The sequence below is a fragment of the Cupriavidus sp. 05L310 genome (assembly GCF_056398185.1).
Genome location: NZ_JBFTOX010000063.1, coordinates 1 through 57,671 on the forward strand (window position 1 = coordinate 1; position 57,671 = coordinate 57,671).

Sequence of the window (57,671 nt, forward strand, 5' to 3'; positions counted from 1 at the left end):
ACTGGCTACATCCGTGATTTGCACCCCGGACATAACCAACATGTTTTACTGTGCGAGCACTTTATAACTTGTAAGCTAAAAGACCGAAGTCTTCCGCATCCGCTATCAAGCGCCCACACTTATCGGTTGTTTGTTTGTTAAAGAACTAGCCGCGGYTCGCTTTGCTTACCGCGTCGCTGCGTTTGCTGCAGCAGAGAAACGAGATTATGAAGAACCTTCTACGTTTCGTCAAACACTTTTAATCTTTTCTTGCTTCGGCAAGCCTCGCTTTTTTGCGCCGCCCACCTTTCCAGCAAACCCTGCAACCCTTGCCCCGCCTGCCTTGCAGCGCGGCGTTTGTGTTGCGAGGGGGCGAATACTAAAGCGTCGGCGCCCGCCTGACAAGCCCTTTCTGGAAAAAATTGCAGGAGCCGTTTCGATCACCCATCGCAAAGCACTTCAGTGCTCCATCTGGTGACGCCTGCGCACATCGCATAGTGCGCATCAGTATCTGGCAAAGGCGTTGCCCCCGCACTCAACACCCTGCCCCTCAAAGAGGCGCCCTGCCCTGCAGCCAGCTGCATGCGGGAAGTCCCTGCCCCCTGGATGTAAGCCGGGCGAAAGCTTCGCTGGAATAGCATGCCCCGGCGATCGTAGTTAATAGACGGAGGAGACAACATGCAAATCACCGGCATGCTTCACGGCGCGCGCTTGCTGCAACTCGTGGGCTTCCCCACGGCTGAGGTACTCGGGCCCGACGCCAACGACGACCAGATCAAAGCGCTGATCGAACGCCACAAACAAGTCTTCATCAAGCCGGTATTCCGCGGCGGTGTCGGCAAGAAGGGCAAGGCCGGCCTGCTGGGCCGGGTGGGTGACCTGGCATCGGCACTCAAGGAAAAAGAGCGGCTCTACTTTGCCGAGCACCACCACGGCAACCAGCACGCCAAGGCCAATGGCGTGACCTTCGAAGGCGGCGTGCCTTCCGACCACGAGATCTACTTTTCGCTGACCGATTCCACCGAGTTCCGCGCCCCGACCATGACCTTGACCCACCACGGCGGCATGGACATCGAGGAACTGGACGACAGCCAGGTCGCCCGCGTGCCTTTCAACCCGTTGACCGGCCTCAAGGCCTTTGTCGTGGCGAACGCGTTGAGCGGCCTGAACGCGCCAAAGGAGATCATCTCGCCGCTGGTGCAGCATTTGCCAAACCTGTGGGACCTGTTCCACGACTACGGCATGACCACGCTGGAGCTCAACCCGATCCGGATGCGCGCGGACAAGCGCGGGCGGCTCACGCCTGTCGCCTGCGACTTCAAGTGCGGCTTCGACCGCGACGATCCGCGCTGGCAGCGCCTGGACCTGCCGCCTCATCTGTTTGCTGTCGACACGTCGCCCTTCGAGCAAGAGATCAACCAGCTCCGTACCTATCAGGGGCAAAGTGACGTGTACATCATCAACGACAAGGGAACCATCCTGGCGCCGACCTTCGGAGGCGGCGCGAATTCCCTGGTGACGCAAATGCTGGGAGACGACGCCATCATCTCTTCCGACTTCGGCGGGAACCCGCCGTACGAGAAGATGAAGGCTGTCGCCGGCATCTGCTTCAAGCATTGGCTCAAGCAGAGCAACGTGCTGTTCATCATCGGGGGCAAGTCCAACAACACCGATATCTTCGAGACCTTCCGCGCCATGGCCGACGCGCTGCGGGAGCATTTCGGCAAGTACGGCGCCACGCCGCTCTACGTGGTGGTCGGACGCGGGGGACCGAACCTGGTCCGCGGCATGGCCGTGCTGCGCGACACGTGCGAGTCGCTCGGCCTGCCCTACGTGAGCTTTGGATTCGACTCGGCGATGAGCGAGGTGGTGGACTATGCTCGTAAGGTAGACGCCTGGATGAAAGCCGGTGGCCGCGCACAAGTCGCGGCCAGTTTGAATGTGACCGCCTGAAGTCACTGTACAGGAGACAACCATGCGCGCCAAAGGTGTTGGTGATTTCAAGTATTTCGTCGGTATTCAATCCTTGTCGGAAGTGGCCACGCGCGAGGACCGCGTGTGCGTGCTCAACATTATGGGAGGCGAGTCCAGCGACGTGACGCCGGTAGGCCATGCCTACTCTGGCGGCAACGTGGTGTTCGGCACCTCGCCAGGCCGCAAGGGGCAGGTGCTGGACACGCCGGCGGGGCCGATCCCGGTCTACAACAATGTACGTGAAGGCCTGGAGGCCGGCCACCGCTTCAATTGCGGCGTGGTCTATCTGCCGCCCTCTGCGGCCGACGACGGCGTAGTCGAGCTGATACGGGTCAACCCTGACCTCAAGAAGATCTTCATTCCAACCGAGAAGATGTCGGTACACGACGCCCGCGAAATCCGCGCGCTGGCCCAGCTCAACGGCGTCGATATCTTCGGAGGCAACAGCCTCGGCGTGGCCGACGCCTGGAATCAGGTTCGCATCGGTGGCGCGCTGGGCGGGGACGCGCCGGCCGACACCTTGCGCAAAGGCTCGATCGCGATCCTGTCGAACTCGGGCGGCTTCACCACCACCATTGCGCAGTACCTGCGCATGGCTGGCTGGGGCACGACCACGTTGATCTCTAGCGGCAAGGATGTCTACATTCACTACGCCGCCCCCGAATTCGCCTTCGCGCTGGCCCACGACGACCGTAGCAAGGCCGCGGTGCTGTATTGCGAGCCAGGCGGCTACTACGAACGCGATGCCAGCTTTACCAAACCGGTGGTGGCCTGCGTGGTCGGCCGCTGGAAGAGCAAGCTCACACGCGCCGTCGGCCATGCCGGGGCCATGGCCGGTGGCGCCGACGACGCCGAATCCAAAGAGCGCTGGTTCATGGAAAAATTCGGCGTCGATGCGCTATTCACGCCACAGAACCCGGTGGTCTCGGCCAAGGGCGCGGTGGTGGTCAATATCGCCGATATCCCGGCCGCGCTGACGGCTGTGATGCGTGCCAACGGCGTGCAGCCCGATTTCGCGCCGGAAGGCACGATGGAGCTCAAGCCCTGGTTCAGTGCCAGCCGGGGCCTGAAGCTGCCACCTGAACTCGATCTCGCCGTGGTGGAGGCGCCCGCGCCGTACGGCCAGCAGATTGCCGCCCTCAGGCAACAGATCGGTGCCATGCTACCCCGGCAGTCCATGAAAGACACGTCGGGCGCTTCGCAGATGGATGCCAGGACGCAGTTGACCAGCCTGCACGGCGTATCGATGCTCGACGCGGCGCAGCATCCGCTGGAGACCAACGTGAACCTGGCGCTGCTGCACGAGCCCGGTGGCGTCAACGACCAGCGATTGATCAACGTGGCCATCGGGGCCGGGCTGAACTTGCACGGCCACCCCGCGCTGGCGGCCGCCCAGGCCTCGCGCGATGCCGGCAACGCGCCCAACAGCGTACTGGCCACGGCGGCCAGCATCCTCGGGCCGCGCACGCAAGAGCGCGCGCGGGCACTGTCGCAAATGCTGATCGACGCGTTCGCGGCAGCCGGCCTCGACGATGCGATGAACGAAAGCTTCGACATCAGCGGGATCCAACTCGAAGACCCGGCCTTGTTCGTCGCGGACCAGGCCGACGGCCGCGCCGGCGCCATGCTCAATGGGCTAAAGGCCCGAGGCGCCAGGTCGGTGTTCATCAGCTACCTCCGCACCCTGCCGGGCCACCCGACGGAAGACGCTGTACTGGCCGCCATTACCACCACGCTGGCCTGGGGGCCGCTGATGCGCAAGCGCGTGTCGCGGATCACCGCGGAGAGCTTGCCTTGGTGGATGCGCTTGTTCGGCGCGCTGATCGGCGCCTCGGTGCCGGCGAATCAGCACGCGGCCGACAGTTTCTGCGGCATGGCGATCAGCGACATTCTGGAGCGACGGCCAATCAGCGAAGTCGCATTTGTCGCCCTCCTGGGCCTGACACCCAATCCTGCCGATCTGTATGCGTTCCAGGTGCTGGTCGGGCTGCTGCTAAGCAACGGACCGGGCACGATCTCCGCGCAGGGCGCCAAGGGCGCGGTGTCGGCGGACGGGCCCGAAGACCCGGGCCGCGTGCAGCTCAACAAAGCGCTGGCCGGCTTTCTCACGCACTCCGGCTATGCGCATGGCGGCAACGGCTACGAAGGCATCGCCTTCCTGATCGAGCAGTTCAAGGACACCGGCCTCAAGGACCCAGGCGACCCCAATCACGGTATCGACCTCAAGGCCCTGGCGCAGCGATATGTCAAACGCTATGCCGATTACAAGGCGAACAAGAAGAATACCGGCAGCCTGGACATCCAGAAGATCCCCGGCGTCAACCACCCGGTGTTCAAGGACAAGCCTGTCAACCACGACCCCCGGGAGGTGTTCATTGCCGGGCTGCTCGCCGGCCGCGGCGAGTACAACGTGTTCCACACCTTCTACCGTGAGCTGGTGCAAACCTTGTTCGATGAGGGCGTGTCGCGCACCGTCTACTGCGTGAATATCGACGCGGTGATCGCCGCGCTACTGCTCAAGATGCTCTGGCAGCCCTACCAGGGCGGACAGTACGCGGAAAGCGCGCTGGAGACGGCCGCCTTCACGATCTTCCTCTACCCGCGCATGCTTGGCTGCGCCGCCGAAATCGACGACCACCTGAACCGGGGCCGCAATATGGACACGCGCACGCCGGCTTCCCAGTGCCAGTTCGTAGCCTGAGAGAGCGGAGATACACGACATGCTGACCCTCCTCGCCTATTCGATGGTGATCGTTTTCATGGCGCTGATCATGACCAAGCGCCTTTCGGCCATGGTCGCGCTGATCCTGGTGCCGATCACGTTCGGGCTGATCGGTGGCTTTGGGATGGAGCTGGGGGCGATGATGCTGGATGGCATCAAGAAGCTCGCGCCGACGGGCGTGATGCTGATGTTTGCCATCCTGTATTTCGGCGTGATGATCGACGCCGGCTTGTTCGACCCGGCGGTGCGCGTGATCCTGAGAATGGTGGGCGGGGATCCGATGAAGATCGTCGTCGGCACCTTCGTGCTGGCAGTGTGCGTCTCGCTCGACGGCGACGGCTCCACCACCTACATGATCACCTGCGCCGCCATGCTCCCGCTCTACAAGCGGCTCGGCATCAGCCGCCTTGTGCTGGCGTGCGTAATCATGATGGCTGGCGGGCTGATGAACATCCTGCCCTGGGGCGGCCCCACCGCGCGCGCGGCGAGCGCGCTTGGCGTGGACGTGGGCCTGATCTTCGTACCGATGATCCTGCCGATGATCGTCACCGGGTGCTGGGGCTTGTTCGTCGCCTTCCTGCTGGGGCGCCGCGAGCGCACGCGGCTCGGCGCCATTGCGGCAGGCTCGGCGGATCCCGCTTCCGCCGCACAGCCGCAGGTGACAGCGGGCGACCCCGACATCGCCAGGCCCAGGCTCCTTTGGGTCAATTTCCTGCTGACCCTGGGACTCATGGTGCTGCTGATTCTCGGCACCATGCCGTTGCAGGTACTGTTCATGGTGGCCTCCGCGCTGGCGCTGATGATCAACTACCCCAGCCTCAAGGACCAGAAGGAGAGGCTCAGCTCGCATGCCGCCAATATTGTTCCCGTGGTGTCGCTGATCTTCGCTGCCGGTATCTTCGTGGGCATCCTGTCGGGCACCAAGATGGTCGACGCGATCGCGGCCAGCGTGATCAGCGCCGTGCCGGACTGGATGGGCCCTTACATGGCCATCGTCACCGGCGTGCTGAGCGTCCCGTTTACTTTTTTCATCTCGAACGACGCGTTCTACTTCGGCATCCTGCCTATCCTTGCCAAAGCGGCCGCCGTCTATGGCATTGGCGCCGCTGAAATCGGGCGCGCATCGCTGATCGGCCAGCAGGTGCACCTGCTCAGTCCACTGGTCGCATCGACCTATTTGCTGGTCGGCCTGGCCGAGGTCGAATTCGGCGACCACCAGCGCTACACGCTGCTCTGGGCCTTGTCGGCGGCGCTGGTCATGCTGGTGGCCACCGTTGTCTTCGGGGTCATCCCCATCGTTGGCCATGCCCATTGACGGTAGCCCACCATGCACAACGAAATCCGATCCATTCTCTATGCCGCGGACCTGAGCGAAGGCTGCGAAGACGCGCTGGCCTACGCCATCGGCCTGGCCAACCGGTTGGGCGCAAGACTGCAGGTGCTCACCGTTATCCCGGACCAGCGCGAGAAGTCGCTGATCGAGATCGATTCCCACGTGCCCCAGGACGCGCTCGACAGGTATCACCATGATCGCGCGCAACGGGTGAAGCTGCACATTGAAGCGCAGATCGCGGCCTTCTATGCCGTGCGCACGGACAAGAACCCGCCGCGGCCGATCACCGAGATCATCGTGTGCGAGGGGGACGACGTGGCCCAGCTTATCCTCGACGAAGCCCGTCTTGGGCCCGCTGACCTGATCCTGATGGGTTCGCATGGCGATGGTGTCCTGGCCGGCCTGCTGTTCGGCTCGGTAGCCCATGAAGTCATGCGCAAGACTCGCACCCCCCTGCTGCTGGTGCCGGTCAGCGGACGAGACGAAGCGGAAGGCAAAGCATGAAATTCCTCATCGGGCTGGGGTTCGGGCTGATCTGCACGCTCGGCATGGCGCAGGAGCCTGGGGAGCTCATGGGCTATGCGTCCAAGGGCAGTGTTCCGCCTGGCTATGCACCGGCGTACGCGGAGACGGTCAAGGCCGCCGAAGACGAAGGCCGGCTGGTGATTTACTCGACCACGGACGCGGGCATCGCCAAATTCCTGATTGCGGATTTCCGGGCCATGTATCCGCGTATCGACATCACCTATGAAGACCTGAACAGCACCGTGCTGTACCACCGCTTTGTCGCCGAGACACAGCTGGGCGGCGAATCCGCTGACGTGCTGTGGAGTTCAGCCATGGATCAGCAAGCCGCGCTGGTCGACAGTGGCTACACCATGACTTACGACTCTCCGGAAAAGGCGAACTTCCCGGAGTGGGCCAGTTGGAAGAACCAGGCCTTCGCCACCACCTACGAGCCGATCGTCGTCGCCTACAACAAGAAGCTGCTGCGGGCCGGCGAAGTGCCGCAGACACATGCCGACCTGGCCCGGCTTCTGAACAGCGACCCAACGCGCTTCAAGGGAAAGGTGGTCAGCTACGATATTGAAAAGTCCGGACTCGGCTTCTTTCTTGCCACGCAGGATGTCGCTGTATCGCCCGCATTCTGGGATGTCGCCCGCGCCCTGGGCAAGGCCGCGGCCCGCCTCGACCTGACGACCGACGCCATGGCCAGGCGCGTGGCCTCGGGCCAGGTGCTGGTTGGCTACAACCTGCTGGGCGCCTACACGGTGGCGCAGGCGCAGAAGAATCCATCGCTGGGCTATGTGTTCCCGAAGGACTACACGCTCGTCATGTCACGCATCATCGTGATCAACAAGAAGGCGGCACATCCCAACGCCGCAAAGCTCTGGGTGGACTACACGCTGTCCAAGCGCGGCCAGGCCGTGATTGCGAACAGCGCACACCTCTACGCGCTGCGCGACGACGTCGAAGGCGAATTCACCGCCGCCCGCCTCAGGCAAAGGCTTGGCGGCAGCCTGAGGCCGATCGCGGTCGGGCCGGGCCTGATTGGCTATCTCAACAACCAGAACTACCGGGATTTCATCCTGCAGTGGCGGCAAGCCGTAGTGCAGCCCTAGGCTTAGCGCGGCTGTGCCAGCGCGTCTTTCCAGCGCTTGAGGAATTCCTGCCGTTTGTTGCGGTCGAGATAGACCATCAGCCCGGCGCCGATCGCGATCGGCCGGATGTTGCTGCCCGCATCGAGCCGGAGCACTGCCGCATTGCCGCCGCCATGCGCATCGCTACGCAACGCAAACAAACCCAGCTGGTTTGCCAGCACGGTCTGGCCGCGCTTCGACAGCATGTAGTCGAGCCACAGCCTGGCTGCATTGGGATGCGCCGCGCGCCGCTGGATAAACGCAATGCGCGAGCCGACCAGCACGTAGTCCTGCGGATAGACAAAGCCGATCGCCGGATCGGTGCGCACCTTGTTGTACGCATAGGAACCCAACAGGTTGTAGGCCAGCAGGCTTTCGCCGGAGGCCACGCTCTCCAGCATGGCAGCGGTACTCGGGACTTGCCGGACCTGATTGGCACCGAGCGCCCGGGCCACGTCCCACCACATGCCGGATGCCTTCGCGTCCTGCGTGGCGAACAGGAAGCCCAGGCTCGAGTTCTCCAGGTCGTAGGTGATCACGCGGCCTTTGAAGCGTCCGGGAGCGGCCGTGAGCAGACGAATGAAATCGGCGTGCGTGCGTGGCACTTCGGCGGCGGCCAGCTGGCGCTTGTTGTAGGCAAAGCCGACTGGCTCAAGCGTCGTGCCCCAGGCCTCGTTCCTCCAGACCGCCCAGTCAGGCAGGCCGGCACGCTCCGGCGACGCGTACTGCAGGGCATAGCCATCGTTGACCAGCTTGACCTGCAGGTCCATGGCCGAACTCCACAGCACGTCGGCCGTGGCGCTGCCACCCTGAACCTCTTTCAGGAAGCGGTTGTAGACCTCGGTGCTATTGAGATCGTGGTACTCGACATCGACACCGGGGTACAAGGATTTGAAATCCGCAATCAGGTACCGGGCCTCTGCCATGTCGGTGGGCGAGTAAACAACCACCCTGCCCTCACGCTTCGCCGCCGCGATGGTCGCCGCGTAATCCGCGGGATAACCCTCGGGGACTTGGGCCCTCGCCATGGGTAGCATCAGCAGTAACAGGAGCCCGATCAACCATGCCCTCGATATCATGTTTCCTCCAGCCGGCGCGCCATTATAGCGACGCCAATGCCCTTTGCACCCATACCGGCAGTGCCGGCGAGGGTTGACCCCATGCGCACGCTGCTGGTCGAAGACAACCCGAAACTGGCGCGCTCGCTGACGGAGGCCCTGGGTGCCGCCGGCATGGTGCTCGATGTCGTGTCCGATGGCCTGCACGCGGACCAGTTGCTCCAGGCGGAACGCTACGACGTGGTCGTGCTCGACCTGGCGCTGCCGGGAATCAGCGGCATCGAAGTGCTGCGCCGTGCACGCGCCCGTGGCGACGATGTGCCGGTGCTGATCCTCACTGCGTCGGGTGAAACACCCGACCGGGTGCGCGGGCTGAACGCGGGCGCCGACGACTACCTGCCAAAGCCATTTGACCTGGCCGAACTGGTGGCCAGGTTGCGCGCCATCGCGCGGCGCCGGCAGGGCAGCACGCATGCTCTGTTCGAGATGGGCCGCCTGTGCTTCGACAGCGTGGCCATGGAGTTCAGCGTGGCCGGCCAGCCGCTGGTTTTGCCGCGGCGCGAGCATGGCGTGCTGGAGACCCTGATCACACGCGCCGGCCGGCCGGTCAGCAAGCAGGAGATGTGCGCGCAGTTATGCTCGCTCGACGACGCGGTCAGCGCGGAGGCCGTCGAACTTTACGTGCATCGGCTGCGCAAGCGCCTCGAGGGCAGCGGTACCCACATCCGGACCCTGCGCGGACTCGGCTACCGCCTGGAAGCGGTCGATGATTCGACTGCGTAACCACCTCCTCCGGTGGCTGCTAATTCCGCTGTCCGCCGTCTGGATAGTCGGATTCCGCATCAACTACGTGCGCACGCTGGAGCAGGCCAACCAGGCCTATGACCGTACCCTGCTCGGTTCAGCGCTTGCCATGGCGGAGCGGGTTTCGGTCCAGAGCGGCGAGCTGACCGTCGACGTGCCGTACGCCGCGCTGGAGATGCTGGAAACCCGCTCGCAGGACCGGATCTTCTACAAGGTGAGTTGCCTTGATCCGCCATCGCTCGTCACGGGCCAGGAGGACCTGCCCGCTCCGCCCACCGTGCCTGCGGGCGACCAGCCGTTGTTCCACAACGCCATGTACAACGGCGAGCCGGTACGGCTGGTGGCGCTGCGGCGACCGGTATACGAGGCCGTGCCTTGCGGCCCCTTGCTGGTCCAGGTCGGTGAAACCACGGGGGCGCGCGAAGCCTTGTCCAGGCGCATGCTGTTCGACACCAGCGCGATGCAGCTGACCCTGATCGCAGTGGCCGCGCTGCTGATCGCGCTCGGCGTCCGGCGCGGCCTGCTGCCGTTACGGCGTATCCGCGACGAAATCAAAGGCCGCGACCAGACCGACCTCACACCGATTGCCACGCAAACGGTGCCGCGCGAAGTGATTCCTCTGATCGAGGCGATCAATCTCCACACCGGCCGGCAGCGCCAGCTCAACGAGGCGCACCGGCAGTTCATCGCCGATGCGTCGCACCAGTTGAAGACGCCGCTTACGGTGCTCAAGGCGCAGGCGGCGCTGGCGCTGGCGCAGCACGACGCCCGCCGCGTGCGCGAAATCGTGAAGGAGATCCATGACAGCACCGATGCCACTTCACGCATGATCCAGCAACTGCTGGCGCTCGCGCGCAGCGAGTCAGGCCACGTCGTGGATGACGTGGGGCTCGACCTGACCGAGCTTGTGCGCCAGACGAGCTTCGACCTGTTGCCGCAAGCGCTCGAAAAGCGCATTGACCTCGGCTTCGACGGCAGCGGGCCGGTATGGATGACGGGACAACCGCTGCTGCTGCGCGAGCTTGCAGCCAATCTGGTCGACAACGCGATCCGCTACACGCCGGAAGGCGGACAAATCGACGTGTCGGTGGCGTGCGACGCAACGGGCAACGCCGTGCTGAATGTCAACGACAGCGGCCCTGGCATTCCGCCCGACGAGCGGGCCAAGGTATTCGGCCGCTTCTATCGCCTGCGCGGCTCGCGCGCCGACGGCTGTGGACTCGGGCTGTCGATCGTCAGGCAGATCGCCGACCGGCATGGCGCCCGCGTCGAACTCGGCCAGGCTCCCGGCAGCGGCGGCCTGCGCGTGAGCGTGGTGTTTCCACCCCGGCGTCTCCCGCCAGCCTGACGCGGAAAGCGCCCCGCGCACGTCAACGCAAAAGCATGAACATATCGACATGCATGCAGTCCGAACCGGAAAGCACCATGAGATTTACTTGAGCGAGGTACTGCGGGCGGATCCCAAAAAATGGAAAACCATACTTCGTCATCCCATGAAATGCTGGCGCCAGCATTTGGACGGGCGAAAGGCGGCATTGCGCCCGGTCATCCGACGACCCGGAAATGCTCCTGGCTCTGGCCCGCGCTGACCGCCCGCAGCAACCAGGAAGGCATCTCGCCCTGCCCGTCCCAGCTTCGCCCCTCCGCGTCGCGATAGCGTGCCACTGGCTTCTGTTCCGGTTCCGGCAACGGGAAACAGCCAGCATCCTCCAGGTCTGCCAAGGAGAGTCCGTGCTTCGCCATCTGGATCTTGACCCAGACAATGGCCGCAGCTTTTTCAATTTCGGAGGACATGGATGGAGGAGGAGACGGTATGGAGTTGGCTTGTTGACGGGTTCGGCGCGGCTAGTGCAGCCGCTGACAATCGCACGAAACTGCAACAAGAGTAAGGAAGGCGTCTTCAACTCGCCCGCGCTAGTCAGGCCAAGGAATCGAAAACACAAACAATCGACCTGCCCGCCCTCACCCCGGCACAAGACAGCCCATTCTTCGGTGTACCCCTGGGTGTATCCCGGCGCCCGAGAAAGACAAAAGGGTCAGCACGCGAAACGTGCTGACCCTTGTCATTGGTGGTGCGGCTGGCAGGATTCGAACCCACGACCCCTTGGTTCGTAGCCAAGTACTCTATCCAACTGAGCTACAGCCGCACGCGAAGACGGCATTCTAGCGCAACGGCGCAGAAATGCAAGCCCTCTTCTTTGATTGGGTGGGAAGGCCCCTTCATGCGGCGGTGAACCGGCTGAATCCGGCGCAGCGCAAGCGCGCGACTCGCCCCTACCAGCGGTAGCGCGCCCCCAGAGTGCCGCCAGGATTGCGGCCGGCTTTGAGCTTGACCCAGAGCTTGACGCCGCCGTTGGTGCTGCCGTGCGCTCCGAGATTGACAGAGAGAAGTCCGCGCAGCATGTCGGGATCGATGCGTGTGCCGTTGATATTGATCACCTGCTTGCGGTCCTGCCACAGGTCGGCCTCGACAAACGGATACACACCGTTGACTCCGGTAAGCCGACTCGGCTGTGTGCGATAGACCCGCAGGACGACTTCCGCGGCGCTTGCGTCTGCCTGCTGCCCGGCCAGGAAGCCGGATGCACTTCTGTCGGGAGCAGGCTGATAGGCGAGCTGCAAGCGCGGTTGTATCGTCAGGCCGCCACTGCGCGGGAGTACGGTATCCAGCGCGACAGCCATGCTTTGCATCCGGTTGCCGACGAAGCCGGTGGCAGATGTGACATCGTCCAGGTGCAGGGAAAGTTTGGCTGGCCGCGGCCCGTTGGCCGGTCCGGCATATATCGGATCGAGCACGGCCGCCGAGGGACCGGGGGCGTCATTGTCCGCACCGGGAGGAGGCGACCCGCCGGTCCAGGCCCATTTGCCGATCGACGCCACCAGAGGTGGCTGCGTATCCTCCACGGCGAGCCGCGCTGCCGGCGCAGGCGGATCCGGGAGGTCGCTGCCGACAATCTGCGGAGGCAGCGCCAAGGCGTTGCCGGCAGCCTGCTCAGACGACGGCGGAGCATTGCTGGCAACCTGCGCGTACGGATCAGATTCAGGCTGGTTCCAGCCGAGGCCGGCGTTGCCGGGCGTGGGGCGCTCCTCGGCCTGCACCAGGGCTGCCAGCAGCATCGCAAGAATCGAGCAACAGCACTGGCGGCACGGATGGGAGTGGACAGCGTGCGCGCAATGACCAGTACCAGCGGTGCTGGCACCGCCTCCTGTTGCGCTAGCAGATGACACGCGCCTGGCCATGACTGCAACCCCTGGCTGAAATGAACCATGTCGGCTTTGCTAGAGCATAGGTCAAACACTGGCCAAACGTTAGGGCGCTGGCACGCCTTGCGTGGGGCGCCGCACAGGACCGTTCGCCTGCCGGCCGGAACGTGTCGGACGGCGCCACATTGCTATGCAAATCGAAAGCGCTCCGCTAGGATCGCGGCTGGCAGCCAGGCCCGGCAGCGATGCCCGGCGCGCCAGCCGTAGCAGAACAAGAAGAAGCAAAACAACGGAATAGCGGAAGATGCGGATAAATAGCGATTCGACCGACAGGCCTGAAAATCCTGGCGGGTCCGATGATTCAAAAATGAAACAGAACGGCGCAGCCGGGAAACTGCCAATCGCCCCGGTGCACAACGTGTTGCGCGATACGCGCGACCTGCTGGGCAGCAGCGGCGAGCTTGCGGCCGGACGCGGCCTGATCACGGCCATCCTTGCGCTGGCCCTGGGCGGACTCAGCCTGCTGGGCGTGATCGCTTTCCATTTCCCGCAATACCTGACCACGCCCGAACTGCGCCACAAGTATTCGGTCGACGTATTGCGCCACGTCCTGTTTGCCGCGCTGCTGGTGTCAGGCGGCCTGTCGCTGAGCAACCTGGTGCTGGGGCGCCGCCGCAGTCTGAATGCCGCTGCCTTCGCGCTCGTGGCGCTGGCCGTGGCGCTCGGTGGCTCGCGAGTACCGGTGGGGGACTTCCCGGACCACACGCCATATATCGGCCTGGACTGGTTCATCCTCGACCTGCTGGGCTCGACACTGATTTTCGTGGTCATCGAAAAGATGTTCCCGCTCTATCGCGGGCAAGCCGTATTTCGCCGCGAATGGCAGACCGACCTCGTGCATTTCGCGGTCAATCACTTCATCGTTGGCCTGATCCTGCTGACGGTCAACTTCCTGATCTTCCGCTTGTTCGGCTGGCTGGTACGCGACAGCGTGCATGCTTTCGTGGGAGGTATCCCCTTCCTGCTGCAACTGCTGCTGTGCATACTGGCAGCCGACCTGGCGCAGTACTGGACCCATCGGGCCTATCACGAGGTGCCCTTCCTGTGGAAATTCCATTCCGTGCACCACAGCACCAAGACCATGGACTGGCTCGCCGGTTCGCGCCAGCACATCCTCGAACTGGTATTCACGCGGGTGCTGGTGCTGGCGCCGTTGTATGTGCTCGGGTTCAACAAGGCTGTCATCGACGCGTACATCATCATCGTGGGCTTCCAGGCGGTATTCAACCACGCCAATGTCCACCTGCCGTGGGGCCCGCTGCGCTACCTGGTGGTGACGCCGGATTTCCATCACTGGCACCACGCCTCGGATGACGAGGCGATCGACAAGAATTACTCGGCGCACTACGCCTTCCTCGATTACCTGTTCGGCACCGCGGTGAAGTCCGGCAGGCGCTTCCCCGAAAAATACGGCGTGGTCGGCGACTACATGCCCGATGGCTTCATACGGCAGCAACTCTTCCCCTTTCGGCGCATGCCTCCGGCGCGCAAGGACGACGAGGCATGAGCCGGCTCCTGATGATTGCCGGTGCGGCGCTGGCGGGCCTCGCACTGGGCGGCTGCGCGACGCAATGGGGCAGCCACGCGGACGATCTCAATGTCGCTGCGGCACAGGGCTCCGGGCTGCCGCTACGCTTCCAGCAGATGAGCCTGGAGGTGTCCGGGGTCGAAGTGCGCCCACTCGATATCGACGCCTTGCAGGTCGGCGATATCCTGCTCTCGGCAGCCACCTCATTCAACTCTTCGGCGATCCGGCTGGCGACGATATCGCAGGTCAGCCATTCGGCCGTCTATGTGGGCGGCGGCAATGTGGTGGAGGCAGTGGGCTCTGGCGTTCGGGTCTATCCGCTGCAACAGGCGCTGAATGACGGCGACATCATCGTGGCTTACCGCCACCCCGGGCTCGACGATGGTATGCGCCTGAAATTGCATGCCTTCGCGATGGCCCAGGTAGGCCAGCCGTATAACCATCTCGGCATCGCCATGCATGCGCCGTTTTCGCTGGAGCGGCGTCTGTGCGAACTGCCGGGTGTGCCCGGCGTGGTCCGCAACGCCTGCATGCGCAGCTTCAGCGCCATCCAGATGGCGCCCAACGAGCTGGATGCGCGCAACAGCTTCTTCTGCTCGCAACTGGTGCTCGCGTCCTACCGGGCGGCCGGCCTGTCGCTGACAAGCGCGGCGGACGACGCGGTCTCGCCGGCCGACCTGCTGCATATGCGGGAAGGCGACGTGCCCTCTTTCCAGGTCACGCGCAAGCTGGCTTATGTAGGGCGGCTGACGCCGGTATCGGCCTTGAGGGCCGATGGTACATCGGCAAGCCAGTCCGCGGACGACGATGAGTGGAGGATGCAATCCTGGTCCGCAGGACCCTGAGCAGACCAGAAGGCCTTGCCGCGGCACAGATCGCGCGGCACAAAAGAAAAAGGCCGCTGCATAAGCAACGGCCTTTTTCATCGAGTCTTGGTGCCCAGAAGAGGACTCGAACCTCCACAGTGTTGCCACCGCTAGGACCTGAACCTAGTGCGTCTACCAATTTCGCCATCTGGGCTTCGTCTCACTGCTTTGCTGCTGCAGCGCTGCGAAGAACAACATTATGCAGATTGCATAGTCAGCTGTCAACACCTGCCCTGCAATTTCTTCCCAGTCTTCCCAAAACCGGACTCAAGGCTGGAAACTGACCTGCCCGGGCCTGCCATCCAGGTGCAAGGTGGCGGTAGCCGGACGCGTGCTCGCCACCACCTTGCCCGCCCGCAGCACGAGCAGACGGGTAGCGCGCAAGCGGATTGCCTCGACCGGGTCGCGCGCCTGCAGCAGCACCAGGTCCGCGCGGCAGTCCGGTGCGATGCCGTAGCCCTCCAGCCCGAGGATCCGCGCCGGCGTCTCGGTGACGGCGGCAAAACACGCGCGCATCGCCTCCTGTCCCGTCATCTGCGCCACATGCAGGCCCATATGCGCCACCTCCAGCATGTCGCCGGAGCCCAGGCTGTACCAGGGATCCATCACGCAATCGTGGCCGAATGCCACCGGCACGCCCCCGGCCAGCAACTCCGGCACGCGGGTCATGCCACGCCGCTTCGGGTAGGTGTCGTGCCGGCCCTGCAGCGTGATGTTGATCAGCGGGTTGGCGATGGCCGCCACACCGGATTCTCGAATCAGCGGAATCAGCTTGGACACGTAGTAGTTGTCCATCGAATGCATCGAGGTCAGGTGCGAACCCGTGACCCGGCCCTGCAACCCGAGCCGCACGGTCTGGCATGCCAGTGTCTCGATATGGCGCGACAGCGGATCGTCACTCTCGTCGCAATGCATGTCCACCCGCAGCCCGCGCTCGCAGGCCAGCTCGCACAGGATGCGCACGGACTCCGCGCCATCGGCCATGGTGCGCTCGAAATGCGGGATGCCGCCCACCACGTCGACGCCCATGCCCAGGGCGCGCTTGAGGTTGTCGAGCGCGCCGGGCGCGCGCAGCACGCCGTCCTGCGGAAAGGCTACCAGTTGCAGGTCAAGGTAAGGCCGCACCTTCTCGCGCACGTGCAGCAGCGCCTCGGTGGCAAGCAAGCGCGGATCGCACACATCCACATGCGAACGGATCGCCAGCAGCCCCTTGGCCACCGCCCAGTCGCAATAGGCGAGTGCCCGCTCGACGATGGCATCCTGCGTCAGCAGCGGCTTGAGCTCGCCCCATAGCGCAATGCCTTCGAGCAACGTGCCCGACTGGTTGATGCGCGGCAAACCGTAGGACAGCGTGGAGTCCATATGGAAATGCGCATCCACAAAGGGCGGCGTGACAAGCTGCCCCGCCGCATCGACCTCGGCCGCCGCTGGCGCCTTGAGCGCCGGCTCGACTGCCTTGATGCGGTCGCCCGCGATGCCGATATCGATGCCGGTGCGGCCATCGGGGAGCGTGCAGTTGCGCAGGATAAGATCGAGCATAGTGGTTGTTTGTTATTCGCTACGTGTGATTGGACTCAGCGTTCGCCCTTGCGATAGGGCTTCATCAGCGCCTGCGGGTATGTGGCGCGCCGCGCCACCAGCACCAGCGCGAGAATCGACAGCACGTACGGCAGCATCAGGTACAGCTGATACGGCAGCGGCGGCAGACCCGGCAGGCTGGCACCGCTCTGTTGCAGGCGCAGTTGCAGCGCATCGAAGGCAGCAAACAGCAAGGCACCCGCCAGCGCGCGGCCCGGCCGCCAGGACGCGAACACCACCAGGGCCACGCAGATCCAGCCCCGCCCGTTGATCATATTAAAGAAGAACGCATTAAAGGCGGACAGCGTCAGGAATGCACCCCCCACCGCCATCAACGCCGAACCGGCCATGATCGCACCGATGCGCATGGCGCCTACCCGAATCCCCTGCCCCTCCGCCGCAGCGGGATTCTCGCCGACCATGCGCACGGCCAGGCCGAGCGGCGTGCGATAAAGCACCCAGGCCACCACGGGCACCAGGCCCAGCGCCAGCAGCGTCAACGCGCTTTCCTGGCCGAAGACGGGGCCCAGCACGCGGCCGAGCAGCGGCACGTCCTCGATCCAGCGCATCGGCGCGAAGGGCTTGATGGTGGGTGGCGTGGACACCGAGGCGAAGCCGATCCGGTAGGCATAGTAGGACAGGCTGGTGGCCAGCATGGTGACGCCCAGGCCTGCCACGTGCTGCGACAGCGCCAGGCTCACCGTCAGCCAGCCATGCAGCAGGCCGAAGGCAAGTCCCACGGCGGCAGCCACAGCGACCCCGCCCCACAGCGGGGCGCCATGATAGACCGCCAGCCAGCCGCCGAACGCGCCGGCCACCATGATGCCTTCGATGCCGAGGTTGAGCACGCCGGCGCGCTCGCACAGCAACACGCCCAACGTGCCGAAGACCAGCGGCGTGGCCACGCGCAGCACCGCGATCCAGAATGGCGCCGAGGCCAGGATATCGAGCAATTCCATCAGGCCGCCTTGCCCCGCGCATCGAAACGGATACGGTAGCGTGTCAGCATGGTGGCCACCAGCATGGCGAGCAGCGCCACCGCCACGATCACGTCGGCAATGCTGTTGGGCACGCCCACCGCGCGGCTCATGCCGTCCGCCCCCACCAGCACCCCCGCCACGAATACCGACGCCGCCACCACGCCTAGCGGATGCAACCCCGCCAGCATGGCGATGACCACACCGGCGTAGCCGTAGCCCGGCGAAATATCGAGCGTGAGATAGCTGGTGCGCCCTGCCACCTCCACCACGCCTGCCAATCCCGCCAGCCCGCCCGACAACAGCGCGGCCCACATCGTCACGCGCCGCACCGGCATGCCGGCGAACGCCGCGGCGCGCGCATTGGCGCCCACCGCGCGCATCTGCAGGCCGAACACCGTGAAGCGGTTGACCGCCCACAGGATCACGGCAAGCGCGCCAGCCAGCAGCAGCCCGCTGTGCACGCGCGAGCGCGCCATCAGTTTCGACAATTCCAGTTCCGGCACCAGCGGCACCGATTGCGGCCACCCCATCGCCGTGGCGTCTTTCATCGGGCCGTCCAGCATCATTGACACAAACAGCAGCACGATAAAGTTGGCCAGCAAGGTCGTAACCACCTCATCCACGCCAAGCCGCGTCTTGAGCCATGCAGCCCCGAGCAGCAGCAAGGCACCGGCCAGCATGCCGGCCGCCACCATCAGCACGAACAGCAAGCCCGTCGGCAGCTGCTGCGCCCAGGGCACCGCCGCGCCATCGACCTGCCCGCCAACGGCCACCGCCGCCAGCGCGCCGAGATAGAGCTGCCCTTCGGCGCCGATATTGAACAGGCGAGCGCGAAAGGCTACAGCAACCGACAAGCCGGTCAGGATCAGCGGCGTAGCGCGCGTGAGCGTTTCCGACCAGGCAAAACGCGATCCGAAGCCGCCTTCGAGCAGCAGCATGTAAGCACGTCCCACCGGCGCACCGGCCCAACGCACCAACAAGGCGCAGATCAGCAAGGTAGCAACGATCGCCATGACCGGCGCGGCCAGCATGGCCACGCGCGAGACGCCGCTTCGGGCTTCAAGCCGCATGCAGTACCTCCCCCGTTCCAGCAGCGCCATGCGCGCCTTCGCCGGCACCGGCCATCGCCAGTCCGAGTTCTCCGAGCGTCCATGCTGCCGTCGGACGCGCCTCGGTCAGCCGGCCTGCGTGCATCACGGCAATGCGGTCGGCCAGCGCATGGAGTTCATCGAGGTCTTCCGAGATCAGCAACACGGCCGCGCCCTCTTGCGCTGCATCGAGCAGGCGCGCGCGCACATAGGCCACCGCGCCGATGTCCAGCCCCCAGGTGGGCTGGCTGGCCACGACCAGCAGCGGCACCCTCCCTTCGCCCCGCACCGAGAGCGCCCGGCCCAGGATCAGCTTTTGCATATTGCCGCCCGACATGGTCCGGGCCGGCACGTCGATACCGGCGGTGCGCACGTCGAAACGCGCGACCAGTTCCCGCGCAAACCGCTGCGCCGCCGCGCGCCGGATCACCCCCCCACGAGAAAAACGCGGCTCGCCGAGTTGCTCGCTGGCGGCGTTCTCCCAAACGGTCAGGTCGCCGATCACGCCCACCGCGTGGCGGTCCTCCGGCACGCGCGCCACGCCTGCCTCGATCCATGCGCGCGGCCATGCCGGCATTGGCTTGCCAGCCAACGTGACATGGCCCTCGGCGGCCGCCAGCGTGCCGCTGGTCAGTTCCGCCAGCGCGGCCTGGCCGTTGCCGGACACGCCGGCGATGCCCACGATTTCGCCAGCCCGTACCTGCAGGCTGACTTCGCGCAACAGCGCGCGGCCGTCCGCGCCACACGCGCCAACCTTCTGCAACGCCAGCACGGCGGGCGCCTCACTGGCACCGTCCGCGTCCAGCCGCGCGGCGCGTTCCGGCATGGCCACCACCCGGCCCACCATCAGTTCCGCCAGTTCGGCCTTGCTGGTCTGCGCCGCCGCGCACTGCGCCACCAGCCGCCCGCCGCGTAATACGGCGATGCGATCGGACACCCGCAGCACTTCGTCGAGCTTATGGCTGATAAAGATCACCGACAGCCCCTCGGCAATCAACTGCGCCAGCGTGGCGAACAGCGTTTCGGACTCGTGCGGCGTCAGCACCGCGGTGGGCTCGTCAAGGATCAGCACGCGGGCGCCGCGGTACAGTGCCTTGACGATCTCCACGCGCTGGCGCTCGCCCACCGACAGCTCGCCCACCCTGGCTTGCGGCCGCACGGCCAGGCCAAAGCGCTCGGCCAGCGCCAGCACCCTGTCACGCGCCGCGCGCCGTTCCAGGCGCCAATGCCACAGCGGCCGGGTGCCGAGCATGATGTTGTCCAGTACCGAGAGATTGTCGGCCAGCGTGAAATGCTGGTGCACCATGCCAATGCCGGTGGCAAGCGCCGCGCGTGGCTGGCCGGGCGGCAAAAGCTGGCCGTCGACCTCCACCGTGCCGGCATCGGCCACGTAGTGCCCGAACAGGATACTGACCAGCGTGCTCTTGCCGGCGCCGTTCTCGCCCAGCAGGGCCAGCACTTCGCCGCGCCGCAGTTCCAGCGAGATATCGTCATTGGCGGTCAGCTGGCCGAAGCGCTTGGTGATGTTGCTCAGGCGCAGGATGGGGACTTGCATGGGTGGTTGATCGATGTGGCGGTCAGGTTGCGCTGGCTTGCTCTTCGCTCCCAGGCGGAGGAAAGGGGGCAAGCCAGCGGCGGGGAATAGCGAGGCGAAAGCCGCCCTCACTGCGTCGACTTCGGCTCCGTCTCCACCACCTTGACTGCGAACTTGCCGTCGAGGATGGCCTTCTCCCTGGCCCTGACCTTGGTCATCACATCGGCGGGAACCTTGCCTTCGAACGTGCCCAGCGGCGCCAGTTCGGCCCCCTTGAATTTCATCAGCGAGTAGGGACCGTAGTCCTCGCTCTTGAACTGGCCCGCCTTGACCTTGCCAAGCGCCGCGCCGACCGTGGGCTCCATATTCCACAGCGCCGAGGCCACTACCGTGGCGGGATATTGCGGCTGGGTGTTGATGACATTGCCGATTGCCAGCTTGCCCTTTTCCTTGGCGGCATCGGATACGCCGAAGCGTTCGGCGTAGAGCACGTCGGCACCCTTGTCGATCATGGCGAAAGCCGCCTCCTTGGCCTTGGGCGGATCGAACCAGGAACCGATGAAGCTGACGGTGAACCTGACCTTCGGATTCACCTCGCGCGCGCCTTCCATGAAGGCGTGCATCAGCCGGTTGACCTCGGGGATGGCATAGCCACCCACCATGCCGATGTGGTTGGTCTTGGTCATGCCGCCGGCAATCATGCCGGTGAGGTAGGAAGGCTCCTGGATGTAGTTGTCGAACACCGAGAAATTCGGCGCCTGCGGCTTGCCCGAGGAGCCCATCAGGAAGGCGGTCTTGGGATAGTCTTTGGCCACCTTGCGCGCCGCCGCCTCCACGGCGAAGGACTCACCCAGGATCAGCGCCGACCCCTGCTCGGCATACTGGCGCAGTACGCGCTCGTAGTCGGCATTGGACACGCTCTCCGAGAATACATAGTCGATCTCGCCGCGTGCCTTGGCCTCGTTGAGCGCCTTGTGAATCCGCGACACCCATTGCTGTTCGACCGGCACGGTATACACCGCCGCCACCTTCAGCTTGGCTTGCGCCTGCGCGGGCGCGGCGCCGCCAAGGGCGGCCACGCTGGCGGCGGCCGCCGCGAATTTCAACCAGGTCCTGCGCTTACCCTCAAACCTCATGACGTTCTCCCCTTGTTGACGATAACTCCGTGGCCAGGCCGGCCGACTCCAGCCCGCATCCGCGCAGCAAAAGCCGCACAAGATGGTCAGTGGCCTGTTCGTAGTCGCGCTGGCCCAGGTGGCTCACCCCAAGCACGGCGCATACCTGCGACTCGAAATCGGCATAGGTCTGGGTGGCGGCCCAGATGGTGAAAAACAGGTGCTGCGGATCCACGCTGGCCATCTCGCCACGCGCGATCCACTCACGGATCACGCCGGCCTTGCGCGCCACCAGCGCGCGCAGCGCGCCGTTGAGCACATCGCGGATTTCCGGCGCACCGTGCAGCAGTTCATTGGCGAATACGCGCGAGGCGTCGGGATGGCTCGCAGACAACCGCATCTTGGCGCGGATGTACTGTTCAAGAGCTATCTGCGGGCTTTGCCCCGCGTCGATGATGTCGGTCTCGGACAGCCACAGTGCGAGCGTATGGGCCAGCACCGCCCGGTACAGCGCCTGCTTGGTGCGAAAGTAGTAATGCAGGTTGGATTTCGGCACGCCGGCGCGCGTGGCGATCTCGTTCATGGTGGCACCGGCAAACCCGGCCCGCGCGAACACATGCTCGGCCGCGTGCAGGATCAGCGCCTCGTTCTCCTGGCGGATACGGCCGCCCGCCGCCTCCCGCGGCAGCGGAAAGCATGGCGGCGGCGCCGTGGCCGGCGCTTCCATTACTTGGTGCCGTAGAGCCTGTCGCCGGCATCGCCCAGGCCGGGCACGATGTAGCCGTGCTCGTTGAGCTCCTCGTCGATGGCGGCGGTGACGATGGCCACGTCGGGGTGCGCTGCCTGCAGGGCACGCAGCCCCTGCCGCGACGCGATCAGGCACACATATTTGAGCGTGCTCACGCCGGCTTCCTTCAGGCGATTGAGCGCGGCAATGGCGGAGTTGCCGGTGGCCAGCATGGGGTCCACCACGATCACCAGCCGCTCGTGGATATCCTCCGGGATCTTGAAGTAGTACTCGATCGGCTCCAGCGTTTCGGGGTCGCGGTACAAGCCGATGTGCCCTACCCGCGCGGCCGGCAGCAACTCCAGCATGCCATCCAGGAAACCGTTGCCGGCGCGCAGTATCGATACCAGGCACAGCTTCTTGCCCGACAGCACCGGCGACTGCATGGGCGCGATCGGGGTCTTGATGGAGATCGTTTCCATCGCCAGGTCGCGGGTCGCTTCATAGGTCAGCAACTGGCTGATCTCGCGCACCAGCCGGCGGAAGTTATCCGTGGTGGTGTCTTCGCTGCGTACCAGCGTGACCTTGTGCTGCACGAGCGGATGGTCCACCACCAGCACGGACGGAGTGACGGGCGGTACGGCGGAGAGGTCGGTCATGATGCGCTCCTGGAGGGCGGTCGCGAAGAGGTCTTGCTGCGGCTCGGCGCGTGGCTGCGATATCGGTCAGAACACCGTGCCATCGCTATTGATGACGAACGGCGGCGGACCGCCGGGCCTGCGCTTGGCGGCAATGCGCCGTCCCGCGGCCCAGGTGCCGCCTTCCAGCACGCGGGCAAGCGGGAACGCCGCGGCCGACAGGCCAAGCGCCTCGCGCACCGACGCGGCCACAAGGTCCAGCCCCGTCACCGTAAGGGCACGCCACTCCACGATAACCGGCTCGTCGACGGTATGCGCCAAGGCTGCAAATCCGGGATCGCGCGGCACCATCAGTTCGAAATCGAACAGCAGGCCACCATTGCGGTATTCCGGCAAGCCCGTCAGCGCCTCTAGCCCGGTCACGGCCAGGCCGGCATCTTCGAGCGGCTCCAGCAGCGAGTACGTCAGCCACTGCGTCAGCTTGTGGAAAGGCACCAGCCCGTCGGTGCAGGCCGGATGTGGCCAGCAGTCCCCCAACGATATGCCACCGAGGCTGACGCGCCCCGGCCACACGGGCCCGAGCGCTACCAGCAGCGTGGTCAGCACGAAGCCGGCCTCGATCTGGCCGTCGACGGCATGTGCCTTGAGGTAGTCATACAGGTTGCCCAGACGCGCAGGCGTGCCGAACACGGCCGGCGTGGCCTGCGCCACTTCGCCCAACCGGCGCAGCAGGCCGGCACGGCCGTCCAGGCCAACCAGCCGATTGTGCTGTGCCACCTGGAAGGCGGTCGCGATGGAAGGCGCGTCGATCCGCATCAGCCGCTCGGCATCGGAGCGCAGCGGCTGGCCCGGCTGGGCGGAAAAACCACCGCGCGCGAACAAGTCGAAGCTGGCTACGCCAAGCCCCTCGGAACGGGTCAGCAGCAGGTCGCTGGCCGGATCGCGGTAGCGCCAGTCGGGGCCTGCGCCGGCGTCCAGCAATACGCTGGGAATCACCAGATCGATGCCGATGCGGGCGCGCTCCTCGCGGTCAGCCTCGCCGGAAAGCCCGCCGCGTTCGCACAGGATCTGCCAGCGGTCCAGCCTCTCGCCGGGACCGCCGCTTTCAAAGTGGCGCCAGCGGCTGTGGTACGGCACGTTCAGGTCCGGATAACGTTCCCGGATGGTGGTCGCCACATAATCGGCCACCGCCGGAATCCGTTCCGGGTGCCACGTGAACAGCTCTGACGCGCCTGCCGCCACATGGTCCGTCACGGCGGCGCATCGGGTGCGTACCGCCAGGCCGGTCAGCAGCGCCGCGGCCGGATGGCCAGCCGGCACGGGACTGGCCCATCCGCCGCGGCCATCCGCGTCATTCGTGAACGCACTGGGGGAGCCCTGCGGGCCGCCCGCTTCGGGTATCTCGTTCATTCGTCCAGTCCTCTACCCTTGGCCAGCGCGAGTTCCTCGGCACCGGGCGGGGTATAGCTCGTGAAATAGCCAGCCGCCACCTTGGCGTCGATTTCCACTCGGGCATCGGCCGGGATCAGTGCATCGGGAATCGCTACCTGTTCGAGCACCTCGATACCCTGAGCGGTCAGCGCCCCGTGCTTCATATTACTCATCGAAGCCCAGCGATCGATACGCTTGATGCCAAGCCAGTGAAATACATCGGGCATGAGTTCCTGGAAGCGCATGTCCTGCACGCCGGCCACGCACTCCGTACGCGCGAAATACGTCTCGGCCCGGTCGCCGCCGACCTGGCGCTTGCGGGCGTTGTAGACCAGGAACTTCGTCACTTCGCCCAGTGCCCGGCCCTCCTTGCGGTTGTAGACCACCAGGCCCACCCCGCCCTGCTGCGCCATCTCGATGCAAACCTCGATGCCATGCGCCAGGTAGGGCCGGCAGGTACAGATATCGGAGCCGAACACGTCCGAGCCGTTGCACTCGTCGTGCACGCGGCAGGCCACCTTGGTCTCGGGCTTGCCCAGCTTGCCCACATCGCCGAAAAAGTACAGGGTCATGCCACCGATCGGCGGCAGGAACACCTTCAGGTCGGGCCGCGTCACCAGTTCGGGGAACATGCCGCCGGTCTGCTCGAACAGGCTGCGGCGCAGCATGCTCTCCTTGATCTCGAAGCGGCGCGCGAGCGCCGGCAGGTACCAGACCGGGTCGATCGCTGCCTTGGTGACACGTACGTCGCCATTGGCGTGCAGGATCTGGCCGTCAGGCGTGAGGCGGCCGGCTGCAATGGCTCCCGTCAGTTCCGGCATATTGATGTGTGCCCGCGTAATGGCGATCGTCGGCCGGATATCGATACCCGCCGCGATGCGGTCTGCAAAGGCAGTCGAGACCAGATGGCCCCAAGGATCCAGGGAGACGATCTTGTCCGGGTCGCTCCATTGCGGATGGGGCCCGACGATTTCCGCCGGAGAGGTATCGGTGAGATCGGCGCGATGATCCCGCTGCAACTTGCCGGAGGCCACCGCCAGCGCCCGATACACCGCATAGGCGCCGGAGTGGGTGCCAATGACATTGCGTTGGGCCGGATTGGTCACGCTGGCGATCACGGGTCCGCGCTCCGCCGCCGTGGCGGCCCCCCAGTGGATGGGTTCGGCCGGCTTGTCGCGGCGCGCGTGCGAAGTCAGGACAATATGGTCGGACATGGCAGCCTCGGAACAGGAATCCTGACCAAACGGTCAGGTTTGCAATTCCATAGTAGGCAACCTTCGTGCCATATCCCAATGCTAGTTTCTACCCTGTGTTGCATGCCGCACGATGGCGTGCCGCACCATCCGCGTGCGCGCGCCGCCCCGCTGGCCAGTTCATGGTGCACAGGCACCATGCAAAAGAAAAGCGGCACCAGCCGCTGGGGCGGGGTGCCGCTAGGCTGTGATCGCGAGGGGTCAGGTCGACCGATGCTGCCCGCCCTGCTGCCGCTGGGCCGGTTCCGCGCGCGCCGGCCACAAGGCCATGCGCAATGCGCGCAGCGGGTCGGTACTCTCCACGTAACGGTGGAACACGGTGCCGGCAACGTTGCTCAACAGCCATGCCAGTATCATGCCCAGCGCATTGAGCAGCGGCCGATTCGGTGCAACGTGGAATACCACCGCGTTCACGACCAGGCACACCGGGAAATGCACCAGGAAGACCGAGTAGGAAATGCGCCCGAAAAATGCCAGGCTCGGGGCCTGCGGCCAGCGATCCAGCCACCCTCCGCGCCGCGCAACGGCCAGCAGCAGGGCGATGGATAGCGCCACGGCAATGCGCAGGCGGAAGTCCACGATCAGTGCCGCCAGCACCACTGCGCCCAGCACCAGCAACGCAACCGGCGAACGCTCCGGTGCGGAGGCCCAGAACGCCAGCGTGCCCATGCCATAGGCGCCGAAGAAGTAAATCGCCCAGATATCCCAGGCCGCATCCCGGTTAAACCAGAACAGCGAAGCCACGACCAGCCCGGCCACCACCAGCGGCCCGAGCGGGCTGCCGCCGACATCGAACCATTGCGCGCAGCGGCGCGCCGCCCACAGCGCAACAATCAGCAAGACGAACAGTTGCAGATCGATGGCCACGTACCAGACGCCGGCCGACAACGCGTCGAAGTCGAGCACGTTGTGCAACAGCAGCACATGCGCCAGGAACTGATGCAGGCCGGGGGCCGACGGAATGGAATCGTGATGCATCCAGGTGCGCGCAATGGCGGCACCGGCAATCGCAATCAGGATGGCCACGCTATAGGGCACCACCAGCTTCTGGTAGCGGCGCCAGATCGCCTGCAAGGGATGCGGCACCACCAGATGCCCGCCCGGCGCCAGGCTACGCGCCGCCAGGAAGCCGCTGATGACGAGAAAAGCCTGAACGGCGATACGCGCGTACTGCGAAAACCAGTCAAGGAGGTCGGGAGCCAGCACGTGCGCCGCATCGGACATGGGGCCGTAGAAGGCAAGATGGTGCAGCACGATCAGTTGGGAACTGATCGCCTTGAGAGCGTCAATGCACGCCATGCGCGAAGGACGGGGGCTCATTTGTTATAAGAATGCTACAAAGTACACAAGGGCCGGATTTTACTCCCAAGAAACACGATCGGTACCGAAACGGGCCAGGATGGAGCGTGACGATTTGTTTCAATGAGGCACAATCACCACATCTTTTCAACAAATAGATATCTTAACGTCACATTAATATGGTTTCGGCTTAGAAACCGTGGCCGATGCCTGCCGTCGCTCGCTCCTGCCAGCCTGTCCCGGCCAGTGCGTTCGGTGGACACGCCGCCTTGGCGGAATTTACGCTGCAACGCGGAAGCGGCTTCGGCCTGATTCAATTCGCGCTGCGCCGGCTAGCGGCGCGCCACCCGGCACGACAGCCAGAAAAGCACCGCCGCCGCCGCTAGCGAAACCCAGTAATCCGTCGGCGCGCCGGCCCACCAGTGAATATGCCAGGGCACGAAATCCGGTGAGAAGCGCGCCAGCCCGAACGCCGGGTTCAGCACGAACCACAGGAAGTCCTCGGCGATCCAGAACAGCATGATGCAGGCGATCACGCGCGCTTCGGCTCGCCAGTTCCAGCATCCACCGTAGACCAGCGGGAAATGGAAGAACAGTGCCACGCAAGGGAACACCCACGCGTGATAACCGGTCATCGGGCGGCCGCCCCAGAAGATCTCCAGCAGCCAGTGATGTTCGACGCGCCAGGTGGGCAGGTTTGCCGCCCAGCCCGCGGCGCCTTCGATCTGGATCTCCACATTGGCGAAGAAATACGCCAATAGCAGCGTCCAGGCAACGGTAAGCATCAGCACCAGTGGATGCCGCGACGGACAGGACTGCGCGCGCTGGTGCGAAGCCGAGAGATTCAGGGCGCGCATCTCAGCGTCCCGCCTGCGCCACACCCGCAGCCTGCCCGGTCAGTTGGCCGCACCGTTCCAGGTGCCCCAGCACGGTTCCCAGCACGCGGCGCGCCGCCGCCGGTTGCCCCAGCGCGCGGGCGCGCACGCGCATCTGATCGAGCCGCGCCGGCTCCGCCAGCAATAGCCGGACACGATATTCGAGCGACACGAGATCGACTGCCTTGAGCGCAGCGCCCTGCTCCAGCAGGTAATCGGCATTGCGCTCCTCCTGGCCGGGGATGGGCGCATTGACCACCATCGGCACACCCATCGCCAGGCATTCGGATGTGGTCAGGCCACCGGGCTTGGTGATGACCAGGTCGGAGCACGCCATCAGGCGCTCCACTTCGTTGGTGAAGCCAAAGGGGAAGAGCCGGGAGGTATGCGCGCAAGCCAGTGTCTTGAGCCGCGCCAGCGCCGTCTCATTGCGCCCGGCGAGCACGATCAGCTGGAAATCGTGATCGAGCCGTATCAGTGCATCGGCCACTTCGTCAAGGCCTCCCAGCCCTGCCCCGCCCCCCATCAGCATGATCGTGCGCCGGGCCGCATCGAGCCCGAAGTGCCGCGCGCAAGCCTGGCGATCCTGCGGGTGGGAAAAAGCCGGCACCACCGGGATGCCGGTGGTATGGATGCGGCCGGCCTCGATGCGATTGGCCCGCATGCGAAAGGCGATTTCCTCGCTGGCGGCGAAATAGCCCGTCATATTGGGAATCACCCACATGCCGTGCAGATCGAAATCGGTCACCTGCACCCACACCGGCACCGCCAGCCGCAGCCGGCGTACCTCATGCATCAGGATCTCCGCGGGCAGGAAATGCGTGCAGACGATGGCATCCGGCGCAAATTCATCGATCGCGCGGCGAAGCGCGCGCGTGCTCAGTCGCTCGGCGGCGCGCCGCAGCTTCTGCATCGGCGCGGCCGGGTCGGCCTCGGAGGTTCTCTGGTACAGCATGCCCCACAAGGCCGGATAGCTATTGACCAGCTTGATGTAGAAATCGGTGTAGAGCTTGCGGAAGGTCGCCGGGACGTACTCCATGACATCGAGGTGCAACGTCTGCACGCCCGGAAATTCGGCTTCGGCGGTGAGGCGAAGCGCTTCGGCGGCGCGCATGTGGCCGGCGCCGGCGGAAACGCTGAGGAACAGGATCTTCTGCTGCGACATGGCGATTGGGGTTTCCAGGAAATATCCGGGCTGGCCGGGAATGCCAGGCTTGCGCCCGCAGTGGGATCACTTCATGACAAAGGACTTGATCAGGGTCAGTTCGCCGGCCTTGCGCATTGGCACGCGGAACACCTGCTGCTTTTCGTTGGGGGTGTTCTCATCGGTGATCAACGCGACTTGCGCCACGGTGATGGCCTCCGGGCCGGCGCCGCTGCCGTAGTAGTTGACGTAGACCAGATAGGTGCCGGGCGGCGGCGCGGCGATGGAATAGATCTCGGGCCCGTAACCTGTGGTGACATCGACATCGAGCGCGCCGCCATTGGTGGCCACGCGATTTGCATAGAACGTGTGCTGGCCATCAGGCGCCACCACGTGCAGGTCCAGGTCGGTCTGATCGCTATCCCAGGACAGCACCACGCGCTGACGCGGGCGTGTCTTGCCCTGGTAGCCGTCGTAGAACTGCACGCGCTTGCTGGCGCCCTGCGCGCTGCGGATTTCCACGCTGTTGCTGCCACCGGAGAAGGCATACGGCCGCGAAAAGCGGCCATCTTCCTCGACCCGTTGCGGCATGGCCACGCCGTTGACCACCAGGGTAGCAACCGGCGCGCCGGTGCGGCGCTCGCGCCCGCCCGGCGACGGGCTCGTGGCCTCGCCCTCAGGCTTCGGCGCTGAACGGATACGCCCGGCGATCATCGCGCTGGCGGCCTGTCCCGCCCGCGTGGAAACCGCCACCGCGGGGTAGTGGACTTCCTGCGTATAGGCCGAGGCCGCGGTGTCTCCGGCGGAGTTGCGCCAGCCGTTGCGCGGCGTGGTGAACTCGATGGCATCGTCCGCGCGCGCGGCCCCCGCCAGCAGCAGCGCCGGCAGGGTCAGGCTGAAAATGGCTAACTTCGGCAAACGCTGCATATCCATGCTTCCTTACTGACGTTCTTTGCGGCTGTTTTTCCGCATTTACTGACCGCGTGCCCGCTACTGCTCAGAACCGCACCGATTTCATCAGCGCCAGCTCGCCCAGCTTGCGCAGCGGCACCACGAGCGTCTCACGCTTTTCGTTGAGCGTGTTCTCGTTGTAGATCAGCGTGAGCTTGGCGGTGATCAGGTCGCGCTCGTTCGCGCCTTTCTCGAAGTTGTAGCCGGCGGCGTTGAAATTGCCCCAGTAGTTCACATAGAACAACCACACGCCAGGACGCGGCGCCGCGCTCGAAAATATCTCCGGTCCCGCGCCGTCCACACTGTCCACGTCCAGCCCGCCCCCCTCCGGCAACAGCGGGCTGGCAAAGAATGCATGGCCGCCATCCGGCGAAATCACATGCAGGTCGACCTCGGCCTTGGGATCGTCCCAGGTCAGCACGGCGCGCAGCTTGGCCTGGGTCTTGGTGGCATCGGCCTCGTAGAACTGCAAGCGCTGGCGCGAAGCGCCGTCGGCGGACACGATTTCCACGCTGTTGGAGCCGCGGCCGAAGGCCCAGGGCCGCGCGAAGCGCCCCTGCTCGTCGGTATATAGCGGCATGGCGGTCCCGTTGACGACCAGGGTGGGCGGCTTGCGGTCGGCCTTGCCGACTTTGCGCAGGCGCCCCTCGATCAGGGTGCGGTACTTTTGCGCGCCCCGGTCCACCGGCGGCTTGGGATAGGCGGCGGTGTAGCGTTCGAGTTCGCTGGACAGGCCACCGTGGCGCCAGCCGCCGACCGGACCTTCGAGATCGGCGACCGGCTCGGCCGCCACGGCCAGCGGTGCTGCGGCACAGGCCAGGGCCAGCGCGCCACAGCGCCAGTTGCGGATGCGTTTGCGGGTGGGTTTCATCATGGATTCTGCGTACGTACCAACTTGCGCGCCAGGGCTTCGACAAAGCCTTCGTCCTGCCCGCGAGGGTGGCGGGCGAACGCAAGGTGGAGATATTCGTGGGCCAGCGCAACACGATCGTCCTCACTGGCAAGCCGGTGGACATAGAGACGGTTACGGCGGGCATCGGCATAAGGGCGCCCTTCGCGGACTTCGCACACGGCAGGCAGCGGCGGGGTTTCGTAGCCCGGCTCCGCCGCGAGCCGGCGCTCCCACTGGGGCGCGCGCTGGGCCAACCATTGCCGCGCATTGGCCACCGCCAGGCAATCTCCGGCCACCGGGCTCTGGAACGAGGTCAGCGTGGCCTGTGGCCACCAGCGTGCCAGGATGGCGTCGAATGTCTGGCCCTGCCCGGCAGCGCGCCGGGCCTCCAGCCAGGCCATGCGCCCCGGGCCGCCCGCATCATGGTGGTAGCGCACCGCGACGCCGGACAGCACCAGCGCATCGGTCAGGTCGGCGGCGGCGCGCGCCGCCGCGGTGGGCGCGCGCGGCAGCACGCGCTGGGTGCGGCTGCTGTCGGCGATATGGAAGCAGCCTTGCTCGCGCGTGGCCTGCTGGATCAGGTAGCTGCGCGCGGCCACCGCCAGCGCGCGGGCGGCCTCGGGCTCGGTGGTGTCGCCCTCGCGCTCGACCACCCGCGCCACATAGTCGTTGAGCCCGAAGCGGCCCAGCACGCGCGGTGCGGCACCAGGCGTGCGCATCAGCGTCAGCTCGCCCCGGCTTTCGACGCGCAGGCTGTTGCCGTTGGTGAATTCGGCGCGGAAGGTGCCGTTGAGCGGGCCATCCGGCGGGGCCTGCCGCTTTGCCCCGGCGCCAACGGCTTGCAGATCGCGCAGCGGATAACGCTCGAACATGTCGACCAGCACGCAAGCGCCGTCATCGGGCACCGGCACGGATGCCAGCAGCGGCTGCAGGCGAGGCGCGGCACGGCGCAGCACGTTGGCGCTGGCGCCGGAGCCGCCCAGCCAGACCGGGCTGCCATCGGCCAGCCAGCCAGCGGCACCGCCGATGGACGCGCCCGGCCGCGCGGGATCGGGCATGGTCCAGGTCTTGGCGCGCAGCAGGCTGCCATAGGTGGCCAGCGTGCCTTCCCCGCGTCCCACGGTCAGCACGGAGACCAGGGTGGCGGCGGCGGCCTGCTGCGCGGCCGGCGGGACCGCATGCAGCCCGGCCAGCAGATCGGCCACGGTCACCTTGCGCTCGGGCTGCATCGCCTGCATGTCCTGCAGCCATGCCGGCGCACCGGCCTCCTTCCAGAAACGGCGCCAGTCAGTACCGGACAAACCCAGCCGGCGTGGTTCGAAATAGCGTCCGCAGGACTGGATCAGCGCGCGTTCGCGATCGATGCTCTGCCCGGGCGTGCAGCAGTAAGCCTCCTCCGGATCGCCGCCGCGGCAGATGTAATCGTCCGAAGGCTTGTCGCGGCCCACCAGGTAGCTGTAAACGAACAGCTTCCACACGCTGCCCAGCGGCGCCTGCAAGCTCGCGGACAGCGGCGCGGGCGCTGCTGCGGCGTTGCCGTCGAGATGGAACAACTGGGCCTCGGCGCCGGCGAGGCGCGCGAAACGCAGGGGCTCGCCCGCGCCGGGGCGGGCGGATGCCAGCGCTGCGGCCAGCGCTGTCCCGGCGCACGCCGCGCCCAGCGCGACGAGTGCCGCCACGCGCCACCCCCGGCGGCACGCCGCATAAGCAGCCCGGGCCATCGCCTTGCGCACCGCCCCGCTCATGCCGGCCTCACTCCACCGTCAGGGGGAAGCCGGCCGTCTTGCCGTCGCCTTGCAGGGCCTTGGCATCCGGCTGGTACATGCGGAAATAGCGCACCGGCGGCAGGTTGAACTTGCCCGGCAGCGAGAAGCGCACCAACTGGCGCAGCACCACCGGGCGCTCGAGCGAGACCACCGGCTGGTGATAGGACAGCATGCCCATCTCGTAGGTGACCGCGCGCTGGAACGGCTGCAGGCCCGTGGCCTTGTTGTCCGGATCCGGCAGCCCCTCGATGCGCAGGCCCCAGGTCGTGCCTTCGACCTCGCCGCCCGGCGGCAGCGGCGCCTCTACCAGGCCGTAGCGGAACGTGCCCTGGCGCGGGCTCAGCACGATCTCATCGACATAGAGCGTATTGCTGTCGAGTTTGTCGCCCGGCTTGACCGGCTTGGCCGAGAACGCCAGGCCAGCCGTACCCGCGGCGGCTGCCTCGGCTTGCTTGCCCTCTTTCGCGGCGCCATCGCTGGTGGGTACCAGGCGATAGAGCTTGCGTTCGATGCCGACAGGCAAGCGCGAGGCCTCCTGGGCACGGCTGCGGTAGGACAGCACCGCATTCGTATTGAACGATTGCGACGCCGCTTCCATGTTCTGCGGCACGGTGAGGGCCAGCGTCTCGGGCAGTTGCGGCCCGTTCCAGCGCCATTCCGGCAGGCCTAGCTGGCTACGCGCGGCCTTCCAGTTGCCCTGCGGCACGCGCAGCGCGGGATCGCCTTCGCCGGCCAGGCCACGGCCCAGGCCGCCGCCAAGGGCCTTGTTGAGCCAGACCAGCGTCACCGCCCGGTCGATGGTGGGCGAGGCGGCGCCCGCGCGCGCCAGCAGCGCCTGCACGTCGGAGGTGGCTGCGCCCTTGCCGGTCATCAGAAGCAGGCTCTGCACCAGCGGCGACGGGTCGTTAGCCAGTGCCTGGCGCGCGGCGTCCGCGGCGCCGGCGAGGCCTTCCGGCATCGGCTGGCCGATCTGCCTGTAAAGCTGCGCCGCCAGCACCGCCGCCACACGGCGGCCTTGCAGCGAATCCGGCGCGGCGAACACCAGGCTTTCGCCCGCCGCGGCACCGGGCACATCGGCACCGGGACGCGCCAGCTCACCGGCCAAACCGCCGAGCTGCGTGGCGACCGGCAGGCCCATCTCGTTGATGAACCAGAGGGCTAGCGTGCGATGCAGCAGCGGCTCCTTCATGGCCTGCTTGTAGGCTTCCAGCGTGCGCTTCCAGTGATCGGGCGGCAGGCTGATGCCCACGGCACGCGTTGCCAGCCAGTCGGCGTAGTAGGCATAGGCCGTCAGCAGCCCGCTATTGCCCACCGTATCGCCCCACCAGCCAAACTGGCCATTGACGCCGGCCAGCAGCGCCAGGCGCTGGCGCTGGGTGCGCAGCAGCGCGTCGATGCCCTGCGTGCCGCCGCCGGTGTCGGCACCAGTGGCCGCAAGGCTGCGCTGCGCCAAAGCCAGCGGGATCAGCCGGCTGGCCGTCTGCTCGGTGCAGCCGTAGGGATAGGCCAGCAGATCGTCGGCCACGCGGGCGAACTGGCTGGCGGCGCCATCCACGAAGCGCAGGCGCACATCCTGCGCATCCGCCGGCAGCTTGAACGCGGCGTTGGCGCCGGCCAGCGGCAACGTCAGCTCTCGCTGCGAGAGCCAGCCAGTGGGCTCGACCGTGAGCGTCGTCTGCAAGCGATCCACCGTCTTGCCCTGCACCTTGATCTCGGCATTGACCACGCCGCTCTGCAAGGCGCTTTGCGAGACCGGCAGGCGCACGTAGTTGGCGCCACGCTTGAGCGCCACGCTCTGGTTGACGTTCAGGCCGGCGCCGATCACCACGAGATCCGCCGCCACTTCCTGCTCGCCCTGGTTGAAGGCCACCATGTCGATGCGCGGGGCGTCCTCGGCACGGTAGCGCTGCGGCCCGGTCCACTTCAGATACAGGCCCTTGTCGGAACGGATGCTGGCGGTGCGCTGCCCGACCATGCCATCGCCCGACATGGCACGCACCGTGACGCGCCAGCGGGTCAGCGAATCGGGCATGGTGAAGCTCATGCGCGTCCGCCCGTCGGCGCCGGTACGCAGGTTGGCCTCCCACGCAGCAGTGTCCTTCTCATCGCGGCGCGGGCGTTCCAGCACCTTCACGCCGCGCTCGTTGTAGCGGCCCCGCTCCGGCCCGCCAGCACCCGGCTGGGCCGAGACGGCAAGGTCGTAGCCGATGAAATTCAGGCTGGACGTGGTGCGCACGCTGTTGCGGCGTGGATGGTAGAAAAAGTCGACGATGCTCGGCGCGATCTCCGGCTGCAGCACATAGACCATCTCGTCGACCACGCTGACGGTGAGATTGGCCGGCACGGGCTTGCCGTTAAAGGCGCTCGTCAGGTCCAGCGTGACTGTGTCGCCAGGGGCATAGACAGGCTTTTCGCTCCTGACCGTCAGTTCGATGGTCGGCTGCACCACGGCAATGCCGGTGTTCTGGAACACATAATCGCCGTCCTTCACGTACAGCACCGAGAACGTCATGTTGGGGCTGAAATCGTTGCCCACCTTGATGCGTGCGCGCCACTGCCTGTCGGTGACCTTCTCCAGCGAGAGCCAGTCGCCGCCCCTGGACAGCAGGCCGCGCCGCTCCACCCGGTCGCGCTCCAGCGTCAGCAAGGCGTCATCCACGGCGAGCGGGAACGTCACCAGCGCCTCGGCGGTGTCGCCGATGCGGTAGCGGTCGCGATCGAACACGATCTCGATATTGCCCGGCACGGTCTGCAGGCCCTCGCCCGCCACCCAGTGGCTGGCGGCGGCCAGCAGATTGCCGGCGCCATCCTTGACGGAGAGCGTGTACGACCCCGGCTGCTCGAACTTGACCGGGAACGCCAGTGCACCGTTTGCGGCGGCGCCGAGCGCGCCTTCGCTGCGGGTGCGCGACTCGAGCCGCACCAGCTCCCATTTGGCGGGGGCCTGCGCCGGTGCCTGACCGGTAGCCGCGAGCGCCTGCAACTGGAAGGTCACGCTCTGGCCGGGGTTGGTGAAATTGGCGGGCGCGGTCAGCTTGTACGGCGTGGCGCCGCGCGCGATCAGCAGTTCGCGCGTGACCTTGACCCGATAGGCCGCACCGTCGTTGGCAAACACCGTGACCACATAACGGCTCGGATCCTTGGCCGCGGGCAGGGTCAGCGCGGCATTGCCGCTGCCGTCGGTGGTCAGTTCCTGTTGCTCCAGCTTGACCGGGAACAGGCCGGCATACTGCAGCTCGCCCTCCACCATCGTCACCTGCTGCGCGCGCAGGCTGACAGACAGCCTGGCATCCTTGACGGGCTTGCCGTCCGGATAGCGCAACTGGATCTTGCCCTTGACCGCCTCGCCAGTTGCGTAGTCGGCCTTGTCCAGTGCGAGATTGACGTCGAAATGCGGCTTGATGTATTCCGCCACGCGGAAAGCGCCGCCGTAGGTATTGCCGCCGTAGTCGAAACGCAGCGTATAGCCGCCGGCTAGTGCATTGGCCGGCAGCGTGAAGCGCGCATCGGCGCCATTGTCGGCCGCCAGCGCGGTACCGACCGAAGCCAGTGGCGCGCCATTGGGGTCCAGGACCTCCAGCTTGATATCACCCGCCGCGGCCGGCCCCGATTCGGTGGCGTTGCGGAAATTGCGGCCGATGAACTTGACCCGGACCTCGTCACCGGGGCGGTATAGCGGCCGGTCGGTGAAGGCGTACAGCTTGGTGTTGTAGATCTCGCTGTCGTAGTAGAAGTTTTCCGAGATAAAGGCACCGCCGGCCGGGTCCACGCCCAGCAGGTAGCTGCGTTCCGGGCTGGTATGGGCCAGTTCCGCCGCACCGTCGGCGCCGGTGGTCGCGCTCTGCAGCACGCCCAGGCCATCGGTCCAGGACAGGCTGGCGCCGGCAACGGGACGCCCGCTCTTGCGGTGCGCGGCCCAGACCAGCATGCCGTTGCCCGTGCTCTTGGTAATGGCCACGGTGTCGGAGACGAACAGCAGCGTATGGGCACGGTAAGTGCCGATAATGGCTTCGACGATATACAGGCCCGGTTTGAGTTTGCCCAGCGGCACCATGACATTGCCGACGTCGCGCGGCAGGAATTCGCTGCTGCTGCCTTCGAGCTTGACGTCCTTCGGCGGCTGGATCTCCCTGGCATCCCAGATCGGGTAGCGGAAACGCTCGACCACGTCATAGCCCTTGAGCGGCTCATACTGCGGATTGTTCTCGAAGCGGGTGGGCTGGGAGATCTGGTCGCCCATGCTGAACTGCGGGGATTCCTCCACCGCCTTGCTGCGGGTGGCGAACGACAGCACGCGCTGCCATGCGCGGCGCGCCTGCTTGTACCAGCTATCCCAGAGGTAGGACAGGGTATTGGCCAGCCCTTCTCCACGGTAATTCGCCTTGACGTCGATGCGGTGGAGGTTCTTTTGCGCCTTCAGGAAGGCAATCGGGTCCGCGACCCGGTACACCAGGACATCGGCGCCACCGTAGCGTTGCAGCTCACTCTTGTATTCGCGCCCCGGCGCTTCCAGCCGTACCTGCGCGGTCTGGTCACTGCCGAAACTGGCGTCCGACAGCAGGAAGAACGGCTGCCCCTGGAAGGCACTGTAGCCGCTGGACGGCACCGTATCGAGCGTGGCGCCGGGCTGCCCGGCGGCGGCGGCCGCGTGGGCGCAGGCCAGCAGGGCAAGCGCCAGCAGCATGCGGGCAATCACGGAATTCAGGAACGCGCTCGCGCGCATCATGACGACAGGCATCGTCTTTACCTCGACAAAAAGGCGAAACGGAATACGCCGATGAAATTGGGATTGCCGTCCTGCGGCTGCCAGCGCGAATCGTTCCATTGCATCAGACGGGAAAGGGTGACGGCACGCAGGCCGTTATCGGTACTGGTCACGGTGCCGGTGTGGTAGGCCAGGTACTGGCCCATCCAGATCATCAGGTGCTGTTCGTCGCCCTGGTCGTAGAAAAGCAGGTCGCCGGGCTGGGCCAGGTTGACGTTCCGGGCAACGAAGCGGCTATTGCCCTGCACCAGCGCAAGGGCCGAGGCATAAGCCCCTGTACTGCCGTCGGCGCGGGTCCAGCGCTGGCCAAGCGTTCGCTGGCCCGGGCTCAGGCTCAGCTCAGGCGGCAGCTGGCGTGCCGAAGCACCGCCTTGCATGCCGTTGGCACGCAGCCAGCGTGCGTCATGCACCTTGAGCGCCTCGCCCACGGCAAAGCGCACCAGACCCGCGCAATCGCGCTGGTACCAGCGCGGGGTCGGGCCCTGGCGCAATTGCTCGCCGACGATGCGTACGAACCATGCGCGAAACGCCGCCGACTGCGTGACATCGAGCGAGTCCGCCCCGGGCGTGCCGGCATCCAGACCCGACAAGGCCCAGGCGCGGCCGCTGCCAGCCAGCGGCAAGCCAGCCACCAGCGCCGCCAGCATTGCGCGGCGGCCTCGGCTTACAGCCATCACTGCGCGGCCTCTTGCGCCGACGGGGTCGCCAACGGTGCCGCAGCCAGCACGCCGCGCGGCGGCAAGCCTGCCTGTTGCCAGTTCACCTGCACCCACCCACGTCCGGACGGCAGGCTGTCGGCCAGCACCAATGACACCGCCGGGTAGGTCGCCAGCGCCTTCAGCTTGGGGAACAGGTGCGCGCGCGCCGCGTTCAGGAACAAGGCCTCCTGGTCCGCGGGCAATGCCTTCGTGGCCTCGCGCCGCACCAGGGGCGCCAGCGCCGAAGGGGTGAAGCTCAGCACGGTGCGAGCCTGCTGGCCACGCTGCATGGTGTCGGCCGCCGCCGGAAAGCGCTTGCCCTGCACCGCCAGCGCATCGTCGACCAGCGCGCCATCAGGCGAGAACAGCACGATATTGCCAGCCAGCGCCAGCGTCACGGGGAAATAGGCGCCCGCCGACAACTGGGCCGCGAACGGCGCACCCTTGGCCTCGCGCGTGCCGTAGGGCGAGCTGACCGCGCGCGACCAGAGCACGGCCCCGCCAGCGCCCTCGCGGTTCTGCACCGGCAGCCGCGCGTACGCGCCCTTCTCGCCACCGGCATTGGGCTCGTAGGCGCCGATCACCTGCCCGAACAGACTCGCCAGTACCGGGCGCAACGTGGCGGCGGCGTCAGCCGACTTGATCCGCGCGACGAACAGAGGCGCCACCAGCGCCGACTTGCTGTACCAGCACACCGCGGCCGGGCCGTCGAAGGCCTGCCCCACCTGCGTTGCCAGTTCCTCCTTGCCGTCACTTACCTTTTGCAACATCTTGCCGGCGGCCTGCCAGTCGACCGGCAGCGTGGCGCAAGCGGCGGGGTCGGCCGGCAAGGCCTTCCAGAGTTCGGCCGTGTTCCACTGGCCGGGCAGGCGCGCGCCATCTACCAGCACCGCGCTGCGCCAGACGACATCGTCGGCTCCAGCCTTGGGGTCGGCGCCGGCAAGATCGAAGCGCAGCGCTTCGATGCCTGGAAAGAAGGCCTGGTAGCCAAACGAGAGGTAGTTCGCCCCCACCACCACACGGTGGCCCTTGGACGGACCCTTGGCGGCATCCAGTGCGAACGATTGCAGCGGGGCCTCGCGGGCGCCGGCGTCGTCGGACAGCCAGGCGGCCACTGCCTTGGCGCGGGCCGCAATCGGTTTGCTCTCGGCGTCGAGCAACATGCCTGCTTCGGACAGGATCACCAGCCGGTCGCCCTTGCCCGCCAGCAGCAGGCTGCGCGCCGGCCCGATCCGCAGCGCGTACAGCGGCGTGCCGTCGATTTCGCCGGCGCGGCTCAGTTGCGTGTCGGCCGGGGCGATGGTGCCCAGAGTCTGCAGCACCTTGGCCAGCCCGTTGCGCTCCATCGACAGCGCCCAATAGCGCAAGGTGCCATCGGCGCCGCGCCACGCCATGAGCCGGCCCGGTTCGTCGAACACGCGCTTGAGCAATGCGTCGCTCCAGTCCAGCTCGTGTTCGAAGGCTATGCGGCGCAAGGCGCCGGCAGCGGACAGACGGCCTTCATTGTCTTCGTAGTAATTGACGAAATCTTCGGTGAGCACGTCCCGCAACAGCGGCACGCGCAGCATGTCGCGCGGCAGGCTGGACAGGCTTTCGCTGTCGGCCAGCGCGTCCGGGCGGTTGAAATCAAGCTCAAGCTGGCGCGGCTGCCCCTTCCAGGCGCGGCCGAACGGGTGCCAGACCAGTTGCACCGCGACACCCGCGGCTACTGCCAGCGCAACAGCACCCAGCGCGATCTTCTTGCGCGAAATAGTCATGATTCCCTTCGCTATCGTGATCACTGCACGTCACAGACGCAGCGAACCCGGTAGCGTACCGCGCACATCCAGTCCGCCGCAACCCGACGAACGTGAAATTTTGTGAAACCGCGCCGGGCGCTGCGCGCGCCGGGAAACCGCTCATCCGCGGCATCGCATTGCCTCTGGCTAATCCCCGGCGGATATTTGCTAATGACGAAGATGTACTTTGCCTAGCAAGGCCTCGGGCGTAGCCTTGCGGTTTTTGAAATATTCGACATATGTTTCCGTTTTCCACTTTGACCAGCGCCGGCGCATCGCGCGCCTCGCACCTGCTGGTCAAGCTAGTCTTCGCCGCGGCGGCCGCGCTGTCGTTCTCCGCCCCTCAGGCAGCCCAGGCGCAAAGCCCGGTACTGGACAAGATTCGCAATACCGGCACGATCGTGCTTGGCTACCGGGAATCGGCCCTGCCGTTCTCCTTCGCCGACGACAAGGGCGAGCCTGCGGGCTACGCGGTGGACTTGTGCCTGCGCGCCGCCGAAGCCGCGCGCGTGAAGCTTGGGCTGAAGACGATCAAGGTGCGATGGATGCCGCTCACGCCGCAGAACCGCATCCCGGCCGTGGTCAACGGGCTGGTGGATCTGGATTGCGCGCCCAATACAAATTCGCTGGAGCGCCAGAAGCAGGTAGCTTTCAGCGTCTCCCATTACATCTCCACGGTACGCATGCTGGTGCGCGCGGACTCCGGCATCCAGTCATTCGATGACCTGCGCGGCAAGAACGTGGTAACGAGCGCCGGCTCCACCGGCGACCGCCACGTGCGCCGCCTGAAGAGCCAGTATGGTTACCACGACATCTACGCCAAGGATCATGGCGAGTCCTTCCTGCTGCTGGAATCCGGCCGCGCCCAGGCGTTTGTGATGGACGACGTGTTGCTGTCGGGGCTGCGCGCCCGCGCCAAGGACCCGTCGCAGTTCGTAATCGTGGGTCCCGCCCTGTCGGTCGAGCAGAATGCGTTGATGATGTCCAGGGCGGACCCGGAATGGAAGCAACTCGTCGACCAGACCCTCGCGTCGGTATTCGCGGGCCCGCAGGTCGTCGCCTTGCAGAAGCAATGGTTCCAGCAGCCGATCGGCGCGCGCAATATCAATCTTGCACTGGCGCCGAGCACGCAGGTGCGGGATGCATGGAAACACCCTTCGGACGTCGCCACGGAATAAATCCTGACGACGCATCGGAAGCCTCCGCGGCCGCCAGGCTCCCGGGGGCTTTTTTTTCGCAAGCGTCAGCGTGCGCCGGGCGCCCAACGGAGCCGAACTCGCAGCACTGCGCGCCGACAGCCGCCAAAGTGCTCAACAATTCATATTCAGCATTAACCGTCAAGCAAGTCTTGCCGACAAAGGCAATAGCGGCTTTCCATAAGTCAGCACAAAGCTGTGCATTTCACAATACAGCACGTGTTGACAGCCGGGCGAAATGTTGGCGACACTGGGACCAGGCGGACAAACCCGGCATGGTGCCTGGCCCTTGGCAAGGCCACCTTCCCCCGTCAGTTTCCGCGTATTCGAACCGCCGGAAGGCGGCATTTTCCAGGAGAAAACATGAATAAGTTCGTCGCGACAGCCATCGCGCTGTGCATTGGCGCCGTCTCCGTGGCTGCCCAGGCGCAATCCACCGGCAAGAAACAATTCGACCCGTATAGCCAGGGCGCCAAGTCGGGCGAGAAGTTCGACCCGTACAGCCAGGGTGCCAAGTCCGGTGACAAGTTCGACCCGTATTCCCAGGGCGCGAACAAGAGCACCCGCACGGACCTGACCGACGCCTCGGCGCCGGAGGCCAAGAAGCCGGCCAAGAAGACCAAGAGCAATAGCAAGAGCAAGAAGCCCGCTGCATCGGCCGCAGCCGCCAGCTGACCGGCAAGGCGCGCCGGAACCCGGCGCTCGCCAGCAAAAAGCCCGCCGATCCTGGCGGGCTTTTTGTCTTGCGCGTCCGTGCGCTATCGCGTGGGGGGAACGTCAGGTGCTGTCGTGTCCAACTCCATCGCCGTGACGTCGATACGCTGTACCTTATCCTGCTGGCGGATCTCCGTACGCAGCACGAATGCCTCGGCAGGGCAATACCAGTCCGTTACGTGCATGACGGTGGGCTCGACCTGCACCACCTCCTCTCCCACCATCAGCGGCCCCAGCGAGGTCCGCTTTTCGTAGGTGATGGGCATGCACTCCTTGCGCCCCAGCACGGTATCGATCATCTGGCGCTTGCCCACATGGCGGGAGCTGACACTGATCGAGGCGTACAGCGCGCGCATGCTTCCCACGACCTCATCCGCGCCCAGCGGAAATATCTGCAGCGATACGCTGGACTCGAACGCCTCGCCCTCGATGGTGCTGCCCTCGTGGATATCCATGCCCGCATAGCTGAACACACCCTGGCCCCTGAAGGCGGCCTCGCCATACATGCGCGCATAGCGCCCCTGCGCGTTGATGACGGCATGCTCGCTCTCAATGCTGCTCCTGGCGGTAGCGGAACGGCGGTCGATATTGACCATGTGGACCTGGTTCATGATGACCGGCGGCCCCATCAGCGCGGACAATGCCGACTTGGAACGCACCTCGAGTTGCGCCCGGCATCCTGTCGGGCTCTTGGTGGTGCGCCGCAATGTCATGGTGACCGACATGGGCATGGCGCCATCGCCCTCCATCTGCACCCGTGAACCGGAACGGAACCAGGGCGCATCGCAAAGCACGGCAAGGGGTCGCAACGGCGCACTATCGGCCGGGGCCGCGGCGGCCACTGAGGTGGTCTGCGCCTGCGCAGGATTACCCGCTGCCAGCCACACAACTCCGGCAACCGCCGCAGCCTTTGCCCTTTGCGCCTTTGTCCTCACATGATTCCTGTCTAGAATGATTTCACGCCCCCGTCCGTTCCGCCGAAGGATCGCTGGCTAGAAATTAGCGCTTTTTTGCACGCCTGTCTTGCCGATCTTCGACGGTCTTCATCACTGCTGGCCCGGTGCCGGCAGCTTGCAAGGGAGTTCCTATGCTTCAGTATTACGCCAAGCTTTGGTGGGTCGTGGCACTACGCGGCATTTTCGCCATTGTTTTCGGGTTTTGTGCCTTTTTCGCCCCCATTGCCACGCTGGCCGCGCTCGTGCTGCTGTTCGGCGCCTTTGCCGCCGCCGACGGCATCACCGCGCTGCTGATGGCAATCTCAGGCAGCCAGCGGGAAGCCAGTGATCGCGGCATCCTCGCACTGCAGGGCCTGCTTGGGCTTGGCGTGGGCCTGCTGACCTGGTTCAGCCCCGTTGTGACCGCGTTTTCCCTGCTGTTATATATCGCCGCCTGGACGCTCGCCACGGGCGTCTTGCAGATCGTCGCCGCCATACGCCTGCGTAAGGACATTCCTAATGAATGGTGGCTGGTGCTGGCCGGACTGGTCAGCATCGTGTTCGCCTTTTTGCTGCTTTGGCAACCGCTTGCCGGCGCGCTGGCGCTCCTATGGCTGATCGGTGCCTGGGCGGTGGTGTGCGGCATCCTGCTTATCGGCGTCTCGCTGCGTTTACGGGGCGCCAGAAACACGCCCAATACATCACTTTTAACCTGAGAGGCGCAACCTGCCTGGATCGGCCTGGGAGCGCTGGCCCAGCGAGCGGCGGCGGGTCCCGGCGGTCGTGCTAACATTGCGCGCCTTTGTCACATAGTAACTACGGTTAGTCATGCGGCAAGGGCATGGAAGGCCAAGCGCTTGGAAGGCATAAAAGCAAAGGCGGCCGGCAGGATCGATTGCCCTTACTTTGTGTCTACCGAAGCTACGGTTGCCGCGTTGTGATGTTTTCTCCGGGCTCCCCGTACCGTCTAGGGTGTGGCGCCAGCCGGAGTGATTTCCGGGACCTCAGGGCGGCAGCGGCATGCTAAGCGTGCTGGGGGCGGTCGCGCCATGGCGAACCGGTGCGCTTGCCTGCAATGGCCGCAGGCGGGGCAAACCAACGGGCCTGAAGCCGCAGGTTGTGGCGACTGGCCTACCCGGCGGCGGCAGGCGCCACGACCGTTACATTCCGTCAGGCCCGAGAATCGGCCGTTCCGGGCGCAAGCCCAACGGCCACCCGATCAGTTTCCAGGAGACGTATGCGTAGTTCCGTGACCTCGCGAGATACCTCGCGAAGCACCGCACAAGGTGTTTCGCAATCCGCCGGCCTGCCGATTGGCGCGATTGCACTGGTTTGCCTGTTTATTCTCCTGGTCTGGTTCGGCACGCTCGACGCACGCCACCTGCTGCGCTCCGATGAAGGGCGCTATGCCGAGATCGCCCGCGAGATGTTTGCCAGCGGTGACTGGGTCACGATTCGCTACAACGCGCTCAAATACTTCGAAAAGCCGCCCTTCCATATGTGGGTGACGGCCCTGTCCTACACCCTGTTCGGCGTAGGTGACTGGCAGGCCCGCCTCTGCGTGGCGCTGTCGGGCATGATCGGCCTGCTGGCTTCCGTGCTGGCGGCACATCGCTGGTATGGCACGCGCGTCGCCCTGCTGACCGGCCTGGTCCTGGTGGCCGCGCCCATGTGGAGCGTGGCCGCGCACTTCAACTCGCTGGACATGACCCTGTCCGGCGCCATGGCCTGCGTGCTGGCCTTCATGCTGCTGGCCCAGCATCCCTCCGCCACGCCGGCCGCGCGCCGCTACTGGATGTGGGCTTGCTGGGTGGCCATGGGCGTGGCGATCCTGACCAAGGGCCTGGTGGGCATCGCCCTGCCGGGGCTGGTACTGGTGATCTACACCCTGGTTTCGCGCGATTTTGGCCTGTGGCGCCGCCTGCACCTGATCACCGGCATCGCGCTGATGCTGATCGTCACGGTGCCCTGGTTCTGGCTGGTGTCGGAGCGCAATCCGGAGTTCCTCAATTTCTTCTTTATCCATGAGCACTGGCAGCGCTATACCTCGACGGTGCACTCCCGCAAGGGCCCGCTATGGTATTTCGTGCCGCTGCTGGTGGCCGGCTTCATCCCCTGGCTGGGCCTGATGCCGCGCATGTGGCAGGCGATGCGCGGCGGCGCCGCCGCGGCCCGCACGGCCACCGTCAAACCATTCCAGCCGGCGTTGCTGGCAGGGATCTGGGCCATTGCCATCTTTGTCTTCTTCAGCCTGTCCAGCTCCAAGCTGCCCGGCTACATCGTGCCGATCTTCCCGGCTCTGGCTATCCTGGCGGCGGTCGCGCTCAAGGAGATTGACGAGAAGGCCTGGAAGCGCCAGCTCAATGGCATGCTGGTAGTGGCTGCGCTCGGCTTGCTGGCCAGCCCCGTGGTGGCCACCCTGAACTCCGACAATACGCCCAATGAACTGTACCGCCTGTTCGCGGTGTGGGTTGGCGCGGCCTTCGTGCTGATGCTCGGCGGCATCTTCCTGGCGCGCAAGCTGCTGGCCAGCAAAGGCCTGATGGTCAGCATCACGTTCTATGCGCTGGGCATGTTCAGCAGCTTTACCGTAGCGCTGCTCGGCCATGAAGTGATGGGGCGGCCGACTTCGGGCGTGGACATGGTCCCGGCCATCAAGGCGGTCCTTACCGATGACATGCCGATCTACGGCGTGCGCATGCTGGACCACACCTTGCCTTATTACCTGCGCCGCACCACCATCATGGTGGAATGGCCCGACGAACTCGAGTTCGGCACCAAGCAGGAGCCCGGGAAATGGCTGCCCACGCTGGAAGCCTTTATTGCAAAATGGCAGGATGGCCAGCACGCCGTAGGTATCATGTCGGCCTCCACCTACAAGCTGCTTGAAGAGCGCAAGGTGCCGATGTACAAGATCGGGCAAGACAAGCGCCGCGTGGCGGTCACCAATTTCCCGCCCCCCGGCCAGGCGCCGGCAGCAACACCGCAAGAACCGAACCGCGCGCCATGACGCTTTCCACCTTCGCATTTATCTTTACTGGCGTGCTGCTTAATGCGTGCGCCCAGTTGCTGCTCAAGGCCGGCACCAATGCGGTGGGCGCCATCACGCTCGACCGCGCCACGCTGTTCACCACCGCCCTGCGCGTGTTGACGCAGTGGCCGGTGCTGGCCGGGCTGACCCTGTATGTGGTCAGTGTCGGCGTATGGATCGTCGGCTTGTCGCGCGTCGATGTGTCGATCGCCTACCCGATGCTTTCGCTCGGTTATGTAGTGAATGCCCTGGCTGCCTGGTACCTGTTCGGCGAAATGATCGGCCCGATGCGCGTGGCCGGCATGCTGCTGATCCTCGCAGGCGTGTTCCTTGTTGCCCGTTCCTGATTACCGTCACCCCGTACCAAGAGCCTGATCGCCATGACCGCTACCGCTGCGCAAGCCTTCCTGCCCTTCGTCAAGCCGAATATTGACGCCGATGCCATCGCCGAGGTCGGCAAGGTGCTGGCCTCGGGCTGGATCACCTCCGGCCCCAAGATGCACGCTTTCGAAGCCGCCCTGTCCGAGCTGTTCGGCGGCCGCCCCGTGCGCACCTTCGCCAATGGCTCGGCGACGATGGAAATCGCGCTGCGCGTGGCCAATATCGGCCCCGGCGACGAAGTCATCACCACCCCGATTACCTGGGTGGCCACGGCCAATGTCGTGATCACGGTGGGTGCCAGGCCCGTCTTCGTCGACATCGACCCGCGCACGCGCAATATCGATCTTGACGCGGTGGAAGCCGCCATCACGCCGCGCACGCGCGCCATCATGCCGGTCTACCTGTCGGGCCTGCCGGTGGACATGGACCGTCTCTACGCAATCGCCCGCAAGCATGATCTGCGCGTGATCGAAGACGCCGCGCAGGCCATCGACTCGCGCTGGCGCGGCCAGCGCATCGGCGCCTTCGGCGACCTCGTCAGCTTCAGCTTCCAGGCCAACAAAAACATCACCAGCGTCGAAGGCGGCTGCCTGGTGATGAACTCGCCCGAGGAAGCCCAGCGCGCCGAGCGCCTTCGCCTGCAAGGCGTGATCCGCACCGGCATGGACGGCATGGACGTGGAGGAGCCCGGCGGCAAATTCAACCTGACCGATGTCAACGCCGCCATCGGCCTGTCGCAGCTCGCCCACCTGGACGCCATCACCGCGCGCCGCGCCGAACTGGCGGAGACCTATTTCCGCTGTGCGGCCGACAGCGGCCTGGCCGAACTCGGCATCGAACTGCCACTGCCGCGCGACGGCGACCTGGCCACCACCAACTGGCATATGTTCCAGGTGGTGCTGCCAGCCGAACGTATCGAAGGCGGGCGCAACGCCGTGATGGAAGCCATGCGCGAGCGTGGCATCGGCACCGGCGTGCACTACCCCGCCCTGCACCTGTTTTCTTATTACCGCTCCCTGGGCTGGCGCGAAGGCATGCTGCCGCATGCCGAACGCATCGGTCGGGGCATCGTCACGCTGCCGATGTTCCCCGCCATGCAAGCCGCCGATGTGGAGCGGGTATGCGCAACTCTTAGCGAAACATGCAAACGCCTCTTCAAATGAGCCCAGTCGAAGTCTCGGTCGTCATCCCTGTCTACAACGAGGAAGACGGCCTGCAAGCCCTGTTCGACCGGCTCTACCCGGCAATGGACGGACTCGGCTGCAGCTACGAGGTCATCTTCGTCAACGACGGCAGTCGCGACCGTTCGGCGCAGATCCTGGCCAGCCAGTTCCATCAGCGCCCTGACGTCACGCGCGTGGTCCTGTTCAACGGCAACTTTGGCCAGCACATGGCCATCCTGGCCGGCTTCGAGCACACCCGCGGCAAGATCGTGATCACCCTTGACGCCGACTTGCAAAACCCGCCGGAAGAAATCCCGCGGCTGGTGGCAACCATGCGCGAAGGCCACGACTACGTCGGCACCATCCGCCGCGAGCGCAACGACACCGCCTTCCGCCGCATTGCCTCCCGCGCCATGAACCGGCTGCGCGAACGCATCACGCGCATCAAGATGACCGATCAGGGCTGCATGCTGCGCGCCTACGACCGCAACGTCATCGACACCATCAACGCCTGCCGCGAGGTGAACACCTTCATTCCCGCGCTGGCTTATACCTTCTCCTCCAACCCGGTCGAGATCGTGGTGGAGCACGAGGAGCGCCACGCCGGCGAATCCAAGTACTCGCTGTTCCAGCTGATCCGGCTGAACTTCGACCTGGTGACCGGCTTCTCGATCGTGCCGCTGCAGTGGTTCTCCGCCATCGGCACGTTGCTTTCGCTGGCATCCGCCGGCCTGGTGGCCGTGCTGCTGGTACGGCGCTTTGTTCTCGGCGCGGAAGTGCAGGGTGTGTTCACCCTGCTCGCCTTCAACTTCTTCCTGGTGGGCATCATGCTGTTCGGCATCGGCCTGCTGGGCGAATACATCGGGCGCATCTACCAGGAGGTGCGCAACCGTCCGCGCTACCGCATCCAGGCCGTGCTCGAAGGCAGCCCGGAGCAGCAAAAGAAACCGGAGCCCTCGTGCGCGCAGTAGTCTTTGCTTATCACAACGTCGGCGACCGCTGCCTGCGCACGCTACGCGCGCGCGGCGTGGAGGTGGCGCTGGTGATCACCCACCGCGACCGCCCCGATGAAAACATCTGGTTCCGCCGCGTTGCCGATACCGCCGCCGAACTCGGCCTGCCCGTCTTGTACGGCGAAGACCCGGCCGACCCGGCGCTGGCCGCCGCGGTGGCCGCCGCGCGCCCGGACGTGATCTTCTCCTTCTACTACCGCGCGATGATTCCTGCGGCAGTGCTGGCGCTGGCGCCGCAAGGCGCGTTCAATATGCACGGCTCTCTGCTGCCCAGGTATCGTGGCCGCGTGCCGGTGAACTGGGCGGTGCTGCACGGCGAGACCGAAACCGGCGCCACGCTGCACGCCATGGAAGCCAAGCCGGATGCCGGCTATATCGTCGACCAGACCTCCGTGCCGATCCTGCCCGACGACACCGCCGGCGAAGTCTTCGAGAAGGTGACCGTCGCCGCCGAGCAAACGTTGTGGCGCGCCCTGCCCGCCATAATGTCCGGCAACACGCCGCAACTGCCCAACCGGCTGGCCGAAGGCAGCTACTTCTCGGGCCGCAAGCCCGAGGACGGCCGCATCGACTGGCAGCAACCCGCCGCGCAGGTGTATAACCTCATCCGCGCGGTAGCGCCACCCTATCCCGGCGCCTTCACCGAGATCGGCGGACGCCGCTTCGTGGTGGCCCAGGCTCGCCGCCCGCAGGCGGCCCTGTTCCAGTCCGCCAGCGCCGCCCGCCCGGGCTTGCACGTGATCGACGGGCAGATCGTCGGCGTGTGCGGCGACGGCGGCGTGATCCTTGTACGCGAACTGCTGGACGATGGCGGCACCGCCGCCCCGGTCCCGGCAGACGCGCTTTCCGTATTTCTTACCGCATTGTCCAAAGAGGAAAACCGATGAAAAAGGTCCTGATTCTTGGCGTCAACGGCTTCATCGGCCACCACCTGACGCGCCGCATTCTCGAAACCACGTCGTGGGAAGTCTACGGCATGGACATGTCCAGCGACCGCCTTGGCGACCTGATCGACCATCCGCGCATGCACTTCTTTGAAGGTGACATCACCATCAACAAGGAGTGGATCGAGTACAACATCCGCAAGTGCGACGTGGTGCTGCCGCTGGTGGCCATCGCCACCCCCGCCACCTACGTGCGCCAGCCGCTGCGCGTGTTCGAACTGGACTTCGAAGCCAACCTGCCGATCGTGCGCGCCGCCGTGAAGTACGGCAAGCACCTGGTGTTCCCGTCCACCTCCGAGGTGTACGGCATGTGCCACGACGACGAATTCGACCCGGAATCCTCCGAGCTGATCTGTGGCCCGATCAACAAGCCGCGCTGGATCTATGCCTGCTCCAAGCAGTTGATGGACCGCGTGATCCACGCCTACGGCATGGAGCAAGGCCTGAACTACACGCTGTTCCGTCCGTTCAACTGGATCGGCGCCGGCCTGGATTCGATCTTCGAATCGAAGGAAGGCTCCTCGCGCGTGGTGACCCAGTTCCTGGGCCACATCGTGCGCGGCGAGCCGATCAAGCTGGTGGATGGCGGCGCGCAGAAGCGTGCCTTTGCCGACGTCACCGACGGCATCAGCGCCCTGATGCGCATCATCGAGAATCCGGACGGCGTTGCCACCGGCAAGATCTACAACATCGGCAACCCCCGCAATATCCACTCCGTGCGCGAACTGGCCGAGATGATGCTGAAGATGGCCGGCGACTACCCCGAGTACGCGGAAGAAGCCAAGAAGACCCAGATCGTGGAAACGTCCTCCGGCGATTTCTACGGCAAGGGCTACCAGGACGTGCAGAACCGCGTGCCGAAGATCGACAACACCGTGGAAGAACTCGGCTGGAAGCCGGAGGTCAGCATGGAAGACGCGCTGCGCGCCATCTTCGAAGCCTACCGCGGCAAGGTCGTGGAAGCGCGCACCCTGGTCGATTCGGCCAACTGAGCGCAAGCACCCGATGGCCCGTATCGCCCTCAAGGTCGACGTCGACACGCTGCGCGGCACCCGCGAAGGCGTGCCGGCGCTGCTCTCCATGCTGGCCCGCGTGCGGGCCGAGGCTACGTTTCTCTATAGCCTTGGCCCCGACCACACCGGATGGGCGCTGCGGCGCGTGTTTCGTCCCGGTTTCCTGAAGAAAGTCTCGCGCACCTCGGTGGTGTCGAACTACGGACTGCGCACGCTGATGTACGGCGTGCTGCTGCCCGGCCCCGACATCGGCCGCAAAGGCGCGGCCGAGATGCGCGCGGCGCGTGCGGCGGGACACGAATGCGGCATCCACACCTGGGACCATGTCTACTGGCAGGACAACGTGCGCGAGCGCGATGCCGCCTGGACCCGGCGCCAGATGCAAAGCGCATTCGACCGCTACGTCGAGATTTTCGGCGAAGCGCCGCCCACGCATGGCGCCGCCGGCTGGCAGATGAACGATGATGCCTTCCGCCAGATCGACGACTGGGGCATGGCGTATGCCTCCGACGGCCGCGGCACCGCGCCGTACATCCCCACCGTCGATGGCGTCGCATGCCGCCATGTGCAGATGCCCACCACGCTGCCAACGCTGGACGAGCTCATCGGCGTGGACGACCTGACCGAGGATAACGTCCACAAGGCCGTGCTGCGCCTGAGCGAAGGCGAGCGCGACCATGTCTTCACGCTGCACACGGAACTGGAAGGCGGGAAACTTGCGCCGGTGTTCAACCGGCTGCTGGATGGCTGGCGCGCGCAAGGGCATGAACTGGTATCGATGGGCACGTTCTACCGCCATCTCGATCCAGCCAGCCTGCCAACGGCGCCTGTTACCTGGGGCGCTATCGAAGGCCGCAGCGGCGAATTGATCATCCAGCCCTGACACCACGGCAAAAGGATTCTCGCGCCCCCTTCCCAGGGGGCGCGTCCGTTTTCAGGCGCGCCCTGCCTTCGCCAGGCGCAAGCCGTTGAACACTACCAGCAAGCTCGCCCCCATGTCGGCGAACACCGCCATCCACATGGTGCCCACGCCCATTACCGTCAGCGCGAGGAACACCGCCTTGATGCCAAGCGCCAGGATGATGTTCTGCTTCAATATGGCCGACGTCTGACGTGACAACCGGATAAATGCCGGGATCTTGCGCAGGTCGTCATCCATCAGCGCCACATCGGCGGTCTCGATCGCCGTGTCGGTTCCGGCGGCGCCCATGGCAAAGCCGATATCGGCGCGGGCCAGCGCGGGCGCGTCGTTGACGCCGTCACCCACCATGCCCACGACCACGCGCTTGCCGCCGCCCGCGCCACCCTCGGCCCCCTTCACGCTCAGCGCCGCAATGGCATCCGCCTTGTCCTGCGGCAGCTGATTGCCGCGCGCCTCGTCGATCTGTACCTGGGCGGCGATGGCCTGGGCCGTATGCGGGTTGTCGCCGGAGAGCATCAGCGTCTTGACGCCCAGCGCATGCAACTCCGCCACCGCCTGGCGGCTGCTGTCCTTGACCGTGTCCGCCACGCCGAACAGCGCCTCGACGCCGTGGTCGGCGCCCAGCAGCACGACTGTCTTTCCTTGCCGCTCCAGCGCTTCCAGCGTGGCTTCCAGTTCCGGCGAGCACAGCCCGCGGTCGTGGATCAGACGATGATTGCCCAGGTAGTAGGCGCGGCCGCTCACGCTGCCGCTGACGCCGTAACCCGGCAGCGCCGCGAAATCCTGCACTTCCAGCACCGCAAGGCCCTCGGCGCGCGCGGCGTTCGCCACGGCCATGGAGACCGGATGGTCGGAGCGGGCCGCGAGGCTGGCCGCGATGACGCGCGCCCTCTCGCTGGCCGCCGCGCCGCCCGCCACGATCTCGCCCAGTGGCTGGAAATCGGTCTGGACCGGCTTGCCGTGCGTGATGGTGCCGGTCTTGTCCAGCGCCAGCCATTTGAGATCCTTGCCCTGCTCCAGATAGACGCCACCCTTGATCAGGATGCCGCGCCGCGCGGCCGCGGCCAGCCCGCTGACAATGGTCACCGGCGTGGAGATCACCAGCGCGCATGGGCAGGCAATCACCAGCAGCACCAGCGCCTTATAGATCCAGGCGCTCCAGTCGCCATCCAGTACCAGCGGCGGCACCACGGCCACCATCACGGCGCCGAGGAACACCAGCGGCGTGTAGATGCGGGCAAAGCGATCGACAAAGCGCTGCGTGGGCGCGCGGCTGCCTTGCGCCGCCTCCACCGCGTGGATGATGCGCGCCAGCGTGGACCCGCTGGCCGGCGCCGTGACTTCGTACTCCAGTTCGCCCGCCTGGTTGATGGTGCCGGCAAACAGCGCATCGCCCACTGCCTTGTCGACCGGCACGCTCTCGCCGGTGATCGGTGCCTGGTCCAGCGTGGACTGGCCGCGCAGCACGCGGCCGTCGAGCGCCACACGCTCGCCGGGACGCAGCCGCACCAGCGCGCCGATGGGCACCGCGCAGGCATCCACCGGCAGCCAGTTGCCGTCCGGCTGCCGCACCGTGGCCTGCTCCGGCGCCATCGCCATCAAGCCGCGCACGGCATTGCGGGCGCGGTCCAGCGATGCCGCCTCGATGCGCTCGGCCAGCGCAAACAGCACCATGACCATGGCGGCCTCCGGCCATTGCCGGATCAGCATGGCGCCGGTGACGGCGATACTCATCAGCGCATTGATATTCAGGTTACCGTTGGACAGTGCAATCCAACCCTTCTTGTAGACGCCAAGCCCGGCCATGGCCACGGCCGCCAGTGCCAACAGGGGGGCCAGCCAATCCTGGGCAGGCACTTGCAGCCATCCCACCACCTCCGCACCGAGCGCGGCCACGCCGGCCAGCGCCAGCGGCCACCACGGCTTGGCGGCCTGCAGTGGCAACGCCGCCGCCTGCTCCGACAGCGGTTCGGCCTTCATGCCGAGGCTCTCGATGGCGCGCACCACCGGATCCAGAGAATCCAGCGTATGGTGCACCGTCAGTACGCGCTGCATCAGGTTGAACTGGAGCGCCGCCACGCCGGCCATGCTGCCCAGCTTGTTCCGGATCAGGGTCTCTTCCGTGGGGCAGTCCATCGCGTCGATGCGATAGCTGGCCGCGGCGGCGCCTGCCGGGACCGAAACGGGAGCCGCGGGCGCCGCACTGGCGCAGCCGCAGCACGCCGGGCTGGCAGCTTGGGCGCGGTGATCGTGAACATGATCATGGCCATGCTTGTGGTCCTCGCCATGGTCATGCTGGTGCACATGCTCGTGCTTGTGCGCGTGGTCATGTGCGTGTGAATGCCCGTGATCGGCACCCTTCTGGTCACGAAGCGAGGCTTGGTCTGGCGTGGCGCTAGGCATGGCGGTTTTTCCTGCTTGTTATTGCTTACCGTCCATTTAAGACCCTGGAGCGACTACAGGGTCAAGCGCATTGTGAATCATTCTCAAAGTGCAACATCCGGCGCCTCCGCGGGGAACCTCGCTGGTGGCCCGCACTCGAACCCGGCTTGAATGCAAGCGGCTGACCCGATACGGCACCTGCCGCCGCCTTTTGCGCCAGTGTTAAGCCACAGTCGCACAAGGGTCATGCTTCCTGCCTATATAATCCGCCGCATGCGACGTTTCCTGATCCTGCTTTTCGCCATCATGCTGCCGCTCCAGTTCGCCTGGGCCGGTGCGGCGGCGTATTGCCATCACGAAAGCGCACCGCAGGACAACACGATCGCGGCGGCCAGCGACAACTGGCATTTCGGCCACCATAGCCACGCCCACCAGGGCAAGGTCAGCCAGCACGGCAGTACCGACAGCAAGGACGGCAAGGGCAATATCAAGCTGCCCGATCTCGACTGCGCCGTCTGCCACTTTGCCAGCGCCCAGCTGGTCCTGCCGGACCTCGGCGCGACCGCCTTGCATCACGGCGTGGCCATCAGCTACCGGGCGCTTGCCGCGTCCTACCTGTCGGCGCCCGGCGCCCCCCCCGACCGCCCGCAGTGGTCTCTCGCCGTCTGACCGGCGAGACGACTCCCTTTACCTCCAGACTCTCGTCTCGCCGAACTTCCCTGGCTTTTTTTCCCGGTGAAATTCGATGAGAACACTTGTGATGCCGCTCGGGCTGGCGGCAGCTTTGCTCAGCCCTGCCGCGTTCGCCCAGAACGCGGCGACCACGCCATTCCCCGCTGCACAGGCAGCCCGGCAAATCGCGGAGCCTGCCGGCAGGCTAACGCTGGAAGATGCGCTCGCCCTCGCGGCCGGACGCAATTTCACGCTTTCGGCAGCCGGCCATGAACTTGATGCTGCCGAGGGCGGCATCATGCAGGCGCGCACCATCCCCAACCCGGAAGTCGCGGTGCTGTTCGAGGACAACCGCCGCGACACCCGCACCACAACGGCCCAGGTCAACCTGCCGGTCGAACTTGGCGGCAAGCGCTCCGCGCGGATCGGCGCGGCGCAGAAAGCGCGCGAACTCGCGCAATCGCAACTGGGCGCGACCCGCACCGACTTGCGCGCCGCCGTTGTAGGCGGCTTCTTTGCGGTGGTTATCGCACAGGAGCGCGTCAGGCTTGCGCGGGGCTCGGCCGATATCGCCGCCAAGGGCGCGCTGGCCGCGGCCCGCCGCGTGGCCGCCGGCAAGATCGCGCCGCTCGAGGAAAGCAAGGCGCGCGTCGAACAGGCCAATGCCGAGCTCGAAGTCGCCGACGCCGAGGCCGCGCTAGCCGTAGCGCGGCAGGCCCTGGCTGGCCTGTGGGGCAGCAGCGAAGCCCGCTTCCTTGAGGCCGCGGGCAATCTGGACACCCTCCCCGCGCGCCCCGACGGCGCCACCCTGATGCAAGCACTGGACAGCGCGCCGGAACTGGCGAACAGCCGGTTGGAGATGGAGCTGCGGCAGGCCGTCATTGGCGTGGAACGCAGCCGCCAGTATCCAGACCTGACCGTCAGCCTGGGCAGCAAGCGCGACAACAGTTCCGATCGCGGCACCATGCCTGTGCTGGGCGTGTCGCTGCCGTTGCCGCTATTCGACCGCAACCAGGGCAATCTGTTCGCCGCCATGCGCCAGGCCGACAAGGCCGCCGACGAGTACCGCGCGACGCAGGTGCGGCTCGCCAATGAACTGCAGCAAGCCGCGCGGCAACTGACCGTATCCCGGACTTCGGCCGAAGCCCTCAAAGGCACCGTGCTGCCTGCCGCCCAGCAAGCCTACGAGGCCGCCACGCGAGGCTTCGAAGCCGGCAAGTTCAACTTCCTCGACGTGCTCGATGCGCAGCGCACCTGGTTCCAGGCGCGCATCCGCTATCTCGGCGTGGTCGCCACCGCCTACCAGGCCGCCACCACCATCGACCGCATTCTTGGCCGTTGAGTCAAAGGAACCCATCATGGCAATCAGCAGCAAGCAAAAAACGAGCATCGCCATCATCCTGGCCGGCGGCGCACTGGCCGGCGCGGCATTGATCTTCACCGGCCGCGGCAACAGCGCGGCCGAAGGCGGACACGGCGCGCATACTGAGGCCGCCGCCCACAACGACGGCGAGCATCACGACGGCAAAGCCGGCGCCGCGCACGACGACGACGCCGCACATGGCGACGGCGAGCATCACGAAAGCAGCACAGGCCCCAATGGCGGACAGTTGTTCAGGCAAGGCGATGCCAGCGTGGAAGTGCTGGTGGCCGAAGCCGGCGCCAGTGAAGGCGGCCCGCGCATGCGGATCTGGGTCGCACAAGGCGGCAAGGCCGTGGCGCCGGCGGGCATCAAGGTGTCGGGGCAACTGCAGCGCCTCACCGGCGAGAAGGAACCGCTGGTTTTCCGGCCCGCCGGGTCCTACCTGCAAAGCGAAGCCACGATCGCGGAACCGCACGCGTTCGATGCCAGCCTGAATGTGACGCTGCCGGCCAGCAACGCGCCCATCGCAATCAAGCTCGGCAAGGAAGAAGGCCGCGTCGAGATGACGCCCGGGCAGATCCAGGGCGCCGGGCTCACGCTGCTCGCCGCCGGCCCTGCGCGTATCGAGGCAACAGTCTCCTTCCCCGGCGAGATCCGCTTCAACGAGGACCGCACCGCCCACGTAGTGCCGCGCGTAGCCGGCGTGGTGGAAAGCGTGTCGGCCAACCTTGGGCAGCAAGTGAAAAAAGGCGACTTGCTGGCGGTGCTGGCCAGCACCGCGCTGTCCGACCAGCGCAGCGAACTGCTGGCCGCGCAAAAACGCCTGGAACTGGCCGAATCGACCTTCCAGCGCGAGAAGAAGCTCTGGGAAGACAAGATTTCCGCCGAGCAGGACTACCTGGCTGCGCGCACCGCGCTACAGGAAGCGCGCATCGCCACGCAAAACGCCACGCAGAAGCTGACCGCCATTGGCGCCAGCGGCAATGCGGGCGGCAAGTCGCTCAACCGCTTCGAGCTGCGCGCCCCCTTCGACGGCACCGTGGTGGAGAAGCACCTGGCGCTAGGCGAAGCCGTGGCGGCCGACGCCAACGTGTTCATCATCTCGGACCTGAGCACGGTATGGGCCGAATTCGTGATCGCGCCCAAGGACCTGGACCGCGTGCGCGTCGGCGAGAAGGTGAAGATCGCCTCCACCGCCTTCGACGGCAAGGCCGAGGGAACTGTCTCGTATGTCGGATCCCTGCTGGGCCAGCAAACCCGCACGGCTACGGCCCGCGTTACCCTGCCCAACCCGAAGATGGCCTGGCGTCCCGGCTTGTTCGTTACCGTGGGTGTGACCGATTCCAGCGCCGAGGTGCCGGTGGCCATCGACGCCCAGGCGCTGCAAAGCATTGGCGAACAGCAGGTGGTGTTCGTTGCCGTGCCGGGCGGCTTCCTGGCGCAGCCGGTCAAGACCGGACGCAGCGACGGCAAGCGGGTCGAGATCACGCACGGGATGCAGGCCGGCTGGAAGTACGTGGCCGGCAACAGCTTCGTGATCAAGGCCGAGTTGGGCAAGGCCGGCGCCGAGCATAGCCACTAAGCGGAGACACCATCATGTTTGAACGAATGATCCGCTTTGCCATCGAGCAGCGGTGGCTGGTGCTGCTGGCCGTATTCGCCATGGCGGCGCTCGGCATCTACAACTACAGCCGGCTGCCCATCGACGCGGTGCCCGACATCACCAACGTGCAGGTGCAGGTCAACACGTCCGCGCCAGGCTACTCGCCGCTCGAAACCGAGCAGCGCGTCACCTATCCGATCGAAACCGCCATGTCCGGGCTGCCCGGGCTGGAGCAAACCCGTTCGCTGTCGCGCTACGGCCTGTCCCAGGTGACGGTGATCTTCAAGGACGGCACCGACATCTACTTCGCGCGCCAGCTTGTCAACCAGCGCATCCAGGAAGCCGCGCAGAACCTGCCCACGGGCGTGGCGCCGCAGATGGGCCCGATCTCGACCGGGCTCGGCGAGATCTACCTGTGGACGGTGGAAGCCGAGGACGGCGCAAGGAAGGCCGACGGCACGCCGTACACCCCGACCGATCTGCGCGAGATCCAGGACTGGGTCATCAAGCCACAGCTACGCACCGTGCCCGGCGTGACAGAGATCAACTCCATTGGCGGCTTCGCGAAGGAATACCTCGTGGCGCCAAGCCCGGAACGGCTGGCTTCCTACGGCCTGAGCCTGCAGGACGTGGTAGCGGCGCTGGAGAAGAACAACGCC

At 65.8% G+C, this 57,671-nt stretch carries 46 protein-coding genes and 2 tRNA genes (1 of these 48 running past the window's edge); 23 read left to right on the top strand and 25 right to left on the bottom strand.

What is annotated here, in order from left to right; genetic code table 11:
- Positions 1-657: 657 nt before the first annotated feature.
- Genes AC1DS6_RS34210 through AC1DS6_RS34230 form a run of 5 tightly spaced genes read left to right on the top strand, consistent with a single transcriptional unit; the run spans position 658 to position 7,630 of the window.
- A complete protein-coding gene (locus AC1DS6_RS34210; RefSeq protein WP_477104110.1) occupies positions 658-1,932 on the top strand; it encodes an ATP citrate lyase citrate-binding domain-containing protein in 1,275 nt (424 codons plus the stop codon).
- Positions 1,933-1,954: 22 nt separating this feature from the next.
- Positions 1,955-4,654, top strand: a complete 2,700-nt coding sequence (locus AC1DS6_RS34215) for a CoA-binding protein (RefSeq protein ID WP_441634623.1) — start codon at positions 1,955-1,957, stop codon at positions 4,652-4,654.
- Positions 4,655-4,673: 19 nt separating this feature from the next.
- Positions 4,674-5,990 carry a CitMHS family transporter gene (locus AC1DS6_RS34220; RefSeq protein ID WP_441634621.1) on the top strand — a complete coding sequence of 439 codons (1,317 nt, stop codon included), beginning with the start codon at positions 4,674-4,676 and terminating at the stop codon, positions 5,988-5,990.
- Between the two features lie 12 nt (positions 5,991-6,002).
- On the top strand, positions 6,003-6,512 hold the full coding sequence (locus tag AC1DS6_RS34225; RefSeq protein WP_477104111.1) for a universal stress protein: 510 nt from the start codon (positions 6,003-6,005) through the stop codon (positions 6,510-6,512).
- Positions 6,509-7,630 carry an ABC transporter substrate-binding protein gene (locus tag AC1DS6_RS34230; protein ID WP_441634617.1) on the top strand — a complete coding sequence of 374 codons (1,122 nt, stop codon included), beginning with the start codon at positions 6,509-6,511 and terminating at the stop codon, positions 7,628-7,630. Before AC1DS6_RS34225 ends, AC1DS6_RS34230 begins: the two co-directional genes overlap by 4 nt.
- Positions 7,631-7,632: 2 nt before the next feature.
- Here the strand turns inward: AC1DS6_RS34230 and AC1DS6_RS34235 are convergent, their stop codons facing one another.
- Entirely contained in the window at positions 7,633-8,676 is a 1,044-nt protein-coding gene (locus tag AC1DS6_RS34235) for an ABC transporter substrate-binding protein (RefSeq protein ID WP_477104112.1), read from the bottom strand.
- A 132-nt stretch (positions 8,677-8,808) separates the two neighbouring features.
- On the opposite strand from AC1DS6_RS34235, the gene AC1DS6_RS34240 reads away from it, so the two are divergent.
- Together AC1DS6_RS34240 and AC1DS6_RS34245 are read left to right on the top strand one after the other, a co-directional pair.
- Positions 8,809-9,489 (top strand): response regulator, encoded by a 681-nt coding sequence (locus AC1DS6_RS34240; RefSeq protein WP_441634615.1) that lies wholly within the window; start codon positions 8,809-8,811, stop codon positions 9,487-9,489.
- A complete protein-coding gene (locus tag AC1DS6_RS34245; protein ID WP_477104113.1) occupies positions 9,473-10,858 on the top strand; it encodes a sensor histidine kinase N-terminal domain-containing protein in 1,386 nt (461 codons plus the stop codon). Before AC1DS6_RS34240 ends, AC1DS6_RS34245 begins: the two co-directional genes overlap by 17 nt.
- Before the next feature lie 197 nt (positions 10,859-11,055).
- Here the strand turns inward: AC1DS6_RS34245 and AC1DS6_RS34250 are convergent, their stop codons facing one another.
- The 3 genes from AC1DS6_RS34250 to AC1DS6_RS34260 form a co-directional block, all read right to left on the bottom strand.
- Positions 11,056-11,304, bottom strand: a complete 249-nt coding sequence (locus tag AC1DS6_RS34250; RefSeq protein WP_441634611.1) for an H-NS family nucleoid-associated regulatory protein — start codon at positions 11,302-11,304, stop codon at positions 11,056-11,058.
- A 276-nt stretch (positions 11,305-11,580) separates the two neighbouring features.
- Positions 11,581-11,657 (bottom strand) — tRNA-Arg (locus AC1DS6_RS34255).
- 127 nt (positions 11,658-11,784) lie between these two features.
- Positions 11,785-12,627, bottom strand: a complete 843-nt coding sequence (locus AC1DS6_RS34260; protein WP_441634609.1) for a hypothetical protein — start codon at positions 12,625-12,627, stop codon at positions 11,785-11,787.
- Positions 12,628-13,081: 454 nt separating this feature from the next.
- On the opposite strand from AC1DS6_RS34260, the gene AC1DS6_RS34265 reads away from it, so the two are divergent.
- Both AC1DS6_RS34265 and AC1DS6_RS34270 read left to right on the top strand, forming a co-directional pair.
- Positions 13,082-14,281 carry a sterol desaturase family protein gene (locus AC1DS6_RS34265; RefSeq protein WP_441634607.1) on the top strand — a complete coding sequence of 400 codons (1,200 nt, stop codon included), beginning with the start codon at positions 13,082-13,084 and terminating at the stop codon, positions 14,279-14,281.
- Entirely contained in the window at positions 14,278-15,147 is an 870-nt protein-coding gene (locus AC1DS6_RS34270; RefSeq protein ID WP_477104114.1) for a YiiX/YebB-like N1pC/P60 family cysteine hydrolase, read from the top strand. Before AC1DS6_RS34265 ends, AC1DS6_RS34270 begins: the two co-directional genes overlap by 4 nt.
- An 88-nt stretch (positions 15,148-15,235) precedes the next feature.
- Here the strand turns inward: AC1DS6_RS34270 and AC1DS6_RS34275 are convergent.
- The 19 genes from AC1DS6_RS34275 to AC1DS6_RS34365 form a co-directional block, all read right to left on the bottom strand.
- Positions 15,236-15,322 (bottom strand) — tRNA-Leu (locus AC1DS6_RS34275).
- Positions 15,323-15,435: 113 nt separating this feature from the next.
- A complete protein-coding gene (locus AC1DS6_RS34280; RefSeq protein WP_441634603.1) occupies positions 15,436-16,707 on the bottom strand; it encodes an amidohydrolase family protein in 1,272 nt (423 codons plus the stop codon).
- Between the two features lie 35 nt (positions 16,708-16,742).
- Positions 16,743-17,705 (bottom strand): ABC transporter permease, encoded by a 963-nt coding sequence (locus AC1DS6_RS34285; protein ID WP_477104115.1) that lies wholly within the window; start codon positions 17,703-17,705, stop codon positions 16,743-16,745.
- On the bottom strand, positions 17,705-18,796 hold the full coding sequence (locus tag AC1DS6_RS34290) for an ABC transporter permease (RefSeq protein ID WP_441634601.1): 1,092 nt from the start codon (positions 18,794-18,796) through the stop codon (positions 17,705-17,707). Before AC1DS6_RS34290 ends, AC1DS6_RS34285 begins: the two co-directional genes overlap by 1 nt.
- Complete coding sequence (locus AC1DS6_RS34295) at positions 18,786-20,369, bottom strand: ABC transporter ATP-binding protein (RefSeq protein ID WP_477104116.1); 1,584 nt, start codon at positions 20,367-20,369, stop codon at positions 18,786-18,788. Before AC1DS6_RS34295 ends, AC1DS6_RS34290 begins: the two co-directional genes overlap by 11 nt.
- Before the next feature lie 107 nt (positions 20,370-20,476).
- Entirely contained in the window at positions 20,477-21,484 is a 1,008-nt protein-coding gene (locus AC1DS6_RS34300) for a BMP family protein (protein ID WP_441634597.1), read from the bottom strand.
- A complete protein-coding gene (locus tag AC1DS6_RS34305; RefSeq protein WP_441634595.1) occupies positions 21,474-22,190 on the bottom strand; it encodes a TetR/AcrR family transcriptional regulator in 717 nt (238 codons plus the stop codon). Before AC1DS6_RS34305 ends, AC1DS6_RS34300 begins: the two co-directional genes overlap by 11 nt.
- Positions 22,190-22,849: a uracil phosphoribosyltransferase gene (gene upp, locus AC1DS6_RS34310; protein ID WP_035862882.1), complete on the bottom strand. Its 660-nt coding sequence runs from the start codon at positions 22,847-22,849 to the stop codon at positions 22,190-22,192. The genes AC1DS6_RS34305 and upp overlap by 1 nt, the downstream gene beginning before the upstream one ends.
- 66 nt (positions 22,850-22,915) lie before the next feature.
- Positions 22,916-24,238 carry a URC4/urg3 family protein gene (locus tag AC1DS6_RS34315; protein ID WP_441634593.1) on the bottom strand — a complete coding sequence of 441 codons (1,323 nt, stop codon included), beginning with the start codon at positions 24,236-24,238 and terminating at the stop codon, positions 22,916-22,918.
- Positions 24,235-25,473, bottom strand: a complete 1,239-nt coding sequence (locus AC1DS6_RS34320) for a GTP cyclohydrolase II (protein ID WP_477104117.1) — start codon at positions 25,471-25,473, stop codon at positions 24,235-24,237. The genes AC1DS6_RS34315 and AC1DS6_RS34320 overlap by 4 nt, the downstream gene beginning before the upstream one ends.
- Positions 25,474-25,713: 240 nt before the next feature.
- Positions 25,714-26,832: an acyltransferase family protein gene (locus AC1DS6_RS34325; protein ID WP_441634589.1), complete on the bottom strand. Its 1,119-nt coding sequence runs from the start codon at positions 26,830-26,832 to the stop codon at positions 25,714-25,716.
- Positions 26,833-27,143: 311 nt separating this feature from the next.
- Positions 27,144-27,668: a hypothetical protein gene (locus AC1DS6_RS34330; RefSeq protein WP_477104118.1), complete on the bottom strand. Its 525-nt coding sequence runs from the start codon at positions 27,666-27,668 to the stop codon at positions 27,144-27,146.
- A gap of 1 nt (position 27,669) precedes the next feature.
- Positions 27,670-28,851: an MGDG synthase family glycosyltransferase gene (locus AC1DS6_RS34335; RefSeq protein WP_441634585.1), complete on the bottom strand. Its 1,182-nt coding sequence runs from the start codon at positions 28,849-28,851 to the stop codon at positions 27,670-27,672.
- A gap of 66 nt (positions 28,852-28,917) precedes the next feature.
- Entirely contained in the window at positions 28,918-29,757 is an 840-nt protein-coding gene (locus AC1DS6_RS34340; protein WP_477104119.1) for a YfaP family protein, read from the bottom strand.
- Between the two features lie 70 nt (positions 29,758-29,827).
- Positions 29,828-30,655 carry a YfaP family protein gene (locus AC1DS6_RS34345; RefSeq protein WP_430869796.1) on the bottom strand — a complete coding sequence of 276 codons (828 nt, stop codon included), beginning with the start codon at positions 30,653-30,655 and terminating at the stop codon, positions 29,828-29,830.
- Positions 30,652-32,418 carry a DUF2300 domain-containing protein gene (locus AC1DS6_RS34350; protein WP_477104120.1) on the bottom strand — a complete coding sequence of 589 codons (1,767 nt, stop codon included), beginning with the start codon at positions 32,416-32,418 and terminating at the stop codon, positions 30,652-30,654. Before AC1DS6_RS34350 ends, AC1DS6_RS34345 begins: the two co-directional genes overlap by 4 nt.
- A gap of 7 nt (positions 32,419-32,425) precedes the next feature.
- Positions 32,426-37,165 carry an alpha-2-macroglobulin family protein gene (locus tag AC1DS6_RS34355; protein WP_477104126.1) on the bottom strand — a complete coding sequence of 1,580 codons (4,740 nt, stop codon included), beginning with the start codon at positions 37,163-37,165 and terminating at the stop codon, positions 32,426-32,428.
- A gap of 17 nt (positions 37,166-37,182) precedes the next feature.
- On the bottom strand, positions 37,183-37,878 hold the full coding sequence (locus tag AC1DS6_RS34360; RefSeq protein ID WP_441628432.1) for a DUF1175 domain-containing protein: 696 nt from the start codon (positions 37,876-37,878) through the stop codon (positions 37,183-37,185).
- Positions 37,878-39,659: a DUF2138 family protein gene (locus tag AC1DS6_RS34365; protein WP_477104121.1), complete on the bottom strand. Its 1,782-nt coding sequence runs from the start codon at positions 39,657-39,659 to the stop codon at positions 37,878-37,880. The genes AC1DS6_RS34360 and AC1DS6_RS34365 overlap by 1 nt, the downstream gene beginning before the upstream one ends.
- Positions 39,660-39,919: 260 nt before the next feature.
- Between AC1DS6_RS34365 and AC1DS6_RS34370 the strand changes: the two genes are divergently transcribed.
- Together AC1DS6_RS34370 and AC1DS6_RS34375 are read left to right on the top strand one after the other, a co-directional pair.
- Positions 39,920-40,858: an amino acid ABC transporter substrate-binding protein gene (locus tag AC1DS6_RS34370; RefSeq protein WP_035862875.1), complete on the top strand. Its 939-nt coding sequence runs from the start codon at positions 39,920-39,922 to the stop codon at positions 40,856-40,858.
- 381 nt (positions 40,859-41,239) lie between these two features.
- Complete coding sequence (locus AC1DS6_RS34375; protein ID WP_441628436.1) at positions 41,240-41,551, top strand: amino acid ABC transporter permease; 312 nt, start codon at positions 41,240-41,242, stop codon at positions 41,549-41,551.
- A gap of 83 nt (positions 41,552-41,634) precedes the next feature.
- Here the strand turns inward: AC1DS6_RS34375 and AC1DS6_RS34380 are convergent, their stop codons facing one another.
- Positions 41,635-42,525 carry a hypothetical protein gene (locus AC1DS6_RS34380; RefSeq protein WP_441628438.1) on the bottom strand — a complete coding sequence of 297 codons (891 nt, stop codon included), beginning with the start codon at positions 42,523-42,525 and terminating at the stop codon, positions 41,635-41,637.
- A 152-nt stretch (positions 42,526-42,677) separates the two neighbouring features.
- On the opposite strand from AC1DS6_RS34380, the gene AC1DS6_RS34385 reads away from it, so the two are divergent.
- From AC1DS6_RS34385 to AC1DS6_RS34420, 8 genes are all read left to right on the top strand, one after another.
- A complete protein-coding gene (locus AC1DS6_RS34385; protein WP_441628440.1) occupies positions 42,678-43,241 on the top strand; it encodes an HdeD family acid-resistance protein in 564 nt (187 codons plus the stop codon).
- A 521-nt stretch (positions 43,242-43,762) separates the two neighbouring features.
- Complete coding sequence (locus AC1DS6_RS34390; RefSeq protein WP_477104122.1) at positions 43,763-45,535, top strand: glycosyltransferase family 39 protein; 1,773 nt, start codon at positions 43,763-43,765, stop codon at positions 45,533-45,535.
- Complete coding sequence (locus tag AC1DS6_RS34395) at positions 45,532-45,903, top strand: DMT family transporter (RefSeq protein ID WP_035862867.1); 372 nt, start codon at positions 45,532-45,534, stop codon at positions 45,901-45,903. Before AC1DS6_RS34390 ends, AC1DS6_RS34395 begins: the two co-directional genes overlap by 4 nt.
- A 33-nt stretch (positions 45,904-45,936) precedes the next feature.
- The gene (locus AC1DS6_RS34400) at positions 45,937-47,100 is read left to right on the top strand and encodes a DegT/DnrJ/EryC1/StrS family aminotransferase (protein ID WP_441628444.1); all 1,164 of its coding nucleotides are present in this window, start codon (positions 45,937-45,939) and stop codon (positions 47,098-47,100) included.
- Complete coding sequence (locus tag AC1DS6_RS34405) at positions 47,079-48,071, top strand: glycosyltransferase (RefSeq protein WP_035862864.1); 993 nt, start codon at positions 47,079-47,081, stop codon at positions 48,069-48,071. The genes AC1DS6_RS34400 and AC1DS6_RS34405 overlap by 22 nt, the downstream gene beginning before the upstream one ends.
- Entirely contained in the window at positions 48,059-49,000 is a 942-nt protein-coding gene (locus tag AC1DS6_RS34410; RefSeq protein WP_441628447.1) for a formyltransferase, read from the top strand. Before AC1DS6_RS34405 ends, AC1DS6_RS34410 begins: the two co-directional genes overlap by 13 nt.
- A complete protein-coding gene (locus AC1DS6_RS34415; RefSeq protein WP_441628449.1) occupies positions 48,997-50,049 on the top strand; it encodes a bifunctional UDP-4-keto-pentose/UDP-xylose synthase in 1,053 nt (350 codons plus the stop codon). The genes AC1DS6_RS34410 and AC1DS6_RS34415 overlap by 4 nt, the downstream gene beginning before the upstream one ends.
- A 13-nt stretch (positions 50,050-50,062) precedes the next feature.
- Positions 50,063-50,953, top strand: coding sequence for a polysaccharide deacetylase family protein (locus AC1DS6_RS34420; RefSeq protein WP_441628451.1), 891 nt, complete (start codon positions 50,063-50,065; stop codon positions 50,951-50,953).
- A gap of 51 nt (positions 50,954-51,004) precedes the next feature.
- Here the strand turns inward: AC1DS6_RS34420 and AC1DS6_RS34425 are convergent, their stop codons facing one another.
- Positions 51,005-53,395 carry a heavy metal translocating P-type ATPase gene (locus AC1DS6_RS34425; RefSeq protein ID WP_477104123.1) on the bottom strand — a complete coding sequence of 797 codons (2,391 nt, stop codon included), beginning with the start codon at positions 53,393-53,395 and terminating at the stop codon, positions 51,005-51,007.
- A 252-nt stretch (positions 53,396-53,647) separates the two neighbouring features.
- Here AC1DS6_RS34425 and czcI point away from each other — a divergent pair, with 252 nt between their 5' ends.
- The 4 genes from czcI to AC1DS6_RS34445 all read left to right on the top strand — a co-directional run.
- Positions 53,648-54,043, top strand: a complete 396-nt coding sequence (gene czcI, locus AC1DS6_RS34430) for a cation efflux protein, CzcI family (protein WP_441628455.1) — start codon at positions 53,648-53,650, stop codon at positions 54,041-54,043.
- Between the two features lie 76 nt (positions 54,044-54,119).
- Entirely contained in the window at positions 54,120-55,388 is a 1,269-nt protein-coding gene (locus tag AC1DS6_RS34435) for a TolC family protein (protein ID WP_477104124.1), read from the top strand.
- Positions 55,389-55,404: 16 nt separating this feature from the next.
- Positions 55,405-56,991, top strand: coding sequence for an efflux RND transporter periplasmic adaptor subunit (locus AC1DS6_RS34440; protein ID WP_441628459.1), 1,587 nt, complete (start codon positions 55,405-55,407; stop codon positions 56,989-56,991).
- A 14-nt stretch (positions 56,992-57,005) separates the two neighbouring features.
- Positions 57,006-57,671 carry the 5' end (the start) of a CusA/CzcA family heavy metal efflux RND transporter gene (locus AC1DS6_RS34445; protein WP_477104125.1) on the top strand. Its footprint extends 2,541 nt past the window's final position, so the window shows 666 of its 3,207 coding nt (coding positions 1-666); it begins with the start codon at positions 57,006-57,008; the stop codon falls past the right edge of the window.

Excerpts from the sequence above, each read along its gene's own strand:
- AC1DS6_RS34370 (WP_035862875.1), top strand. The coding sequence starts at position 39,920 with ATGTTTCCGTTTTCCACTTTGACCAGCGCCGGCGCATCGCGCGCCTCG.
- AC1DS6_RS34245 (WP_477104113.1), top strand. The coding sequence starts at position 9,473 with ATGATTCGACTGCGTAACCACCTCCTCCGGTGGCTGCTAATTCCGCTG.
- AC1DS6_RS34440 (WP_441628459.1), top strand. The coding sequence starts at position 55,405 with ATGGCAATCAGCAGCAAGCAAAAAACGAGCATCGCCATCATCCTGGCC.
- AC1DS6_RS34420 (WP_441628451.1), top strand. The coding sequence starts at position 50,063 with ATGGCCCGTATCGCCCTCAAGGTCGACGTCGACACGCTGCGCGGCACC.
- AC1DS6_RS34225 (WP_477104111.1), top strand. The coding sequence starts at position 6,003 with ATGCACAACGAAATCCGATCCATTCTCTATGCCGCGGACCTGAGCGAA.
- AC1DS6_RS34270 (WP_477104114.1), top strand. The coding sequence starts at position 14,278 with ATGAGCCGGCTCCTGATGATTGCCGGTGCGGCGCTGGCGGGCCTCGCA.
- AC1DS6_RS34375 (WP_441628436.1), top strand. The coding sequence starts at position 41,240 with ATGAATAAGTTCGTCGCGACAGCCATCGCGCTGTGCATTGGCGCCGTC.
- AC1DS6_RS34235 (WP_477104112.1), bottom strand. The coding sequence starts at position 8,676 with ATGGCGAGGGCCCAAGTCCCCGAGGGTTATCCCGCGGATTACGCGGCG.
- AC1DS6_RS34325 (WP_441634589.1), bottom strand. The coding sequence starts at position 26,832 with ATGAGCCCCCGTCCTTCGCGCATGGCGTGCATTGACGCTCTCAAGGCG.
- AC1DS6_RS34400 (WP_441628444.1), top strand. The coding sequence starts at position 45,937 with ATGACCGCTACCGCTGCGCAAGCCTTCCTGCCCTTCGTCAAGCCGAAT.
- AC1DS6_RS34360 (WP_441628432.1), bottom strand. The coding sequence starts at position 37,878 with ATGGCTGTAAGCCGAGGCCGCCGCGCAATGCTGGCGGCGCTGGTGGCT.
- AC1DS6_RS34305 (WP_441634595.1), bottom strand. The coding sequence starts at position 22,190 with ATGGAAGCGCCGGCCACGGCGCCGCCGCCATGCTTTCCGCTGCCGCGG.
- AC1DS6_RS34415 (WP_441628449.1), top strand. The coding sequence starts at position 48,997 with ATGAAAAAGGTCCTGATTCTTGGCGTCAACGGCTTCATCGGCCACCAC.
- AC1DS6_RS34285 (WP_477104115.1), bottom strand. The coding sequence starts at position 17,705 with ATGGAATTGCTCGATATCCTGGCCTCGGCGCCATTCTGGATCGCGGTG.
- AC1DS6_RS34265 (WP_441634607.1), top strand. The coding sequence starts at position 13,082 with ATGAAACAGAACGGCGCAGCCGGGAAACTGCCAATCGCCCCGGTGCAC.
- AC1DS6_RS34240 (WP_441634615.1), top strand. The coding sequence starts at position 8,809 with ATGCGCACGCTGCTGGTCGAAGACAACCCGAAACTGGCGCGCTCGCTG.
- AC1DS6_RS34335 (WP_441634585.1), bottom strand. The coding sequence starts at position 28,851 with ATGTCGCAGCAGAAGATCCTGTTCCTCAGCGTTTCCGCCGGCGCCGGC.
- AC1DS6_RS34220 (WP_441634621.1), top strand. The coding sequence starts at position 4,674 with ATGCTGACCCTCCTCGCCTATTCGATGGTGATCGTTTTCATGGCGCTG.
- AC1DS6_RS34385 (WP_441628440.1), top strand. The coding sequence starts at position 42,678 with ATGCTTCAGTATTACGCCAAGCTTTGGTGGGTCGTGGCACTACGCGGC.
- AC1DS6_RS34320 (WP_477104117.1), bottom strand. The coding sequence starts at position 25,473 with ATGTCCGACCATATTGTCCTGACTTCGCACGCGCGCCGCGACAAGCCG.
- AC1DS6_RS34395 (WP_035862867.1), top strand. The coding sequence starts at position 45,532 with ATGACGCTTTCCACCTTCGCATTTATCTTTACTGGCGTGCTGCTTAAT.
- AC1DS6_RS34290 (WP_441634601.1), bottom strand. The coding sequence starts at position 18,796 with ATGCGGCTTGAAGCCCGAAGCGGCGTCTCGCGCGTGGCCATGCTGGCC.
- AC1DS6_RS34390 (WP_477104122.1), top strand. The coding sequence starts at position 43,763 with ATGCGTAGTTCCGTGACCTCGCGAGATACCTCGCGAAGCACCGCACAA.
- AC1DS6_RS34365 (WP_477104121.1), bottom strand. The coding sequence starts at position 39,659 with ATGACTATTTCGCGCAAGAAGATCGCGCTGGGTGCTGTTGCGCTGGCA.
- AC1DS6_RS34315 (WP_441634593.1), bottom strand. The coding sequence starts at position 24,238 with ATGAACGAGATACCCGAAGCGGGCGGCCCGCAGGGCTCCCCCAGTGCG.
- AC1DS6_RS34340 (WP_477104119.1), bottom strand. The coding sequence starts at position 29,757 with ATGCAGCGTTTGCCGAAGTTAGCCATTTTCAGCCTGACCCTGCCGGCG.
- AC1DS6_RS34230 (WP_441634617.1), top strand. The coding sequence starts at position 6,509 with ATGAAATTCCTCATCGGGCTGGGGTTCGGGCTGATCTGCACGCTCGGC.
- AC1DS6_RS34435 (WP_477104124.1), top strand. The coding sequence starts at position 54,120 with ATGAGAACACTTGTGATGCCGCTCGGGCTGGCGGCAGCTTTGCTCAGC.
- AC1DS6_RS34210 (WP_477104110.1), top strand. The coding sequence starts at position 658 with ATGCAAATCACCGGCATGCTTCACGGCGCGCGCTTGCTGCAACTCGTG.
- AC1DS6_RS34355 (WP_477104126.1), bottom strand. The coding sequence starts at position 37,165 with ATGATGCGCGCGAGCGCGTTCCTGAATTCCGTGATTGCCCGCATGCTG.
- AC1DS6_RS34300 (WP_441634597.1), bottom strand. The coding sequence starts at position 21,484 with ATGAGGTTTGAGGGTAAGCGCAGGACCTGGTTGAAATTCGCGGCGGCC.
- AC1DS6_RS34425 (WP_477104123.1), bottom strand. The coding sequence starts at position 53,395 with ATGCCTAGCGCCACGCCAGACCAAGCCTCGCTTCGTGACCAGAAGGGT.
- AC1DS6_RS34295 (WP_477104116.1), bottom strand. The coding sequence starts at position 20,369 with ATGCAAGTCCCCATCCTGCGCCTGAGCAACATCACCAAGCGCTTCGGC.
- upp (WP_035862882.1), bottom strand. The coding sequence starts at position 22,849 with ATGACCGACCTCTCCGCCGTACCGCCCGTCACTCCGTCCGTGCTGGTG.
- AC1DS6_RS34350 (WP_477104120.1), bottom strand. The coding sequence starts at position 32,418 with ATGAGCGGGGCGGTGCGCAAGGCGATGGCCCGGGCTGCTTATGCGGCG.
- AC1DS6_RS34330 (WP_477104118.1), bottom strand. The coding sequence starts at position 27,668 with ATGCGCGCCCTGAATCTCTCGGCTTCGCACCAGCGCGCGCAGTCCTGT.
- AC1DS6_RS34250 (WP_441634611.1), bottom strand. The coding sequence starts at position 11,304 with ATGTCCTCCGAAATTGAAAAAGCTGCGGCCATTGTCTGGGTCAAGATC.
- AC1DS6_RS34280 (WP_441634603.1), bottom strand. The coding sequence starts at position 16,707 with ATGCTCGATCTTATCCTGCGCAACTGCACGCTCCCCGATGGCCGCACC.
- AC1DS6_RS34345 (WP_430869796.1), bottom strand. The coding sequence starts at position 30,655 with ATGATGAAACCCACCCGCAAACGCATCCGCAACTGGCGCTGTGGCGCG.
- AC1DS6_RS34215 (WP_441634623.1), top strand. The coding sequence starts at position 1,955 with ATGCGCGCCAAAGGTGTTGGTGATTTCAAGTATTTCGTCGGTATTCAA.
- czcI (WP_441628455.1), top strand. The coding sequence starts at position 53,648 with ATGCGACGTTTCCTGATCCTGCTTTTCGCCATCATGCTGCCGCTCCAG.
- AC1DS6_RS34405 (WP_035862864.1), top strand. The coding sequence starts at position 47,079 with ATGCAAACGCCTCTTCAAATGAGCCCAGTCGAAGTCTCGGTCGTCATC.
- AC1DS6_RS34260 (WP_441634609.1), bottom strand. The coding sequence starts at position 12,627 with ATGCTGCTGGCAGCCCTGGTGCAGGCCGAGGAGCGCCCCACGCCCGGC.